The sequence below is a fragment of the Glycomyces sp. NPDC049804 genome (assembly GCF_040674615.1).
Lineage (GTDB): Bacteria > Actinomycetota > Actinomycetes > Mycobacteriales > Micromonosporaceae > Glycomyces > Glycomyces niveus.
This window is the reverse complement of sequence record NZ_JBFAMQ010000008.1, coordinates 123802-177544: the sequence shown is the minus strand read 5'-3', so window position 1 is coordinate 177544 and position 53743 is coordinate 123802. Positions and strand designations below refer to the sequence as shown.

The 53743-nt window shown below is 68.1% G+C and carries 62 protein-coding genes and 1 pseudogene (2 of these 63 running past the window's edge); 38 read left to right on the top strand and 25 right to left on the bottom strand.

Annotated elements, in window-relative coordinates:
- Positions 1-485: the 5' portion of an endo alpha-1,4 polygalactosaminidase gene (locus tag AB0K52_RS15490; protein ID WP_363531928.1), read on the bottom strand. It extends 448 nt beyond the left edge of the window; the window shows 485 of its 933 coding nt (coding positions 1-485); its start codon is at positions 483-485; the stop codon falls past the left edge of the window.
- Between the two features lie 230 nt (positions 486-715).
- Positions 716-1540: a P1 family peptidase gene (locus AB0K52_RS15485; RefSeq protein WP_363531925.1), complete on the bottom strand. Its 825-nt coding sequence runs from the start codon at positions 1538-1540 to the stop codon at positions 716-718.
- Between the two features lie 356 nt (positions 1541-1896).
- On the opposite strand from AB0K52_RS15485, the gene AB0K52_RS15480 reads away from it, so the two are divergent.
- Entirely contained in the window at positions 1897-2115 is a 219-nt protein-coding gene (locus AB0K52_RS15480) for a hypothetical protein (RefSeq protein WP_208498944.1), read from the top strand.
- 304 nt (positions 2116-2419) lie between these two features.
- Here the strand turns inward: AB0K52_RS15480 and AB0K52_RS15475 are convergent, their stop codons facing one another.
- The 3 genes from AB0K52_RS15475 to glyA all read right to left on the bottom strand — a co-directional run bounded on the left by AB0K52_RS15475 (position 2420) and on the right by glyA (position 7250).
- Positions 2420-3982 carry a hypothetical protein gene (locus AB0K52_RS15475; protein ID WP_363531922.1) on the bottom strand — a complete coding sequence of 521 codons (1563 nt, stop codon included), beginning with the start codon at positions 3980-3982 and terminating at the stop codon, positions 2420-2422.
- 176 nt (positions 3983-4158) lie between these two features.
- Positions 4159-5730: an LPXTG cell wall anchor domain-containing protein gene (locus AB0K52_RS15470; protein WP_363531919.1), complete on the bottom strand. Its 1572-nt coding sequence runs from the start codon at positions 5728-5730 to the stop codon at positions 4159-4161.
- Positions 5731-5975: 245 nt separating this feature from the next.
- The gene (gene glyA / locus AB0K52_RS15465) at positions 5976-7250 is read right to left on the bottom strand and encodes a serine hydroxymethyltransferase (protein ID WP_363531916.1); all 1275 of its coding nucleotides are present in this window, start codon (positions 7248-7250) and stop codon (positions 5976-5978) included.
- A 373-nt stretch (positions 7251-7623) separates the two neighbouring features.
- On the opposite strand from glyA, the gene AB0K52_RS15460 reads away from it, so the two are divergent.
- Positions 7624-8853, top strand: coding sequence for a hypothetical protein (locus AB0K52_RS15460; RefSeq protein WP_363531914.1), 1230 nt, complete (start codon positions 7624-7626; stop codon positions 8851-8853).
- Between the two features lie 234 nt (positions 8854-9087).
- On the opposite strand, the gene AB0K52_RS15455 is transcribed toward AB0K52_RS15460, so the two are convergent.
- Entirely contained in the window at positions 9088-10572 is a 1485-nt protein-coding gene (locus AB0K52_RS15455; RefSeq protein WP_363531911.1) for a glutamate--cysteine ligase, read from the bottom strand.
- 273 nt (positions 10573-10845) lie between these two features.
- On the opposite strand from AB0K52_RS15455, the gene AB0K52_RS15450 reads away from it, so the two are divergent.
- Complete coding sequence (locus AB0K52_RS15450; RefSeq protein WP_363531908.1) at positions 10846-11547, top strand: CDP-alcohol phosphatidyltransferase family protein; 702 nt, start codon at positions 10846-10848, stop codon at positions 11545-11547.
- Here AB0K52_RS15450 and AB0K52_RS15445 read toward each other — a convergent pair.
- A complete protein-coding gene (locus AB0K52_RS15445) occupies positions 11544-12704 on the bottom strand; it encodes a glycosyltransferase family 4 protein (RefSeq protein WP_363531905.1) in 1161 nt (386 codons plus the stop codon). The genes AB0K52_RS15450 and AB0K52_RS15445 overlap by 4 nt on opposite strands.
- A gap of 266 nt (positions 12705-12970) precedes the next feature.
- Between AB0K52_RS15445 and AB0K52_RS15440 the strand changes: the two genes are divergently transcribed.
- From AB0K52_RS15440 to AB0K52_RS15420, 5 genes are all read left to right on the top strand, one after another.
- Complete coding sequence (locus AB0K52_RS15440; protein ID WP_208498936.1) at positions 12971-14464, top strand: sugar transferase; 1494 nt, start codon at positions 12971-12973, stop codon at positions 14462-14464.
- An 83-nt stretch (positions 14465-14547) separates the two neighbouring features.
- A complete protein-coding gene (locus tag AB0K52_RS15435) occupies positions 14548-15495 on the top strand; it encodes a UDP-glucuronic acid decarboxylase family protein (protein WP_363531902.1) in 948 nt (315 codons plus the stop codon).
- A gap of 166 nt (positions 15496-15661) precedes the next feature.
- On the top strand, positions 15662-16801 hold the full coding sequence (locus AB0K52_RS15430; RefSeq protein WP_363531899.1) for an LCP family protein: 1140 nt from the start codon (positions 15662-15664) through the stop codon (positions 16799-16801).
- A 257-nt stretch (positions 16802-17058) separates the two neighbouring features.
- Positions 17059-17880, top strand: coding sequence for an SAM-dependent methyltransferase (locus tag AB0K52_RS15425; protein ID WP_363531897.1), 822 nt, complete (start codon positions 17059-17061; stop codon positions 17878-17880).
- 86 nt (positions 17881-17966) lie between these two features.
- Entirely contained in the window at positions 17967-18776 is an 810-nt protein-coding gene (locus AB0K52_RS15420; protein WP_363531895.1) for an SAM-dependent methyltransferase, read from the top strand.
- Positions 18777-18906: 130 nt separating this feature from the next.
- On the opposite strand, the gene AB0K52_RS15415 is transcribed toward AB0K52_RS15420, so the two are convergent.
- A complete protein-coding gene (locus AB0K52_RS15415; RefSeq protein ID WP_363531892.1) occupies positions 18907-19788 on the bottom strand; it encodes a helix-turn-helix transcriptional regulator in 882 nt (293 codons plus the stop codon).
- A 117-nt stretch (positions 19789-19905) separates the two neighbouring features.
- Positions 19906-20151, bottom strand: coding sequence for a DUF397 domain-containing protein (locus AB0K52_RS15410; RefSeq protein ID WP_208498930.1), 246 nt, complete (start codon positions 20149-20151; stop codon positions 19906-19908).
- 487 nt (positions 20152-20638) lie between these two features.
- Here AB0K52_RS15410 and AB0K52_RS15405 point away from each other — a divergent pair, with 487 nt between their 5' ends.
- A complete protein-coding gene (locus tag AB0K52_RS15405) occupies positions 20639-20950 on the top strand; it encodes a hypothetical protein (RefSeq protein ID WP_363531889.1) in 312 nt (103 codons plus the stop codon).
- Positions 20951-21144: 194 nt separating this feature from the next.
- On the opposite strand, the gene AB0K52_RS15400 is transcribed toward AB0K52_RS15405, so the two are convergent.
- On the bottom strand, positions 21145-21531 hold the full coding sequence (locus AB0K52_RS15400) for a hypothetical protein (RefSeq protein WP_363531886.1): 387 nt from the start codon (positions 21529-21531) through the stop codon (positions 21145-21147).
- 120 nt (positions 21532-21651) lie between these two features.
- On the bottom strand, positions 21652-22353 hold the full coding sequence (locus AB0K52_RS15395) for a glycoside hydrolase family 11 protein (protein ID WP_363531883.1): 702 nt from the start codon (positions 22351-22353) through the stop codon (positions 21652-21654).
- 321 nt (positions 22354-22674) lie between these two features.
- Here AB0K52_RS15395 and AB0K52_RS15390 point away from each other — a divergent pair, with 321 nt between their 5' ends.
- Both AB0K52_RS15390 and AB0K52_RS15385 read left to right on the top strand, forming a co-directional pair.
- Positions 22675-24942, top strand: coding sequence for a hypothetical protein (locus tag AB0K52_RS15390; protein ID WP_363531880.1), 2268 nt, complete (start codon positions 22675-22677; stop codon positions 24940-24942).
- Positions 24939-25565 carry a hypothetical protein gene (locus tag AB0K52_RS15385; RefSeq protein ID WP_363531877.1) on the top strand — a complete coding sequence of 209 codons (627 nt, stop codon included), beginning with the start codon at positions 24939-24941 and terminating at the stop codon, positions 25563-25565. The genes AB0K52_RS15390 and AB0K52_RS15385 overlap by 4 nt, the downstream gene beginning before the upstream one ends.
- 228 nt (positions 25566-25793) lie before the next feature.
- Here the strand turns inward: AB0K52_RS15385 and AB0K52_RS15380 are convergent, their stop codons facing one another.
- Positions 25794-26156: a metalloregulator ArsR/SmtB family transcription factor gene (locus tag AB0K52_RS15380; protein ID WP_363531874.1), complete on the bottom strand. Its 363-nt coding sequence runs from the start codon at positions 26154-26156 to the stop codon at positions 25794-25796.
- 114 nt (positions 26157-26270) lie between these two features.
- Here AB0K52_RS15380 and AB0K52_RS15375 point away from each other — a divergent pair, with 114 nt between their 5' ends.
- The 7 genes from AB0K52_RS15375 to AB0K52_RS15345 all read left to right on the top strand — a co-directional run bounded on the left by AB0K52_RS15375 (position 26271) and on the right by AB0K52_RS15345 (position 31658).
- Positions 26271-27773, top strand: coding sequence for a flavoprotein (locus tag AB0K52_RS15375; protein ID WP_363531871.1), 1503 nt, complete (start codon positions 26271-26273; stop codon positions 27771-27773).
- Between the two features lie 301 nt (positions 27774-28074).
- The gene (locus AB0K52_RS15370) at positions 28075-28404 is read left to right on the top strand and encodes an IPT/TIG domain-containing protein (RefSeq protein WP_363531868.1); all 330 of its coding nucleotides are present in this window, start codon (positions 28075-28077) and stop codon (positions 28402-28404) included.
- Positions 28405-28996: 592 nt separating this feature from the next.
- Positions 28997-29257 carry a hypothetical protein gene (locus AB0K52_RS15365; RefSeq protein ID WP_363531865.1) on the top strand — a complete coding sequence of 87 codons (261 nt, stop codon included), beginning with the start codon at positions 28997-28999 and terminating at the stop codon, positions 29255-29257.
- Between the two features lie 143 nt (positions 29258-29400).
- Positions 29401-29697, top strand: coding sequence for a YbaB/EbfC family nucleoid-associated protein (locus AB0K52_RS15360; protein WP_363531863.1), 297 nt, complete (start codon positions 29401-29403; stop codon positions 29695-29697).
- A 4-nt stretch (positions 29698-29701) separates the two neighbouring features.
- Complete coding sequence (locus AB0K52_RS15355) at positions 29702-30034, top strand: hypothetical protein (protein ID WP_363531860.1); 333 nt, start codon at positions 29702-29704, stop codon at positions 30032-30034.
- The gene (locus tag AB0K52_RS15350; protein WP_363531858.1) at positions 30031-31107 is read left to right on the top strand and encodes a hypothetical protein; all 1077 of its coding nucleotides are present in this window, start codon (positions 30031-30033) and stop codon (positions 31105-31107) included. The genes AB0K52_RS15355 and AB0K52_RS15350 overlap by 4 nt, the downstream gene beginning before the upstream one ends.
- 17 nt (positions 31108-31124) lie before the next feature.
- On the top strand, positions 31125-31658 hold the full coding sequence (locus AB0K52_RS15345) for a hypothetical protein (protein WP_363531855.1): 534 nt from the start codon (positions 31125-31127) through the stop codon (positions 31656-31658).
- Positions 31659-32053: 395 nt separating this feature from the next.
- On the opposite strand, the gene AB0K52_RS15340 is transcribed toward AB0K52_RS15345, so the two are convergent.
- Genes AB0K52_RS15340 through AB0K52_RS15325 form a run of 4 tightly spaced genes read right to left on the bottom strand, consistent with a single transcriptional unit; the run spans position 32054 to position 34839 of the window.
- The gene (locus AB0K52_RS15340; RefSeq protein ID WP_363531852.1) at positions 32054-32785 is read right to left on the bottom strand and encodes an ABC transporter permease; all 732 of its coding nucleotides are present in this window, start codon (positions 32783-32785) and stop codon (positions 32054-32056) included.
- 1 nt (position 32786) lies between these two features.
- Complete coding sequence (locus tag AB0K52_RS15335; protein WP_363531849.1) at positions 32787-33500, bottom strand: fluoroquinolone transporter permease; 714 nt, start codon at positions 33498-33500, stop codon at positions 32787-32789.
- On the bottom strand, positions 33497-34366 hold the full coding sequence (locus AB0K52_RS15330; RefSeq protein WP_363531846.1) for an ABC transporter ATP-binding protein: 870 nt from the start codon (positions 34364-34366) through the stop codon (positions 33497-33499). Before AB0K52_RS15330 ends, AB0K52_RS15335 begins: the two co-directional genes overlap by 4 nt.
- 5 nt (positions 34367-34371) lie before the next feature.
- Positions 34372-34839: a MarR family transcriptional regulator gene (locus AB0K52_RS15325; protein ID WP_363531843.1), complete on the bottom strand. Its 468-nt coding sequence runs from the start codon at positions 34837-34839 to the stop codon at positions 34372-34374.
- Positions 34840-35038: 199 nt separating this feature from the next.
- On the opposite strand from AB0K52_RS15325, the gene AB0K52_RS15320 reads away from it, so the two are divergent.
- Positions 35039-35293: a hypothetical protein gene (locus tag AB0K52_RS15320; RefSeq protein ID WP_363531840.1), complete on the top strand. Its 255-nt coding sequence runs from the start codon at positions 35039-35041 to the stop codon at positions 35291-35293.
- 415 nt (positions 35294-35708) lie between these two features.
- Complete coding sequence (locus AB0K52_RS15315) at positions 35709-37205, top strand: SulP family inorganic anion transporter (protein WP_363531837.1); 1497 nt, start codon at positions 35709-35711, stop codon at positions 37203-37205.
- Positions 37206-37356: 151 nt separating this feature from the next.
- Here the strand turns inward: AB0K52_RS15315 and AB0K52_RS15310 are convergent, their stop codons facing one another.
- Both AB0K52_RS15310 and AB0K52_RS15305 read right to left on the bottom strand, forming a co-directional pair.
- Positions 37357-38370 (bottom strand): potassium channel family protein, encoded by a 1014-nt coding sequence (locus AB0K52_RS15310; protein ID WP_363532101.1) that lies wholly within the window; start codon positions 38368-38370, stop codon positions 37357-37359.
- A 125-nt stretch (positions 38371-38495) separates the two neighbouring features.
- Entirely contained in the window at positions 38496-38900 is a 405-nt protein-coding gene (locus AB0K52_RS15305; protein ID WP_363531834.1) for a four-helix bundle copper-binding protein, read from the bottom strand.
- 216 nt (positions 38901-39116) lie between these two features.
- Here AB0K52_RS15305 and AB0K52_RS15300 point away from each other — a divergent pair, with 216 nt between their 5' ends.
- The 3 genes from AB0K52_RS15300 (at position 39117) to AB0K52_RS15290 (ending at position 40305) form a co-directional block, all read left to right on the top strand.
- Positions 39117-39479, top strand: coding sequence for a helix-turn-helix transcriptional regulator (locus AB0K52_RS15300; RefSeq protein ID WP_363531831.1), 363 nt, complete (start codon positions 39117-39119; stop codon positions 39477-39479).
- Positions 39476-39829, top strand: coding sequence for a hypothetical protein (locus tag AB0K52_RS15295; protein ID WP_363531828.1), 354 nt, complete (start codon positions 39476-39478; stop codon positions 39827-39829). Before AB0K52_RS15300 ends, AB0K52_RS15295 begins: the two co-directional genes overlap by 4 nt.
- A gap of 266 nt (positions 39830-40095) precedes the next feature.
- Positions 40096-40305 (top strand): hypothetical protein, encoded by a 210-nt coding sequence (locus AB0K52_RS15290; RefSeq protein WP_363531825.1) that lies wholly within the window; start codon positions 40096-40098, stop codon positions 40303-40305.
- Positions 40306-40422: 117 nt separating this feature from the next.
- On the opposite strand, the gene AB0K52_RS15285 is transcribed toward AB0K52_RS15290, so the two are convergent.
- Both AB0K52_RS15285 and AB0K52_RS15280 read right to left on the bottom strand, forming a co-directional pair.
- Entirely contained in the window at positions 40423-41259 is an 837-nt protein-coding gene (locus tag AB0K52_RS15285; protein WP_363531822.1) for an alkyl hydroperoxide reductase, read from the bottom strand.
- 86 nt (positions 41260-41345) lie between these two features.
- A complete protein-coding gene (locus AB0K52_RS15280; protein WP_363531819.1) occupies positions 41346-41912 on the bottom strand; it encodes a TetR/AcrR family transcriptional regulator in 567 nt (188 codons plus the stop codon).
- A gap of 216 nt (positions 41913-42128) precedes the next feature.
- Between AB0K52_RS15280 and AB0K52_RS15275 the strand changes: the two genes are divergently transcribed.
- The 3 genes and pseudogenes from AB0K52_RS15275 to AB0K52_RS15265 all read left to right on the top strand — a co-directional run bounded on the left by AB0K52_RS15275 (position 42129) and on the right by AB0K52_RS15265 (position 44351).
- Positions 42129-43856: an FAD-dependent oxidoreductase gene (locus AB0K52_RS15275; RefSeq protein ID WP_363531816.1), complete on the top strand. Its 1728-nt coding sequence runs from the start codon at positions 42129-42131 to the stop codon at positions 43854-43856.
- A 38-nt stretch (positions 43857-43894) separates the two neighbouring features.
- A pseudogene (locus tag AB0K52_RS15270) lies at positions 43895-44143 on the top strand (metal-sensitive transcriptional regulator); the annotation flags it as partial.
- 52 nt (positions 44144-44195) lie between these two features.
- Positions 44196-44351, top strand: coding sequence for a hypothetical protein (locus AB0K52_RS15265; protein WP_363531813.1), 156 nt, complete (start codon positions 44196-44198; stop codon positions 44349-44351).
- Positions 44352-44482: 131 nt separating this feature from the next.
- Here AB0K52_RS15265 and AB0K52_RS15260 read toward each other — a convergent pair whose 3' ends face one another.
- Positions 44483-44611, bottom strand: a complete 129-nt coding sequence (locus AB0K52_RS15260) for a hypothetical protein (protein ID WP_363531810.1) — start codon at positions 44609-44611, stop codon at positions 44483-44485.
- Between the two features lie 378 nt (positions 44612-44989).
- On the opposite strand from AB0K52_RS15260, the gene AB0K52_RS15255 reads away from it, so the two are divergent.
- The 4 genes from AB0K52_RS15255 to AB0K52_RS15240 all read left to right on the top strand — a co-directional run bounded on the left by AB0K52_RS15255 (position 44990) and on the right by AB0K52_RS15240 (position 48322).
- The gene (locus AB0K52_RS15255; protein ID WP_363531807.1) at positions 44990-45199 is read left to right on the top strand and encodes a hypothetical protein; all 210 of its coding nucleotides are present in this window, start codon (positions 44990-44992) and stop codon (positions 45197-45199) included.
- 385 nt (positions 45200-45584) lie between these two features.
- Positions 45585-45962, top strand: a complete 378-nt coding sequence (locus AB0K52_RS15250; RefSeq protein ID WP_363531804.1) for a hypothetical protein — start codon at positions 45585-45587, stop codon at positions 45960-45962.
- Between the two features lie 330 nt (positions 45963-46292).
- Positions 46293-46940 (top strand): hypothetical protein, encoded by a 648-nt coding sequence (locus AB0K52_RS15245; protein WP_363531801.1) that lies wholly within the window; start codon positions 46293-46295, stop codon positions 46938-46940.
- An 80-nt stretch (positions 46941-47020) separates the two neighbouring features.
- The gene (locus AB0K52_RS15240) at positions 47021-48322 is read left to right on the top strand and encodes a hypothetical protein (protein WP_363531798.1); all 1302 of its coding nucleotides are present in this window, start codon (positions 47021-47023) and stop codon (positions 48320-48322) included.
- Between the two features lie 553 nt (positions 48323-48875).
- Here AB0K52_RS15240 and AB0K52_RS15235 read toward each other — a convergent pair.
- Positions 48876-49151: a GntR family transcriptional regulator gene (locus AB0K52_RS15235; RefSeq protein WP_363531796.1), complete on the bottom strand. Its 276-nt coding sequence runs from the start codon at positions 49149-49151 to the stop codon at positions 48876-48878.
- Positions 49152-49368: 217 nt separating this feature from the next.
- On the bottom strand, positions 49369-49647 hold the full coding sequence (locus AB0K52_RS15230) for a hypothetical protein (protein ID WP_363531793.1): 279 nt from the start codon (positions 49645-49647) through the stop codon (positions 49369-49371).
- A gap of 11 nt (positions 49648-49658) precedes the next feature.
- Here AB0K52_RS15230 and AB0K52_RS15225 point away from each other — a divergent pair, with 11 nt between their 5' ends.
- Positions 49659-49940, top strand: a complete 282-nt coding sequence (locus AB0K52_RS15225) for a hypothetical protein (RefSeq protein ID WP_363531790.1) — start codon at positions 49659-49661, stop codon at positions 49938-49940.
- A gap of 36 nt (positions 49941-49976) precedes the next feature.
- Here the strand turns inward: AB0K52_RS15225 and AB0K52_RS15220 are convergent, their stop codons facing one another.
- Both AB0K52_RS15220 and AB0K52_RS15215 read right to left on the bottom strand, forming a co-directional pair.
- Entirely contained in the window at positions 49977-50630 is a 654-nt protein-coding gene (locus tag AB0K52_RS15220; protein WP_363531787.1) for an HAD-IA family hydrolase, read from the bottom strand.
- Positions 50627-51505 carry a winged helix-turn-helix domain-containing protein gene (locus tag AB0K52_RS15215; RefSeq protein ID WP_363531784.1) on the bottom strand — a complete coding sequence of 293 codons (879 nt, stop codon included), beginning with the start codon at positions 51503-51505 and terminating at the stop codon, positions 50627-50629. The genes AB0K52_RS15220 and AB0K52_RS15215 overlap by 4 nt, the downstream gene beginning before the upstream one ends.
- Positions 51506-51676: 171 nt before the next feature.
- Between AB0K52_RS15215 and AB0K52_RS15210 the strand changes: the two genes are divergently transcribed.
- The 7 genes in view from AB0K52_RS15210 to AB0K52_RS15180 are tightly spaced (at most 9 nt apart) and all read left to right on the top strand, a layout consistent with a single transcriptional unit that may run on beyond the window.
- Positions 51677-51901 (top strand): DUF6284 family protein, encoded by a 225-nt coding sequence (locus AB0K52_RS15210; RefSeq protein WP_363531781.1) that lies wholly within the window; start codon positions 51677-51679, stop codon positions 51899-51901.
- A gap of 9 nt (positions 51902-51910) precedes the next feature.
- Complete coding sequence (locus AB0K52_RS15205) at positions 51911-52405, top strand: hypothetical protein (RefSeq protein ID WP_363531778.1); 495 nt, start codon at positions 51911-51913, stop codon at positions 52403-52405.
- Complete coding sequence (locus AB0K52_RS15200; protein ID WP_363531775.1) at positions 52405-52578, top strand: hypothetical protein; 174 nt, start codon at positions 52405-52407, stop codon at positions 52576-52578. The genes AB0K52_RS15205 and AB0K52_RS15200 overlap by 1 nt, the downstream gene beginning before the upstream one ends.
- Positions 52578-52940, top strand: a complete 363-nt coding sequence (locus AB0K52_RS15195) for an RRQRL motif-containing zinc-binding protein (RefSeq protein WP_363531772.1) — start codon at positions 52578-52580, stop codon at positions 52938-52940. Before AB0K52_RS15200 ends, AB0K52_RS15195 begins: the two co-directional genes overlap by 1 nt.
- Positions 52937-53512 carry a hypothetical protein gene (locus AB0K52_RS15190; protein WP_363531769.1) on the top strand — a complete coding sequence of 192 codons (576 nt, stop codon included), beginning with the start codon at positions 52937-52939 and terminating at the stop codon, positions 53510-53512. The genes AB0K52_RS15195 and AB0K52_RS15190 overlap by 4 nt, the downstream gene beginning before the upstream one ends.
- On the top strand, positions 53509-53691 hold the full coding sequence (locus AB0K52_RS15185) for a hypothetical protein (RefSeq protein WP_363531766.1): 183 nt from the start codon (positions 53509-53511) through the stop codon (positions 53689-53691). Before AB0K52_RS15190 ends, AB0K52_RS15185 begins: the two co-directional genes overlap by 4 nt.
- Positions 53688-53743, top strand: partial view of a DUF2637 domain-containing protein gene (locus AB0K52_RS15180; protein ID WP_363531763.1) — the start only. 1552 nt of this gene lie beyond the right edge of the window; 56 of the gene's 1608 nt are visible here — the first part of the coding sequence; its start codon is at positions 53688-53690; its stop codon lies off the right edge, out of view. The genes AB0K52_RS15185 and AB0K52_RS15180 overlap by 4 nt, the downstream gene beginning before the upstream one ends.

The following is a 53743-nucleotide window of genomic DNA, read 5'->3' as shown; positions in this document are numbered from 1 at the left end:
GCCGCGGCGGCCTGGTCGAGGCGGGGCCGCATGACGAGGTCCCACCAGCGCTGGTCCCAGTACTTGACGAAGTACTCGTCGGGCCAGTCGCCCCACTGGTTGAGGACCATGTCGGTCTCGGCGACGGCCGGGTGTTCGGGGCGGTAGGTCTCGATGGAGCCCATGGTGAAGTAGGCGTAGACGGTCTTGCCGGAGTCCTTGAGGGCGGCGATCTCGTCGGCGCTGAAGTAGTCTTCCCCGCCGTCGCGGGCGAGGTCGATGACGGCGGCCTCATGGGGGGCGGCCACGAGCGCGTCGAGCGAGTCGTCCTCGTACCCGGAGAGCTGGTAGATCCAGCTCGAAGGTTGCGGGGCCGCACCGGTCTCCTGCTCGGCGGCGCTGCTCTCGGGCGCCTCGGGGTCGAACCCGGAACCCTGCACGCACCCGGCGAGCACCAGCGGCAGCACCAGCGGCAGTACCAGCACGGCGGCGCGAAGACGTCTCATGTGCTGCAGCTTAAGTGATCCGGACGCCGACACGCCCGAGCGAGCACTGTCGGACCCGCCACGTACCTTCGAAACCGGGGGCGCCTGCGAACGCCCGATTTGCGAAGACCCGCCGCTCGCGTTTCGCCGCGGCCGATCACTGTCGGACCCGCCCCGTAGCCTGGAATCGGGGGTCCCCTGGGGCCCGATTTGCGAAGACGCTCCCGGACGCTCCGTTCACGTGCTTCCGCTCAGAGCGCTTCGCCGATCGCCTCTGCGACCGCCTCGACCGCGAGCGCCCGCACGACGTCGACCGAGGCCTCGAGGCTCCCGGTCGAGGCCGCCACGAACGCGTCGCCGTCCATCCGCGTGTGCACCGGGCTGATCGCCTTCGCGAGGCCGTCGTGCGCGCCTTGCGCGACCAGGGCGCATTCGACCTTGTCGAGCCGGGCGTTCGTCACCACGACGCCGATCGTGGTGTTGCGCCCGAACGTGCCCGTCGCGAACCCCTCGGGCCGCAGCAGGTCCCGGTCCAGCGGTCCCGGCTCGCCGAAGGCGTTCACCGCCGCGAGCGCGCTCACCGCCACGTTTCCGGCCCGCACGGTCGCGGTGCGCAGTCCCGAAGGCAGTGTCACGCCCCGCCACTGCCCGACGGTCGCGCCCCGGCCCGCGCCGATCGGGCCGTCCAGCGCCGGCTCGAACGGCGCCATCGCGGCGTCGCACGCTTCGTATCCTTGGGCCGCAGCGGGAACCGCGCCCGAGCCGTCGAGGTCGAAGAGCCCGAGCGTCGGCACGATCGGCACCGGCCCGCCCGGCGTGATCACGCCGCGGCCCTGCTCGGCCAGCCACTGCATCACCCCGTCCGCCGCGGCCAGGCCGAACGCCGAGCCGCCGGTGAGCAGCACCGCGTCGATTCCGGTGTTCGCGCGCAGCGGGTCGAGCAGTTCGATCTCGCGGCTGGCGGGGGCCCCGCCCCGCACCTCGCCCGAAGCGGTCGTGGCCTTCTCGAACAGCAGCACCGTGCAGCCGGTGTGCTCGCCGGTCCAATGCCCGACGCGAACTCCCAAGTCCCGCATCCGGACAGAGTACCGTCACGCTTCCCGCGACCGCCTCTGAAATTCGATAACCAAACGGTAACTAAGCTCATTGTGGACAGTGTTGCGGGACACCTGTGACCCACGCGAAATCCCTGGATTTACCGAGCAAGCACGTCTTAGCATTGATGATGAAGCCGAGGGAAGCAGGAGCGGGACGGTGAACCCGCAACCGCTCTAGCCATGGTGAAGCTTGCGAACCATAAATGGTGCAGCCCCGGCCCGGAGGCGGTCCACCGCGATCGCACCGGATTCCCGCCGTCGACAATGGCGTCATCGACGAGCGGTTCCCCAAGAAAGATCCACAATCCGGCTCACCCTGCCGGGAAGGAATCATCATGTACGAGTTCGTAGGAGCATTCCTCGCAGTCGACGCCGCCAACACCGTTGCCAACTCGGCCCTGCCGAACGCCCCGGTCGTTGACGACGGGCGTGCCGACAAGCCTTACGCTTTCGGCGTCACCCGCCCGGAGAAGGTCCGCCTCTCGACCGCCGGCGTCCTGCGCCGCGCGGCCGACCGCGTCGAGGGCCGCGCCCTCGCCGGCCTGGCCCGCTAAGGCCTGAGGCCCGCCGCCCACAAGGCGCCGACCGAAGACTGCAACAACTCAAATCACCAGAACGCGACGCGCTGCGGCTTTCTCCCAAGAGCCGGGCGCGTTTCGCTCTCCCGGAGGCGGGCCCGGCCGAAAGGCGGGGCCCGCCTCCGGCGTCCCGGCGCTCTCCGGCGCCACTGCCCATCCCCTCCCCGGGACCGGTCCGCGAACCGCCCCGCGCGCGAACGCGACGCGGACCCGCCCGGCACGCGACAGGGTCCCGGCCGAAGCCGGGACCCTGGTCTTCTTGCGCTCCAGGCGTTCCCGCCTACTCCTCAGCGCCCGCCTTGCGGCGTCGCGACGAGAGGGCGAACAGCACCACGCCGGCCACGAGCACCAGCGCCGCGGCGCCGATGATCATGCCGAGCGAGACGCCGGTCGTCGGCAGCTGCCCGGAGCCGCTGCCGTTGACGGTGATCTCGGCCTTGTCGTTCGTCGCGTCCGCGTCGGCGACACCGGGATACCCGTCGCGCTCCAGAGCGAGGACCTGCATCGTGCCCTTGTCGTCCGAGTCCGCGTCGGTGATCTTCACGGTGAAGGAGAGGTCGAGTTCCTCACCGGCGGGAAGCGCGACGAAGAAGCACACGAAGTCGAGCTGGCCCAGCCCGAGCTCGGGGTAGGGGTACGAGACGCCGTCCGAAACCGAGCAGCTCCACGGGGAGGCCTCGTCGGTCGCGATCGTCAGCAGCTCCAGGCCCTTCGGCAGCGTCACGGCCAGCGCGAACGAACCCGACGCGTCGTAGAACGAATAGGCGTCGGCCGGACCCTCGTTGCCGACCGGAACGGTCAAGGTCACCTCGTCGCCGTTGCGGCCCTTGGCATTCGCATCATCGACGGCCAGGTCGAAGGGGTTCGCGACCGTCTCGATCGCGATGCGGCCCCGGGTGAGGTCGCCGAACTCGGATTCGGGCTCCAGTACCTCGCGCAGCGCGAACAGCTCGTCGGAGTCCGGGTCCCAGGAGAGGCCGTCGGTCAGGATCGCGAGCGTTTCGGCGTCGATGACCTGGAGGCGGTACGCGCAGGCGCAGATGTCGGCCGGTCCGGGGGCGTTCGGGCTCACCTCGTACTCGACCGGCGCGGCGGGAGTGAAGACCGCCCCCGGGTCGTCGGGGAAGTCGGTGACGAAGCAGGTGAGGTCGTAGTCGTCGGCGATGCAGTTGTCGTAGTCGTCGAGGGCGCCGGCGCCGTAGTAGCGCGAGTGGTCGAAGGTCGCCATCACCGCCGCGGCGTCCTCGGCGATCGGGTCCTCCTGCAGGAACTCGGGCTGCACTGCGACGGTGGAGCCCGGCTCGACCCCGTCGAGCTCGACGTCGCCGTACCGGTACGGCGAGAGGGGGTCGTCGCTGCCCGGCGGGGCGATCTCGACGTGCTTCGCCTCGCTGTGGACCACTTCGCCGTCCACGGCGAGGTCCACGGTGTACGGGTGGGTGCCGACGTGCGCCGCGTCGGGCACTGCCACGTCGAACTCGAACCGGAAGCCGGGGTAGGCGGACGCCTCCTGGACGCACACGACCTCGGTGTGCCCCGCGTTCACCTCGCAGCGTTCGCCGATGTCGCCGCCTGAGAACCGGAACGCGTCGTCGGCGATGTCGATCGCGAGCGTCAGGGTGAGGGTGTGCGCGCCGGGGGTGAAGTCGTCGCCGAAGTAGGCCTCGAAGCCTTGGAGGCGCGGGTCCTCCTCGGCATGGAACGGGCCTTCGAAGCCGAGGAACGTCTCGATCGGCTCGGGTGCGGCGGCAGCCGGGGCCGCGAACGCCCCGGCGCCGAGTGCGGCCGCGCCGAGGACGGCCGCCGTGCGCGTTCCTGCGCGCCGGAGTTGGAGCAGTGCCATGGGGGTTCCTTTGCGGTGGTGCCGAGGCAGTCGAGCTCGCTCGGGTGATGGTGCTCATCTGTTCAACGCCGCGGCCCCGCGCCCGGTTGCGCCTTTTGTTCACCTTCTCGTCACCGGGCGTACGGCGAAGGGGGCGCCCGGCCGAAGCCGAACGCCCCCTTCGTGATCGCCGGGTACTAGACCTCGGCGCCCGCCTTGCGGCGGCGCGAGGTGAGGGCGAACATGACCACGCCGGCCACGAGCACCAGCGCCGCGGCGCCGATGATCATGCCGAGCGAGACGCCGGTCTTCGGCAGCTTCGGCGTGGTGGAGCCGTTGCCGCTGCCGCTGCCGTTGACGGTGATGTCGGCCTTGTTGTTCTTCGTGTCGGCGTCGGCGATGCCCGGGTAGCCGTCGTTGTCGATCGCGGCGACCTCGAGCGTGCCCTTGGCGTTCGCGGTCGCGTCGGTGATCTTCACCGTGAACTTGAAGTCGAACGACTCGCCTTCGCCGAGGCTGGAGAAGATGCAGACGAAGTCGGTCTTGGCCGGGTCGACCTGCGGGAAGGACTGCTCGATCATCGGGTCGTCGGGCTCGAAGCAGGAGATCTCGTCGCCGTCGCCGTCGATCTTGACGAGCTCGAGGCCCTTCGGCAGCGCGCCGATGAGCCCGTAGGAGCCGGGGCCGTCGAAGACGTTGATCGCGTCGGCCGGGCCGAGGTTCTTCACCGGGACGGTGAGGGTGACCTGGGCGTCCTTGGCGCCCTTGGCGTTCACGGCGGCGACGGACAGGTTGAACGGGTTCTCGCCGGTGCGGATGTCGATGTAGCCGGTCGAGTCGAAGTGCTCGGGGTCGCCGCCCTCGGAGACGAGTTCGAAGCCGAGCTGGTCGCCGTTCTCGGTGTCGACGTCGCCGTACTCGGACTCGAGGGTCGCGGCGTCGAGGGCGCGCACCTCGAAGGTGCAGCCGCAGATCTCGAGCGGCCCGGGCACGTTCTCGCCGACCGAGAACGTGAAGGGGGAGTCGGGCGCGAACACGGCGCCCGGAATGTCCTCGTAGTCGGTGACGATGCAGGTGACGCCGCCGTCGTCGCCCCAGTAGCCGTCGACGCAGTTCTCGTACGGGGCGGTCGCCTCGGCCGTGCCCGTGAGGATGTAGGAGGGCTCGGCGACGGCGTAGGCCAGGGCCACGGTGTCGCCCGGCAGCGCCTCGGTCTGCATGAAGTCCGGGCCGGTCTCGTGGCTGCCGCCCGGGTCGATGTCGATCTGGTCCTGGCCGTAGAGGAACGGCTCGACCGAGTGCGCGCTGACCTCGATGACGTCGTCGACCGTGGCGACCGTCGCGCCGTCGACCTTGAACTCGACGGTGTAGTCGTAGTCGCGCGGCTCGGCCTCGAGGACGGGCGCGTACAGGTAGTCGAAGGCGACGCTCTCGGCCGCGTCGGCCTGGCATTCGACGACGGTGTCCGAGAGCGCGGCGCAGTCGGCGTCGTCGTCGTTGTCGAGGGTGAAGGTGCCCTCGGGGGCGTCGAAGGTGATCGTCGCGGTGAGTTCGTGCCCGGCGGGGAACGCCTCGGAGAAGACGATCTGGGCGACGGCGAGCTTGAGGTCCTCGCCGACGGTGACCGGCGAGTAGTCCTCGACGAAGGTCGCTTCGACTTCGGGGGTCTGGGCGGCGGCGGGGGCCGCGAAGACGCCGGCGCCGAGCGCGGCGGCGCCGAGGCCGACGAGCGCGCGCCGACCGGTGGTCCTGAGGTGTGGCGATGACATGTACGGGTTCCTTTGTGGATCGGCCGTGGCGCCGTGGTCAGGGGCGATCCCGGCCAGGGGGATGTGGGTATGAGTTAGACGCCCGTCGGGTCCCGTGCTGTTGCAGGCGAATCCGTGAATTCTTGCGAGGGGTAACCGAGTCCACAGCGAACAGGGCCCCCGACCGTTGCGGTCGGGGGCCCTGCGGCGGCAGTGCCGCGAATGGATTCGCTCGGAAGGCCAGGCCTTCCAGGCCGGACTCGGCCTTATTTGTTCCATCCCGGAATGGGGAACGCCTTCGTGTGCTCGCGGATCTCGCCCGCGATCACGTCGAGCTCGTTGTCCTTGCCGTCCTTCGCGGCGGACACGGCCCGGTCGATCCAGCCCGCGATGAGGTCCATGTCGCCCTCGGTCATGCCGCGGGTCGTCACCGAGGCGGTGCCGATGCGCAGGCCCGACGGGTCGAACGGCTTGCGCTGGTCGAACGGGACCGAGTTGAAGTTCAGCTCGATGCCCGCCGCGTCCAGGGCCTTCGCCGCCGGCTTGCCGGGGATGTCCTTGCTGGTGAGGTCGACCAGGATCAGGTGGTTGTCGGTGCCGCCCGAGACCAGGTCGAAGCCGCGCGCGGACAGGCCCGTCGCGAGCGCCTTCGCGTTCTTCACGATCTGCGCCGCGTAGTCCTTGAAGGAGTCCTTCGCGGCCTCCCGCAGCGCCACGGCGATGGCCGCGGTGGTGTGGTTGTGCGGGCCGCCCTGGAGGCCCGGGAAGACCGCCTTGTCGATGGCCTTCGCGTGCTCCTCGTTGGTGAGGATCATCGCGCCGCGCGGGCCGCGCAGGGTCTTGTGCGTGGTCGTGGTGACGACGTCGGCGAGCCCGACCGGGGTCGGGTGCGCCCCGCCCGCGACGAGGCCCGCGATGTGGGCGATGTCGGCCATGAGCACCGCGCCGACCTCGTCCGCGATGGCCTTGAAGCCCGCGAAGTCGACGGTGCGGGGGATCGCGGTCCCGCCGCAGATGATCATCTTCGGGCGCTCGCGGCGCGCGATCTCGGCGACCTCGTCGAGGTCGATGCGGCCGGTCTCGCGGCGGACCCCGTACTGGACGGCGTCGAACCACTTGCCCGTGGCCGAGACCTTCGCGCCGTGGGTCAGGTGACCGCCCGCGGGCAGCCCCATGCCGAGGACCTTGTCGCCCGGGTTGAGGAACGCCATGTAGACGGCCAGGTTGGCGGGGGACCCGGAGTACGGCTGGACGTTCGCGTGGTCGGCCCCGAAGAGGGACTTCGCCCGGTCGATCGCCAGCTGCTCGACGACGTCGATGAACTGCTGGCCCTCGTAGTAGCGCTTCCCGGCGTACCCCTCGGAGTACTTGTTGGTCAGAATCGACCCGGTCGCCTCCATGACCGCCTGGGAGACGTAGTTCTCGGACGCGATGAGGCGGATCTTCTCCGACTCGCGGCGCCCTTCGGCTTCGATGGCCTTCTCGATCTCGGGGTCGACGGCCGCGAGCGACGCGGTGAGGGCCTCGTAGGCGTCGGACATGCAATGCTCCTCGCTGATCGGCATGATCTCGCACGGCGACCGGGCAGGTGGCCTTGATGCCCCGAGCATAGCCGGGCTCTCTGAGCTGGGCACCCCCTGTTTCCTCACCTGTGAGACGGACTCCCCGGGCCGTCGGCCGCCCGCGCGTGCGCCCTGGGTGCTCGGACGCCCGGCAGGACGCGTGAGCACGGCCGACGAGACCCTTGTGGGACGGCCGGGACCGCGCGAGCCGCGGCTCGTTTTCGGGGCATAAGTCCCACCGGCGACCCTCTGCGGCCCGAATGGACGCTGTGGTCCATCGTCCACCAGGCCCGCGACCTCACGCGATCGCCCGTACGAGACTCCATTGCGTACACGCAGTACGGTGCGACGTATGTCACCTAGATACGCCGCGAAGACCGTCGGCGCCGGGTTCGCGGTCGCGGCGCTCGCCGCGCTCGCGCAGCTCGGGCTGGCCTACGGCTTCGGACTCCTCTCCTGGGCGGACGCCGCCCCCGGCGCCGCCGAGCCGGTGCTCGACTACCGCTCCAACGCGAACCTCGCCTGGGTCGCGTGGTTCTCGGCCGCCTCCGGCGTCGTCGGCGGCCTCGCCTCGGGCGCGATCGGCTCGCGTGCCGCCGCCCGCCTCGGCCCCGCCGTCCGCGTCACCGCCGTCCTCGCGAGCGCCGTCGGCGCCTTCGCGGTCGGCCCGCTCGTCTCCCTCTCGGCCGAGCGCGGCGCGGCCTTCACGAGCTTCCCCACCGAGCCCCTCGTCGCCGCCGGACTCGGCGCGGCGGTCGGCTTCGCGCTCGCGCTCATCGGCCTCAGCTCCCGCTCGGTCGCGGTCAACGTGGGCGCTTCGGTGGCCCTGGTGTGGCTGCTCGCGGTCCTCGCCGTGTTCGTGGAGGTCGGCGAGCCCGTCTCGCCGGTCGCCGAGCTCGCCGTGTGGGGCTCGTGGGTCGGCCCGGACACGTTCCTCGGCATGCGCGGCTTCGCGATCTCGGTCCCGTTCGTCACCGGCTCCGCGCTCATCGGCGTGGTGGTCGCGATCCTGGCGCGCCGCGGCCCGATCTCCAGCTCCGGCTACCGGATCGCGGCGGCCTCCGGCATCGCCGGGCCGCTCATCGTCACCGTGGCCCACTTCTACGCCGGGCCGTCCCCGGTCGACAGCGCCGACTCGATGTCGGTGATCCTCGTCGGCCCGTACGCGGCGATCGCCGGCCTCCTCGGCTCCCTCATCGTCTGCGCCCTCCCGAAGTCCGGCGGCCAGCTCGACGACGCTCCCCAGAACAGCGCGCCCCCGGTCCCGGAGCCCCGCGAGGCCCCGACCGGACTGGTCGAGACCGCCCCCGGCTGGACCGTCCCCGAACCCGCCTCCGCCTACGGCGACACCCGCAAGGGCGACACGAAGGACCTCCCCGCCGAAGGCCCCGACCCCGAACTCGACTGGGTCCAGGAACTCAAGCCCGTCGAACCCGGCGCGACCCTCACCGCCGAGCCCGAGACGGCGACCGAACAGGCCGAGGCGGCGACCGAGGCGAAGCCCAAGCGCCGCCCCCGCAAGACCGCCCGAACCCGCCGCAAGCTCGGCTCAGACGAGCCGAACCCCGACGACCCCGCCTGAGCTCCGACGAGCCCCGGCCGCCGTTCCTGCACTTCCTCACATTCAAGGCGGTGCCGGACCCATGCGGGTCATCGCATTGCTTCGGTTGGCAGGAGGCGGATGCGGGTGGGAAGGGGGCACGCCCTACGCCCTCACGCGGGCGCGCCCGCGCAAGCGGCGCAGCCGCCCGCCACCCCACGGCAAAGGCCGGGACCGCCACGGTCCCGGCCTCCGCCGTTCGCCACGAACGCACGCTCACACTTCCCAGTCGTGCACCGGCCGCCCGTCGGCCGAGCGGGCCGCGTAGTCGAGCACCATGGCCCGCAGCGCGTCGCGCCGCTCCAGCCGCTGCCGGTGCTCGGCCACCTGCACGCGCGCGACCTGCCAGGTCGCGCCGTTCACGCCCCGGCGGCACCGCGCCTCGATCACCCCGAGATAGCGGCTGACGTCGCGGCTGACCACGCCCATCGCCGCCAGCCCCTCGGCCGCCGCGGGCAGCAGCTCCTCCAGGACCAGCGCCCGCGCCGGCACGAGCCCGCGGCCCGGCCACCACTGGTCGGCCTGGATGCCGTGCCGCGCCGCCGAACGGAAGTTCGCCGCGGCCTGCGCGAAGTCCATCCGCTCGCTCAACGGGACCGGCGCGTTCGCGTAGTACCCGACCAGGCCGTAGAACAGCGCCATGTTCGCGCAGATGTCCACGGCCGTCGGCCCCGCCGCGACCACCCGGTTCTCCACCCGCACATGCGGGCGCCCCGAGTGCACGTCGTACACCGGCCGGTTCCACCGGTACACGGTCCCGTTGTGGTACCGCAGCTCCTGGAGCGACGGGACGCCGCCGGCCGCGGTCACCGCGAGCGGGTCCTCCTCGTCGCACAGCGGTAAAAGCGGCGCGAAATGCCGGTAGTTCTCATCGAACAGCTCCAGCACCCCGTCGATCCACCGCTCGCCGAACCACGCCCGCGGCCTCGCGCCCGACTCCCGCTGGTTCGCCCGCCGCGTGTCGGTGCCCTGCTCGAACAGGATCACCCGCGTCTCGGCCCACAGCTGCCGCCCGAACAGGTACGGCGAGTTCGCGCCCATCGCCACCTGCACGCCCGCGATCGCCTGCGCGGCGTTCCAGTACCGCGCGAAGTCCTCAGGGGACACCTGCAGGTGGAACTGCACGGACGTGTTCGCCGCCTCCGGCGCGATCGACGAGGACGTGAAGTCCACCGACTCCGCCCCCTGGATGTCGATCCGCAGGGGCTCGCCGCGCTGGGCCATGATCTCGTCGTTGAGGATCCGGTACCGCCGCGTCCGCGACAGGGCGTCGACGCTCATGTGGTCGGTGAACAGGGTGGGCATCGTCCCGATAGGACAGACGCGCACTCCGGCCTTGTCCCCGGCCTCCCGCACCTCCGACAGGACCGCCGCCAGATCGCTCTCGTACCAGGAGATCCCGGCCCCGTCGAGCAGGCGGGGCGGCAGGTTCAGCTCGATGTTGAAGGCGCCCAACTCGTGTTGAGCGCCGTAGAGGGCGTCCTCTTCGCCCGAGGTGTGCAGGTGCTCCAGCACCGCGTCGTTCGCGAACGCCGGATCCCCCGTCGGCGCAACGAGGTCGAGCTCCAGTTCGAGGCCCGTCATGGGCCGGTCCCGGTCGAGTCGCCGGTCGGCCAGGAGCTGCGCGAGGGCCGTGCGGCCCGCCTGGAGTCGCGCCGTGTACGCGGGGTGGTCCCATTGGCGCAGGGCAGTGCCGGTCACCTCGTCCCCCATATTTTCCTCCCCAGGAATGAAAGGTCCATCAACCTTAAGACTTTCGGTCATGCGCTGGCTACCAAGGGAGAAGCGCTTTCGTCCCAAATGGTGTGGATCGCGCTCATATTAGGGACCGGCGATCGGCGATAGTGTCGGGATCTTGACACAACCGGGTTTCGGAAGTTCACTATCTGTATCAAAGCAGCTCACGAGCGGAGTCGTCCGCGACACGTTCCGCTGCCGGATGAGGACGCGACGTGCGCGCTATAGGATGCCCGCGTGTCCGAACAGCGCCCGTCCCACCGCCCCGCCGACTTCCTCGCCGCCCACCGCGGCGGCGGCCTCGCCACCCTCCTCGACCAGCGCGGCGCCGCCTACTTCGCTTACGCCGCATGGCGAATGGGCCTCAAGCCCACGCACCTCTCCTTCGTGAACCTGATCCTCGGCATCGGCACGAGCGCCGGCGTCATCGCCTACATCCCGGCCGCGCGGGACGGCGCGCCGTGGTGGCCCGTCGCGATCGCCGCGCTCGTGATCTGGCAGGTCGCGTACATGCTCGACTGCGCCGACGGCCAGCTCGCGCGCGTCACCGGCACCGGCTCCGACGCGGGCGCGCGCGTCGACATCCTGTGCGACATCGCGATCCAGGCCTCGGTCGTCTCGGTGGTCGTGGCCGTCACCAGCGCCTACACGCCCGAGCTCCCGGCGTGGTGCGGGGCGGCGTTCGCGGCCCTGTGGATGACGAACCTCGTCACGGCGGTGATGGCCAAAGAGGACGACGGCGTCTCGATGGTCAAGAGCACCAACATCGTCGTGCGCCTGATCAAGCTCGTGCGCGACTACGGCTTCATCATCGTCGTGATCGCCCTCGCGCTCATCTGGCCCGAGCTCATGGCCGTGGTCCTGCTCGGCTTCGGCGCGGTGAACGCGCTGTTCCTGCTGGCGAGCATCGCGAGCAACGCCCGCGCGTCGCTGCGCTAGGCCGCGATCAGCTCCTCGTAGATCTCGATCTGCCGCCGCAGGGTCACCTCGGGCGCGAAGACCGCCTCGTAGCGAGCCCTGGCGTTCCCGGCGTACGCCGGGTCCTTCGCGACGGCTTCGAGGCCGCGCGCGAGCGCTTCGGGCGCCGGCTCGACCGCGACGCCGGCCGGCGCGTCGGTGTCGGCCCCGGCGATGAACGGCGCGCCGCCCATGCGGGTCGCCACCACCGCCCGCCCGGCCGCGAGCGCTTCGATGCCGGTGGTCGGCAGGATGTCCTGCCAGATCGAGGGCACGACGACGGCCGCGGAGGCCGCCAGGGCCGCGTCCCGCGCCTCCGGCTCGAGCTGCCCGAGGTATTCGATGTCGTCGCGTTCGGCCGCGGCGGCCTCCACGAGGGACCGCAGCGGGCCGTCGCCGGCGATCCGCAGCACCTGGCCCGGGAGGTCCGCGCGGCGCCACGCGTCGAGCAGCAGCGCCACGCCCTTCTCCGGCACGAGCCGCGCCCCGAACAGGAACCCGGCGCCGAGCGGCACCTCGCCGGGGTCGGCGACCGCGTTGGGCTTGACGCGGATCTGCTCCTCCCGGATGCCGATGCTCCGCAGGTACGCGGCCATCGCGTCGGTGAGCGCGATGAAGCGGTCCACGCCGCGCCACGTCCCCTGGTGCGCCCCGAGGGCGACGGCCATCACGGCGCTCTGCGGGCGCGACCCCCGGTAGCAGGCGTGCAGGACGCCCGGCCCGTTCCAGCGCCTGCCGTGGCAGTCCCGGCAGTCGTGCCCGTCCCTGAAGTAGAGCCCGTTCATGCAGTCGTGCCGGTAGTTGTGAATGGTCTGCACCACTTTGACCCCGTGCTTGTGGGCGGTGCCGACCACCGAAGGGGACAGGAGCGGGTACGGGTTGTGCAGGTGCAGCAGGTCCGGGCGCTCGCGCTCGAGCACCGCCGCGAGCTCGCGCTGCGTCCCGGCCGCGTGCACCGGCGAGGCGACGAGTGCTGCTTTCTTATGCGCGGGAAGCGAACCGATCTCATCTGAGGACCGCAGGAACGGCACGACCTCCACGCCCGCGTCCCGCAGCGCCCCGATCTCGTAGTCCACGATCGTGTTCTCGCCCGACGGCTGCGCCGAGGAGTACCTGTTGTGGGCGATGACGATCTTCACAGGCTTCCTTCGTGCGGTCGGGGGTGGCGCGGGCTGCTTTCAGCTCGGCCGAACATACCTCAGCAGCCGAATAGGTGTAGGTTGTCGGGTACCGTGTCGGCGGGCCGCCCGGTCACTGGAGACGCAGCGCAGATCTCCGCCCGCGGACACTCACCTCCACCGTAAGCTGACGACCGCAGGGATGTGCAGTGGCTACGAGCCTGGAACGCCCAGCAAAGGATCTCCACGGAAGTGGGGGTGCTCCGTACGGACGGACGGGGACGCCGGTGGCCAGAACTCGCGACTCCGGTGACCCGCAGCTCGTCACCAACGGGGTCACCCGCTCCACTTGGCGGCGCCTCGTCCGCGCCTCCAACTGGCACCGCTACTACCAGGCCGCGCTCGTGGGCGCGGACCTGCTCGCCGCCGTGCTCGCCACCGTCATCACGGTCAACCTGACGCGCTCGCCCAAAGCCGGTTTCGACACCGACGACCAGCTGCACTTCTTCTACCTGACGGTCTGGCTGCTGCTGCCCCTCGCGTGGCTGCTGGCCCTCTGGGGCACCGGCTCCTACGACCGCCGCTACTTCGGCATGGGCAACGAGGAGTTCAAGCGCGTCATCCGCGCCTCCATGTTCATGCTGGCCCTCGTCTCCTTCGCCGCCCTCACCTTCAAGGCCGACGTCTCGCGTGTCGCGGTCGCGGTCATCCTGCTCGCGGCGGCCGTGCTCGTCTCGGCGTTCCGCTACGGCGCCCGGTACGGCCTGCACCGGATGCGTGCGACCGGCCGCGGCGTGCAGCGCGTCCTGCTCATCGGCTCCTACCCCGAGGCCCTGGAGGTGTACCGGACGGTGCGCCGCGCCTCCGCGGCCGGCCTCGTCCCCGTGGGCATATACGTGACCGAGGGCGCCTCCTCGGTCCGCAACCTCGACACCCCGGTCCCGGTCTTCGCCGGGACCGACGTCGTCACCTGCGCCGAACAGCTCGAGGCGGACACCCTCGCCGTGTGCGGCTCGGCGTCGGCCGACGCCTCCGACCTGCGCCGCCTCGCCTGGCAGCTCGAGGGCACCGGCCGCGACCTGGTGGTCGCGCCCCAGCTCACGGATATCGCGGGCCCGCGCGTGCACATCCGCCCGGTCGAGGGCCTGCCGCTGCTGCACGTCGAGGAGCCGAAGATCTCCGGCGTCGGCTGGCTGATCAAGAACGTCCTCGACATCTCCTCCTCGGTGCTGGGCCTCGTGCTGCTCTCGCCGCTGTTCCTGGCCGTGGCGATCGCCATCAAGGCCGACAGCCCCGGGCCCGTCTTCTTCCGCCAGAACCGCGTGGGCCGCGACGGCGAGACCTTCAGCTGCTGGAAGTTCCGCACCATGTACATCGACGCGGAGGAGCGCCAGGCGGCGCTCATGATGCACAACGAGACCGACGGCCTCCTGTTCAAGATGAAGGACGACCCGCGCATCACGAACGTCGGCAAGTGGCTGCGCCGGACCTCCATCGACGAGTTCCCGCAGCTCGTCAACGTGGTCCGGGGCGAGATGAGCCTCGTCGGCCCCCGCCCGCTCCCGGCCGAGAACGGCGACTTCCTCGGCGACGTGCGCCGCCGCCTGCTCGTGCGCCCCGGCATCACCGGCCTGTGGCAGGTCTCGGGCCGCTCCGACCTGTCGTGGGACGACGCGGTCCGGCTCGACCTCTACTACGTCGACAACTGGTCGCTCACGACTGACCTTCAGATCCTGTTCCGCACGGTCGCTGTAGTGTTGCGCCGAAAGGGCGCGTACTGACACGGCACAGCGGGGTGCGTTGAGGGAACGCTCAGCTTGCGCCCAGGTGAACGCCAGGCCAACCCTGATAATCTTGGAAATTGATGACTACTTACGGAACCGGCAGCCGCATCCTCGTGACGGGCGGCGCGGGCCTGGTGGGCAGCCACCTCGTCGACGCGCTCCTCGCGAAGGGCTGCGACGTGACCGCGGTCGACAACTTCGTGACCGGCTCGAGGGGCAACCTCGCCGACCACCCCCGCCTCACCGTGGTCGAGGCCGACGTCACCGAGGGCCTGCCCGTCGGCGACGCGCCCTTCGACGCGGTCCTGCACTTCGCGTGCCCCGCCAGCCCCATCGACTTCAAGACCCTGCCGCTGGAGATCCTGCGCGTCGACTCGATCGGCACGTTCCACGCGCTCGACCGCGCCCTCGCGGACGGCGCCCGCTTCCTCATGGCCTCCACCTCCGAGGTCTACGGCGACCCGCTCGTGCACCCGCAGCCGGAGTCCTACTGGGGCAACGTGAACCCGATCGGGGTCCGCTCCTGCTACGACGAGGCGAAGCGCTTCAGCGAGGCCGCCGTCGCGGCCTACCGCAGCCACAAGGGGCTCGACGCGGCGATCGTGCGGATCTTCAACACGTACGGTCCGCGCATGCGCCCCGACGACGGCCGCGTGATCCCGAACTTCATCTCGCAGGCCCTCGCGGGCGAGCCGCTGACGATCTACGGCGACGGCACCCAGACCCGCTCGCTCTGCTACGTCGACGACCTGGTGCGCGGCCTGATCCTCCTGCTCGAGTCGGGGGAGTACGGCCCGGTCAACCTCGGCACCGAGTACGAGCTCACCGTGCAGGAGATGGCCGAGATCATCCTGCGCCTGACCGGCTCGTCCTCGACGATCGAGTACCTCGACCGGCCCTCGGACGACCCGGAGCGCCGCCGCCCCGACCTCACCGCCGCCCGCGAGCTGCTCGGCTACGAGCCGCAGGTCCACTATGAGTCGGGTCTCAAGACGACGATCGACTACTTCGCGACGGAGTTGCGATAGCGGTAGAGCGGCACGGAGTCGCGATAGCCCGCAGAGCGGCACGGAGCTGCGCTAGCCGGCGTGTCGCCCTGAGGTGTTCGGACTCACCGTCAGCTCAGAGGATTCCGAGGCACGACCGGGGCTTGCGCGTCCAAGGTCCCTGGCGGCCACCACGTAAGCTGGGGCCATGACGCAATATGGCTCCAACTACCGCGGCAGCGCCTCGGTGCCGCCCGCGGGCGGCAGCGGCGGCGGAGCCCGGGTCGCTCAGGCGGCGGCCGGCGGCCCCACCCGCCGGGGCCTCATCGGCTCCGGGATCGGCCTGGTGGCCTCCATCGCCGCGGCCGGCGGCGGCTTCGCCGTGTGGTCCACCGCGAACAGCACCAACGCCGACCTCGACCGCGCGTTCGACCTCGACGCGATCCCCGAGGAGGACCGCCCCGAGCGCCTCAACGAGGCCATGAACCTCCTGGTGATCGGCTCCGACCACCGCGAGGGCGAGGACGAGGCCGACGCCCGCTCGGACACGACGATCCTCATGCACGTCAACGAGGACGGCAGCGCCGCCTACGGCATCTCGATCCCGCGCGACCTCTACGTCTACATTCCCGAGGACCCCGAAGCGACGGTCTCCGACACCCTCGACAAGTTCAACGCGGCCTACGCGTGGGGCGGCGTGAACCTCACCGTCCGCACCATCGAGAACCTCACCGGCGTGCGCATCGACCACATCGTCGAGATCGACTTCAACGGCCTCGTCGCGGTCGTCGACGCCCTCGGCGGGGTGACCCTGGACGTCCAGGCCGCCGACGCCGACGGCTACATCACCGATCCGCCCGGCGTCGAGTCGATCCACGGCGAGCACACGTTCTTCGAGGCGGGGCCGAACACGATGAACGGCGCCCAGGCCCTCGACTACGTGCGCCAGCGCTACCAGTACAACGAGGGCGACTTCGCCCGCATGCGCCACCAGCAGGACCTCATCAAGGCCATCATGGACTCGGCGCTGAGCGCCGGCGTCCTCACGAACGAGGACAAGCTCACCTCCTTCATCGACTCCACTTCGGACGCGGTGAAGGTCGACACCGAGTTCAACGCGGTCGCCACCGGGATCACCCTCATGAACATGCGCAGCGACGACCTGCAGTTCATGACCACGCCGCACCTCGGCACCGGCACGCAGGGCGGCCAGTCGGTCGTCATCTACGCCGACGACCCCGAGAACCCGGACGCGAGCAACCCTGACGCCGTGAGCCTCTGGGAGGCGGTGCGGGACGACAGGGTCGAGGAGTGGATCGCGGCCCACCCCGAGGGCGAAGAGGAGTAAGCGCTTCGATCGAAGGGCCCGGGCGCCTGTGCCGTTGCGCGACTCGCAAGCTTCGGCGCGGTTCCCGGGCCCTTCGGCGTCCCCTTCGCGTTCGAGCGCCCGCAGTGGACCGTTGTCGTCTGGAGTGGTTGGTGCGCTTCGTGTTTCATCTGAAACGAATGTGAGCACTGTGGCCCGATGGGGTGATCCCCCCGCTCGGTAATGTGACCCAGGTCGTAGGATATTTTCACCGTTCCTTCGACGAAGAGGCTGAGCCGATGGCAGAGAACGCAGAAGAGTACGTGCCCGACTTCGACATCTCCAGGCCCTCCATTGCCCGCGTCTACGACGCGACCCTCGGCGGCAAGGACAACTTCGCCGTCGACCGCGAGGGCGCCGCCATGATCGCCAAGCACGTCCCGAAGATCAAGGAGGCGAGCCAGGACAACCGCCTCGGCCTCTCCAAGGGCGTCGAGTATGTCGCGAAGCAGGGGATCGACCAGTTCCTGGACATCGGCGCGGGTCTGCCGACGATGGAGAACACGCACCAGGTGGCGCAGCGGATCAACCCGAACGCCAAGGTCTGCTACGTGGACAACGACCCGATCGTGCTCTCGCACGGCCGGGCGCTGCTGGCCGACAACGAGACGACGACGATCGTGACCGCGGACCTGCGCGACCCGCAGAGCATCCTGACCCACCCGGACGTCAACAAGTTCATCGACTTCACCCGCCCCGTCGGCCTCATGGTCGTGGGCCTGATGATGCACTTCCACCCGGACGAGGACCCGGGCAGCTGGATCAAGACGCTGCTCGACGCCTGCCCGAGCGGCTCGTACCTGCACATCACCGACTTCGCCGACACCGGCTACCCGGAGCAGAAGGCGATGGAGAAGTCCTGCATCCAGGCCCTCGGCAACGGCTGGATCCGCACGCCCGAGCAGATCGAGGCGCACTTCCAGGGCCTGCCGCTCGTGCCCCCCGGCATCGAGTACCCGACCCGCTGGTTCCCCGGCGAGCCCGACCGCGAGGTCCCGGCCGTGGAGGACCTGGAGGAGCACCAGCGGATCATCATGGCCGGCATCGGCTACAAGGCCTGAACGGCCACGACTACCGAAGGCGCGCGCCGGGCCGGCGCGCGCCTTCGTCCTTAACCGACGTTTCCTTCGACGAAGAGGCAGCACCGATGGCAGAGCACGCTCCCAGTTTCGACATCTCCAGGCCCACCATCGCCCGCGTCTACGATGCGCTGCTCGGTGGCAAGGACAACTTCGCCGTCGACCGCGAGGGCGCGGCCGCCTATCTCCGGTACGTGCCGGACTCCGGCAAGGTCGCCAAGGAGAACCGCAAAGCGCTCTCCAAGGGGGTGCGGTACATGGCCGAGCAGGGGATCGACCAGTTCCTCGACATCGGCGCGGGCATCCCGACGATGGAGAACACCCACCAGGTCGCCCAGGCGGTCAACCCCGAGGCGAAGGTCGTCTACGTCGACAACGATCCGATCGTGCTCGCGCACGGCCGGGCCCTGCTGGCCACCGACAACTCGACCACCGTGGTGACGGCCGACCTGCGGGACCCGCAGGGCATCCTGGACCACCCCGAGGTCAAGGAGATGCTGGACTTCGACCGGCCCGTCGGCCTCATGGTCGTGGGCCTCCACATGCACTTCCACGACGACGAGGGCCCCGACGAGTGGGTGCGGCTCATCCTCGACGCCTGCCCCTCCGGCTCGTACCTGTTCATCACCGACTTCGTCGACACCGGCGAACCGCTGCAGAAGGGCATGGAGCAGGCCGGGCTCGAAAGCCTCGGCAACGGCTGGATCCGCACGCCCGAGCGGATCACCGAGCACTTCCTGGGGCTGCCGCTGGTCCCGCCCGGCCTGGACTTCCTGGCCCGCTGGTTCCCCAGCGAGCCGGAGAAGGTGGTCACCCCCGCCGACGAACTGGAGCCGTGGCAGCGGATCCTGATGGCCGGGATCGGGTACAAGGCCTAGCGAGACGAACGCAGGGAAGGCGCGCGGTGGGGAAGTCGCGCGCCTTCGTCGTGTCCGCCTTGAAACGGACTCACTCGATCGGGTGAAATTCGAAATCCGCTGCGCGTCCGTCCAGACGGCCCGGCGGTTACTAACTGTATTGATCGAGGATGTTCTTCAGGAAGTCCTGGGTCTTGTGCGGCTGGGTGGCCTGGACGCACAGGTGCTCCATGGCCGCCTGGTAGGCGTCGATCTCGTTGTCGCGCTCGAGGTACAGACCGCCGGTGAGGTGCTCCAGGTAGATGACGTCGCTGAGTTCCTCGTAGGCGAACCGGAGCCAGGTGAAGGGCGCGCCCGCGCCGGAGTGGGCGCCGGCGGTGAACGGCACGATCTGGATGCGCACGTTCGGCTTGTCGCAGAACTCCATGAGGGCCTTGATCTGCCCGTACATCACATTGGCGCCGCCGAACGGGCGGTGCAGGGCGGCCTCGTCGATGACGGCCCACAGCTCGGGCCGCTTCTCCGCGCGGTCGAGGACTTCCTGGCGCTTCATGCGCACCTCGATGCGCTTGTCGATCTCGGTGAGCGGCGTGTGGCCGTACCCGAGCATCATGACGGCGCGGGCGTAGGCCTCGTGCTGCAGCAGACCGGGGATGACCTGCACCTCGTAGGTGCGGATCATCGAGGCGGCGCCTTCCATCTCGAGGTAGTTGCTGAACCAGTCGGGCAGGAAGTCGTTGTACCGTTTCCACTTGCTCGGCCGGTTGGCCTCGCTGGCCATCTCGACGACGCGCTCGATCTCGTCCTCGTCGGTGACGCCGTACATGATCATCAGGTCGCGGACGTCGCGCAGCCGGAAGGAGACGCGGCCGAGCTCGATGCGGCTGATCTTGGTGGCGTCGGCCCGGATCTCGTACGCCGCGTCCTCGCGGGAGATGTCGGCGTCCTGGCGCAGCTGCCGCAGTTTGCTGCCGATCATGACGCGCAGCGTGGTCGTCCCGCTCGGCAGGTCGTCCGGGTTCAACTTCGCCATGGCTCACCTCCCTCCGAGATCAACGGGCCCTGTACGAAAAACTCACCCTGACAGGGTAGCCGCTCGGCCGGTCCCGCCAGGGTGAGTGGTGCCCAAGGGCTCTCGCCCCGGGGCGTCCTAAGCGATCATGTCGTCGAACTCGCCGTCCTTGGCGCCTTCGACGAGCGCGCGGATCTCGGCCACCGTGTAGATGAGGGCCGGACCCTCGGGGAAGCGCGAGTTCCGCACTGCGATCTCCTCGCCGCCGGGGAGCGTGGCCAGCTCGACGCAGTTGCCGCCGTTGGGGCCGCTGCGGACGCTCTTGCGCCAGGCCAGTGTCGAGGGAAGCTCCCCTGCCGGGATGCCGTTGCGTGCCTTGTCCATTCAGATCCTTCCACCAGTGGCCGGCGTCTCCGACCGGATCTTTCCGAAAATGCGACTGCTTCCGGTTAGGTCGGGAGATTCCGGGCACGGCCCTACCAGAGCGGCCGCGCAGAGGAGTTTTCCGACATCCCCATCGCTGGTCGGATCAAGTGTCCCACATTACACAGAGTGAGTGCACATGAGGATGCGCGCGCGGATGCACGTGCATCTGCCCCGTGTTGATGCATGTTAGTATTCATGTGAGAATGCACATAGACACGGACGCTGAAAGTGTGCGACCGTGGTCACGGACTCGAAAAGCCGTCAAACCGGCGCTCGTGTACGCGACGGCGCATCGCCGACCAAGGAGACGCAAATCCCTCGGTGCGGCAATCGCCTTCGCCTCGCGGCGACCTGCATCGCACAACCGGACACGCCAGTGGTTTTGCAGAACCTGGCCGGGCGCGTTCCGGCGAGGTCCGATCGTCGCCGAAGAGGGGTGGGTGCCATGGAACGTCTTGAGGCCCAGACGTTGCTGGGGTCGGCTGCGGCAGGCAAGCTGCGGAGCTCGATGTGCCAGCAGGTGATGGCGATCGAGTACGACCGCAGCGGACACGTCCTTTACCGCTGCGCCCGCTCGTGCGGGAAGCACACCGCGGATGCCGCCCAGGTCCAGGCAGGACTCCTGTGGCACTACCGCGGCCGGAGCCTCGGCGAGCACTACGGGCTCCCGGACGAGGAGATCGTGGACGACATGTTCGCCTCGCTCCAGCTCGCCTGGATCCGCGACGGCGACATCTACACCGCGCGCTTCCGTTAGCAAGAGCAGACGACGCTGCGAGCCTGGCAGGGGTCGCAGCGCCCCGAGACTTTGTTCTGTTTGGTGGGATAGAGCCTCGGGGAGGCCGGTGGGGGCCTCCCCGAGCTCTGCACTTGACCTTCAGATATTCGCGAACAGTGCTGACACACTGGGAACCAGCGGGTGGGACCACGGGTCCCGCCCGCTGCCGCGTCTCAGGACTCGCCGCGCGGCAGCAGGTCCAGGAGCTTCGCGACGAGCTCGGCGAGCGCCGCGAACGGGCTCACCAGCCGCTCCATGGCCTTGAGCTTGCTGTGGAGGCGCCCGGGCGGCTTGGCTTCGACGACCGACTCCTCGAGGTCGTCGATGGTGTCCGCGATGACCTCGTAGTCCGCGCCGACGCTCTCGCGCAGCTCGTCCAGGACCGCGCGCAGCTCCGCGATGAGCCGCAGCAGCTCCCGGTCGGCCTCCCGCCCGCCGGCGAACACGTACCCCCGCGCGCCCTCACCGATGGCCCCGACCGTGGCCGACGCCCCGTTCCCGATCGCCCCGGTCTGCACGCTCCCCCGGAACACGTACCCGCCCTGCTCGTCCTCGACCATTGCGCACCCGCCCTATATTGTCATAGATACAAATATGAAGGGTCCAGCGTATCCGGGCGCGAGAGCCCTTGTCAAGGAACGGAAAAGGGAGGCGCGGCCGCGCCTCCCTTCTCGACCCGATCAGCTGACGGTGATGTTCGAGCTGCCGGTGGACTGGTAGCCCTCGGTCGCCATGATCATGTAGTAGCTGAAGGCGCCCAGGTTCATGCCCGCGCGGGCCCAGGCGTCGAAGTGGGCGCCGGTGTCGATGGTGCCGCTGCTTCGCAGGTTCTGGCGGACGCTCCAGTACTGCGCGAAGGTCTTGGTGCCCTCCACGGAGGGCGCGTTGTAGCGCATGGAGTGCCCGAGGGTGTAGTTGCTGCCGTTGATGTAGGCGGTGCCGCGGTTGGCCGCCCCGCTGCTGGGGTTGTACGGGCCGTGCGATTCGACGATGTAGTACTCCACCAGCGGGTTCGACGTCCAGCCGTAGAGGGCGAGATAGCCGTTGCTGCCGTGGAGGACCCAGCCGTTGTAGTTGACGTTGCGGCGCCCGCCGTTGGCCCAGCCCTTGCCGCCGACCCAGTTGTTGGCGCCGTTCCACTGGGAGCTGTAGTTCCCGCCCGAGCCGAGGGTCATCGAGGCGCGGCCCGGTGAGTCGGTCCAGAAGGAGTAGTAGTACCCGTTGTGCGTGCCGGTCGCGTTCTGCGTCAGGGTCTGCGCGTTCGCGGTGCCGGGCACGACGAGCGCCGACGCCGCGCCGAGCGCGAGCGCCCCGCCGCCGAGCAGGAGTCCCCTGCGGCTGAACGGGGTGGCGGGTTCCTTCGGGGGCTGTGTCTCAGACATGCGTCCTCCAAAATCGCATCGAAGAATGTCGATTTGAGAAGTATGCGCAAGGCATCGAGTCTCGTCAATAAGTTCCGGAGAACTATCGGAATTTTCTCCGGAAGTTTCGGATTCGGGGCGCACCGCACCCCGTAGCGGAAGTGCCCGGATCGAGCCAGGCCTTTGGCCGTTCGGCCGGCCCGGGACCCGATGGTCCGACCGGTCGTCGGCGGCGACGACTGCCGGTGGAACGCACCTCCTAGGCTGACCCGCGGGGCATGGCGGGCCTTCCCGGCCGCCGTCTCCGCATTGGATTCCAGGCCGGCGATCGAGAGAAGACGCATGCGACACGGTGAACCGGAGCTCTGGGCCGCGCTGGACTCGGCACGGTCGGTGGCGGATTTCGAGATACAGCAGGCGCAGCTTGAGGACGTGGTCAGCGGCGCCGAAGCCGGAGGCTTCGCCTCGCTCGCCTTCGCCGCCCGGCGTGCGCTCGCGAACGCGTACTGCGTGGGGCGGCAATGGGACCGGGCCTTTCCCCTGTTCGCCCGCTGCCTCGCCGAACACGACGCCCGCAAACTCGAGCTCGATCCGCGCGAAGAGGCGGCACTGCGCTCCTGGTACTGCTGGACCATCCAGTCGATGGCCGAGTTCCCGGCCATCGGCCTGACCCGGATCTACACCGCGCTCGACGATGTCGAACAGCGCTACCTGGCGGCGGGCGAGCGCCTCCGGGAGGTGTACGCGATCCGCCGCTCAGTGGCGCACATCGCCGCGGACTGGGACCAGGAGCAGCATTGCTTCCGGCAGTGGATCGCCGCGGGCGGACCCGACCCGGACAGCATGTGGGACTTCAGCCTGCAGGTCGCCCGGCTCACCGCCCGCGGCGACGACGCGGCCGCGTACGAGCTGGCCGCCGCGGTGCTGGCCGGCGCGCGGACCTTCGACGAGCCGCCGGTGCCGGTGCAGATCGAGATGCTCCTCCCCTTGGCGCGGCTGGGACTGCACGTCGAGGCCCGGCGGGCGTTCCGGCTCGCCCGCCGGGGCATCACCCGCGAGGTGTACCGCTACGAGTACAGCGGCAAGCTCATCGAGTTCTGCGCGCTCACAGGGAACCTCGATGCGGGCCTCGAGACGCTCAGCATGATGATGTGGGGCTTCGCGACCCTGAACCGGCCGACCGGGAAGATGGACTTCGCCGTCGCAGTGGCGGTGCTGATGCGGCAGATGGTCGAGGCCGGCCGCGGCGACGAGCCCGTCGGCTGGGCGAAGCAGGGCGAGGACGAGTACGTCGACGCCGCGCAGATGCTGGAGCGGATGCGCGGCATCGCGCTCGATCTCGCGGCGCAGTTCGACGCGCGCAACGGCACCACGGCCCAGGGCGACCGGATTCGAGCCCGCCTCGCCGCGCGACCGGTCGCGCAGGTTCGAATGAGCGCTGTGAGCTACCCGTTCACCGCGAGCATCCCTGCCGGTCTGTCGGCCGAGGAACTGCTGTCCCGGGCCGAGCGGCATTTCGACCGCGAGCGGCGCACCGCGACCCGCGACCACCTCCGGGCGCTCGGGCGGCCACCGGCGCACCTGGCCGCCCGCCATGCGCATCTGCTGGCGCTGCTGAACGGCGGACCGGACCAGGGGCCCGCGCTGCACGAAGCGGCCCAGCAGTACCAGGCCGAGGAGGATTGGGTTCGCTTCGCGCTCTGCATGTGTGACACCGCGGTCTGGATGGCGGACAACGGGAGGGCCGACGACGCGGCGCCGTTGGTAACCCAGATGCGCGACCTGCTGCGCAAACTGCCCGACTCGAGAGCGATCGCACTCGCGGAGTTCGCGTTCGCCAACGTCATGACCGGTTTGGCGGACCCGGAAGCGATCGATCGCGCTCTGGCCCGTGCCGCCGAGGACGCCGCCGAGTCCGGCGACCCCTACGTCGTCGCCCTCGTCGCGAGTCGGCAGGTGGGCAGGGCGGTGCGGCGGGACTCGCCGCCCGAGCAGGTCATCGCGCTGGCGGCGACGATGCGCGACGCCGCGTTGGAGGCGGACTGGCCGGCCCAGGCGGTCCGCGCGTTCTCCCTCCTCGAGACGGCCCATGCCAGGGCGGGCACCACGGCGGTGTACCGCCGGGAGACCGACCGGCGCATCGCCGGGTTCCCCTCGGACACACCGCAGGTGGTGCGGGCGGGTTACGGCTACGCGCAGGCCCGCGGCCTCCTCGACGAGGGCCGGGAAGCAGAGGCCGTCCCTGCTTTGGAGGAGCTGATCGCCGTGGAGCGCCCCAGCGGAGTGCCCGCCATGCACTGGCATTGGCTCGCGCAGGGGTACTTCACGGCCGGTCGCCTCGACGACGCGGTCGACGCCGCGGAGATCGACGCCGACTTCCTCGACGAGCAGCGGGAACGCGGCGGCCTCGAGGAGCCCTCGGCGGCCGACGCGAACCGCCGGCTGCTCGTCGAGTGCTGCCGGCGGATCGACGATTTCGAAGGCGCCTGGAAGCACCTGGAGATCCTGAGCCGCAACGCCGGCAAACGGGACGAGGCGCGGCTCCAGGACTACGTGCGTGCGCAGGCCTATCAGCTCCGCCTCGCCATGCGAGGAGAACCTTCGGCATGACCAGAAGGACGCCCGTATCCGGGCCCTTCCCCGAGCCCCCGGTTCGCAGCGGAGAACTGCTGCGTCACCTCGCGAGTCCACGTGACGCCAAGACCATGCTGACGGTGCTCAAGGTGGCGCTGATCGCCGGCGCCGCCTGGGCGGTCATGGTCGGTTTCATGGCGGCTTTCCCGGTCGACCTGATCGTCATCGTCGCGCTGACCGGGGCCATGGCCGCAGTCTGGTGCTTCATGTACAGGCCGCTTCGCGAACAGCGCATCGGCAGCACCGATCCGGACGCCCAGATCGAGCTGCTCGTCGTGCCCGAAGGCCTGGTGACCCGCGGCGGGCTGGACGTCCGCTGGCGCGAGATCGAGGCCGTCCACGTCGAGGAGCGCGAGTCCGAGGGCAAGGGGATCCACGTCCACGTCATCGTCTCGCTCAACACCGACGACGTGCGCGATCGCGCCACCGCTGCACAACGCATGGCGTTCATCCCGTTCGGCCGGAAGATCGACGTCAAGCTCGGGATGATCTCCAAGGCCTCCCGGAAGGCGACCTCCACCGTGCTGCGCGAGCAGTGCGAGGGCGTCAGAGTGCCCTTCAGCTCCGAACGCCGCGTCGTGGCCCCCGGCGGCGGCTGACGAGTCGTGTCCAGATCCGCGGTGTCCACCGGGGGCTCCGCGGCCGCCCTGCCGGAGCGCCGGGTCGGTTGCAGCGGCGACAGGACCGAGACCGCCGTCTGTCGGGCAACGGCGTCGAAGCGGAGCTTCCCGCTAGTCGTGCCGGTGGTGCGGGCGTGCTCGGCGCGTTCGGAAGCGATCTGGACCGCGGAGTTCCCGCCTCCGCTGACCCGCTGCGGGTGGTGGTCGCTAGTCGCAGCAGGTGTCTTCGGTGGGGGTGGAGAGTCCGGCGAGGGCGCGCAACGGTGCCGAGAACGCGTCGCAGCAGAGTGAGTAGACGTTGCTGCGGCCCTTGGGGGTCACGCTCACGAGCCCGAGTTCGCGCAGGGGCGCGAGGTGGTGGGAGACGAGGGTCTGGGCGAGGCCGGTGGCCTCGGTCAGCTCCCTGACGGTGCGGGAGTGCTCGGACAGCAGCAGGACGATCGCGAGGCGGTTCTCGTCCGACAACGCCTTGAACTGGGGCGCGAGGTCCTTGGCGTGCTCGATCATCGACGCGTCCGAGTGCCCGGCGGTGCTCACGTCGGTCAGGGTGAGTTCGATCGTGCGGCTCATGAGTCAAGTAAACCACAGAGTTTGATATCAACAGCAATCACTGGTATTAATTATGGAAGTTGATGTGACCGTGGTAGGCGCGGTCACCGTGAACCGAGATCCCAGGAGTCCGCCATGTCGAACCCCATCACCCGCCAGGTGTCCACGGTCGCCGTCATCGGCGCCGGGCCCGTCGGCCTGGCCGCCGCCGCACACCTGGTCGAGCGCGGCCTGATCCCGATCGTCCTCGAAGCCGGCGAAGGCCCCGCCGACGCGATCCGCCAGTGGGGGCACGTCCGGCTGTTCTCGCCGTGGCGCTTCGACATCGACGCCGCCGCCCGCAGGCTGCTCGAAGCCCAGGGCTGGACCGCGCCCGACCCCGACGCCCTGCCCACAGGCGCCGAGTTGATCGAGGCCTACCTCGCCCCGCTCGCCAAGACCCCCGGACTCGCCCCGCACCTGCGCTACGGCACGCGCGTCGTCGCCGTCTCCCGCGCCGGTGTCGACAAGACCCGCACCATCGACCGCGAAGGCCGCCCCTACCTCGTCCGCACCCGCACCAGCGCCGGCGAATGGTCGGACCTGCTCGTCGACGCGGTCATCGACGCCTCCGGCACCTGGACGCAGCGCAACCCTCTCGGCGCCCACGGCCTCGCCGCACCGGGCGAAGACCACGAAGCCGCCTGGGCCGCCGGGCCGCTGCCCGACGTCCTCGGCATCGAGCGCGACCGCTTCGCGGGCAAGCGGACCCTCGTCGTCGGCATGGGCCACTCGGCCGCGAACACGCTCCTGAACCTGGCGACCCTGAAGGAAGCCGAGCCGGAGACCGCGGTGGTGTGGGCGATCCGCGGCCAGAGCCCGGCGCGCCTGTACGGCGGCGGCTCGGCCGACGCGCTCCCCGCGCGCGGCACCATCGGCACCCGCCTGCGCGAACTGGTCGAAGCGGGCGCGATCGAACTGGTCACCGGGTTCACCATCGACCGCTTCGAAGACCGCGACGACGCTGCGGTCGCGGTGGTGGGGAACATCAATGGCATCGAGCACGTCATCGAGGCCGACCACGTCGCCGCCGCGACCGGGTTCCGGCCCGATCTGGAGATGCTGCGCGAGGTCCGGCTCGAGATCGACAGCACCGTTGAGGCCCCGGCGAAGCTCGCGCCGCTCATCGACCCGAACTTCCACTCGTGCGGCACCGTGCCCCCGCACGGCGAGGCCGATCTCGCCCAGCCCGACGAGGGCTTCTATCTCGTCGGCATGAAGTCCTACGGCCGCGCCCCGACGTTCCTGCTCGCCACCGGATACGAGCAGGTCCGCTCCATCGCCGCCGCGCTGGCCGGCGACAGGGAGGCCGCCGACAAGGTCGAGCTCGACCTCCCCGAGACGGGTGTCTGCTCCTCGAGCAGGTCGCTGGAAGCCACCAGCATCGCCGACGCCGCCGAGGCCTCGGGCTGCTGCGGCTCCACCGCAGCCGAGACCGCGGACTCCGGGTGCGGGGCGAGCGCCGACAGCGGATCCGGTTGCGGCACTGTGCAGCCTGAACCGGTCGTGGTCCGTGCCCGCGGTCTCGCCACCGGCGTCCCGCACGGCTACTCCGGCGAGCGGATCGAACTCAAGCAGACCGGCGGCTGCTGCGGCTAGACATCAAGAGCGGTAAGCGAATGCGACCGGGGCGCAGCTGCGCCCCGGCCTGCGTGAGCCTGTGGGCTCTCCCCTTCTTCCGCACCCCGGAACGCCCGTCTCGCCCGGCGACACCCGCGATCGATGCGGCATCGTAGTCGGAACGGGTCGGCGCGGCCGGCATTCGCCCGGGGTGAGAGTGTCGCATTTCCGACAGCTCGCCCACCGCGGATCCGGCCATGCGGGCTGCCGCCTCCCGCAGAATCGGTTGTGAACGACTCTCGGATCATCCGGAGTCAGTCATTCACGGGGGAAGAAAGAGATGACACAGGCACAGCAGCGGCCCGAACTCGACCGCGACCGCGACCACCGCAGCGACCTCGACACTCGGGCGCCGAGCATCGAGCAGGCGTCGCCGGAGTCCGGCCGGGAGGGCGACACCATCACCATCAGGGGCAACCACCTGATGGCGGTGGACAAGGTCACCTTCCAGGTCGGACAGGACTCGCGCCGCGGCGAGGTCGTCCACCGCGGCGAGGACAACCAGGTGAAGGTGCGTGTCCCGCGCGGCCTCCCTGCCGGAGGCGGTCAGATCTCGGTGTCCAACGGCGCCGGGGAGAGCAACAAGCTGAAGTTCACCGTCCGGTCCTAGACACGGACGCGAAGGCCGCCACCGCCCAGGCTCAGCCGAGCCTGGGCGGTGGCGGCCTTTCCTTGGACAGTCCCGGGTGGGATTCGAACCCACACCGCTCGCAGGTATGAGGGAGATCCATATCTACCTGCGCATTCGTGCCCGCACTCCGTCCGAGTCCACGTCTCGTCCACGAAGCGGTTCGCGGCGATCCGAGGGGCACTGATCCCGCACGTGGTCGGCTGACCGGGGCGCTCGGCGGTCGACGATGTGCCCGCTGTGGACACTCATCCAGCCGATTCAACAACGGCCCTTGACCGGGAAATCCCCGGTCAGGGGCCGTTCTGGCTGGTGATTGCGAGTGAGGAAAGTGCCCCGTTTGGTCGCTTGTTCGAACACGTTGACGCAGGTCGTCGCCCTGCGTGAGGCGTTGGAGCGGCGATTTGATGCTCCGATCGGCGAATTTGCGTCCAGTTCCGCCTCCGCCGAGGAGCCGCACCGGCCGCGCTCGTTGCACCAGCGCCTGACCCCGGACGCCTTCCGGACCGGAGTGCCCAGCCAGTGCTGGCCGAGCGATACGGGATCGGCCTGACCAGCGTCAAGAAGCTGATCCGTGAGGCCCGTCGGTCGGCTCCGGCTCGATGACGGCAACGCCGACTTCGGGGGTCTCGGCCTTGCGTGCTTCCTCGAGCTGTCTGGCGGCGACATCGAGAACGACTTGTGCGAACAGGCGGACGTCAATCGGCTCGCGCCACTCGACCCCTACGATGACCGGTTCTTCTTCATGTTGCCCATGATCGAGACGTACCAGCAGGAGAGACCGAAACGCATTCGCCACACCGAAGAGGTCAGCTCCTTTGTCACTTGTCGGTAGCATGAACAGGGTGCCGTGAGGCCGATCCCCAACTGCAGCGACGAAGCACCGCAACAACCCCACGCGAAAGGAGTTCGTCAATGCCGTCCGTTTTCGAAGACCCTGAGGGCTACATGCGGGACTTTCAGGCTCGCATGCAGGCCATGGCTGAACGGAGCGCCAACCTGAACGAGGCGCTCGAAGCGGCCTCAGCCACCGCCGTCTCTCCGGAGGGCGAAGTCACCGTGACCGTGGGCGTCGGAGGCGCCCTCCGCGATCTCCAGCTCAGCCCCGAGTCGCGCAAGATGTCGGCCCAGTCGCTCGCGACGCTCATCAAGGAGATGTACGCCGAAGCCGCGCTCAACGCCGGCCGCGCCTCGACCGGCGCGCTCGCTTCGGTGTTCGGCGAGGACAGTGAACTCGTCCGCCAGGCCCGCGCCGCCGACCCAGAAGAGCGGTGACACCGTGGGCGACCGCATCAACGTGCCCGACCCCGAGGCCTTCGAGACCCATGTGGACAACATCGACGCGAAGGTGATCGGCCCGGTCGTCCAGGCGCACAACGCCGCCGAGGCGAAGGGCATCGGCAGCGCCCTGGACTTCGGCATCGTGAACCAGCCGTTCGCCCTGATGGCGTACGGCCTCGCCGAACTCGCCACCTTCGTCATCGGCAACGCCCGCGACGCGGCCAAAGAAGCATCCGTCCAAGTCAAGGCCACCTGCGACGCCTACCAGGACTGCGACTCCTCGGTCGCCGAGACCTTCAACGTGTACATCAGCGAGATGGGCGGATCATGAACGACCTCATCGTCAACCCCGACGAATCCGCACCCGCCTGGGGCCAGTTCACCGGCGCCCGCGCGCTCGGGAGCGCACAAGCGCTCATGCAGTCCGACACCGGGCTCGAATACGCACTCAACGGCACCGTCGCCGCACTCGACATGCTCGCATTCGTCGCCAACCCCTTCAAAGAGTGCATCATGGCGGGCGTCGGCTTCCTCATCGAGCACTTCGAGTTCCTCAACGAACCCCTCGAGTGGGTCGCCGGCGACCCCACGTCCATCAACGCCACCAAGGACACCTGGGGCAACATCGCGCAGGCCCTCGACCAGGCCGGGCAGGACCTCGTGACCGAACTGGACTCCCTGTCCGAGTGGGAGGGCAAGGACGCCGATGCCTACCGTGCGCTGATCGACGACTTTGGCAGCGCCATCTCGGCCTCCGGCTGCGTCTCCAGCATCATGAGCAACTACATGATGGTGATGGGCATCTGGACCGCGGTGACCCGCGGCCTGCTGCTCGAACTCATTTGCGACTTCGTATCTCGCGCGATCATGTACGCCCTCGCCGCGCTCGCCTCCTCCTGGTTCACCTTCGGCGGCTCCATCGCCGCGCTCATCGGTGGCCTCGTGGCCGACGCGATGAGCGTGATGGCGAAGATCTCCCAGCACATCTCCAAGCTCGGCCAGGCCATGTCACAACTCGGCCAGCGGATGGGCAAGGTCGGCGAGATCATCGACGACATCGGCAGAGCGCTCGACCGGTTCGGCACCGGGAAGAAGTTCGACCTGAACTTCTCCTCGCTGCAGAAGGGCATGGACCTGAAGTTCGACGCGCTCTCCAAATCAATCTGGGACGACGCGATGCCGACACCAGGCACCGCCGGCCCCCGGTCGAACTACCAACTCGACAACACGCACACCTTCTACAACACCATGAACGACATGTTCGGCTCAGGAAACCTCCCGACGTCCTGGCTCAACAACGCCCACAGCTGGAACAACCTCGGGAACATCCTCACCGGATACCCGATGACCGGGCTCAAGAGCCTCCTCGGCGGCGGACCCGGCGCCGTCCAGGACGGCGGCTGAGGGATGGGCACAAGCTGATGGCGGTGCTGATCGGCATTACCGCCGTGCTCGCGTGGCTGGGCGGGATCTTCCTCGTCATGGCCCGCGGGTACCTCCTCCCTGCGATCCGCACCGAGGAGTTCCGGCTCGAAGTCGCCGCGGAGCGCGGTTGGTTCGACGGCATCGAGACGCCGACGATCCAGCCGGGCTCCGCGGCCGATCCGGACGCACTCGCCGGACTCATGCACAGTGGTGAAGAGGTCGGTAAGCGGAAGCAGGGCATCGTCAAGAACGCCTGGGAGAACGATCCGGAGTACAAGGAGGAAGTGCGCCGACGCTGGCGCGAGTACTACGTGAAGTACCACGCCGAGTACTCCCTCTTCGTCGGTGGCGCCTGGGCGCTCACCTTCATACTCGTAGAGCCACTTCGCCAGGCGCTGGTCCTTGACGGGCTGGAGATCCTGACACCGGTATACGCGCTGGTAGTCCCGTTGTGGATCGCCGTCGCCCTGATCGCGACGCTCGAAGCCCTGAAATCAGCACAGCGCCGGGCGAGGAAGAACCGCCACTGAGCACCACCTTCTTACAGAGGTAGAAATATTCACATATTTACCAGAGTGCCCCCGGCAGGATTCGAACCTGCGACGCACGGTTTAGGAAACTGCTGCTTCAAAAAGGTGTGGGCTGCGAAACCGTTGCTTTATCGGTTTGTTGTGCCGTCGCCGAGCCGCCGATTGATCAACTGTGGAGGCCCAAAGAATCGCTCATTTGTATTATTCGCAATCGGTCTCACGATCAATAATTTGGCGTTTTGGCGACCGTTCTATTGGGAACGTGGAGTACGAATCTAGGTTGTCATCTCCACAGCGTAGCGGCTAACACGACGAGTGCTCGGTCCCCGACGATCCCGGGCCTGGGTCGAGTGATGGCGGCGGGCGGGCTGGAAGTGGGCCCGCCCGCCGCGGGTTCAGGATTTCTGGGAGGCGAGGCGTTTGAGCAGCCACCAGCCGACCGCTCCCGCGTAGGCGGTGCCGCCTGCGAGGTAGGGCCAGGGGTTGCCGCCGTCCCAGACTTCCCAGAAGGCCTTGGCGGGCCAGTAGGTCGGGATGAGTCCGAAACCGAGCATCGCCGGATGCTCGAAGAAGAACGGCACCATGGGGAGGCCGAACAGCAGCATGCCGATGGCGCGGACGATGGCGAGCCCTTCGACCTTGTTGCGGGCCAGGGCGGCCAGGCCGAAGCCGACCATCGCGGCGTTGAGCCCGCACAGGACCGTGATCGGCACGGACGCGGCGACGACCTCGGCGGGGACCTGACCGGTCAGTGCCATGGCGGCGATGAGGGAGACCGCGGTGGCGGCCACGGTGGTCGCCGCCCGGTAGAGCGGGTAGCCCATCGGCGGCGCGGGCGTCACCCGCAGCGCCGCGAGGGTCCGCTGGTCCTTGTCGTCCATCAGCAGCATCCCGCAGACGGCGCCGAGAACGGCGATCGGCCCGACGATGATGAAGGCGCTGAGGATGAGCGGGTGGTACGGGACGAGGTCGAAGGCGTGGTCGTGGTCGAGGTAGCGGGTGAACGCGGGCAGTAGCCACATCGTGGCCGCGTAGATGAACGGGCCGAAGACGATTCCGGCGAGCAGGCTGTCGCGGCGGATGTTGCGCAGGTCGTTGCGGGCGAAGGCCGCGGTGGTGCCGGGCATGTCATTCGCCTCCTTCGCTGGCGGCGATGTGCCGGTCGAACATCTTGCGGGAGACCAGGCCGAGGACGGCGAGCGCGGCGACCGGGTAGGCCAGGGCGTAGACCCATTGCCACACCGCCAGGTCGACCTGCCCGAAGGAGTGGCCCATGAGCAGCAGCACCCCCTGGGTCGGGACGAGGTACGTGACCGGGTGCTCCCACAGCCCCGAATAGTTCACGAGGGGGACGTTGAGGACTGCGAGCACCAGTGTGGACGGGATGATCCACTCGCTGATCGAGGTGAACGGCGTCGCGGAGATGAAGCTGCACGTCAGGAACAAGAGTGCGCACAGCACGGCTCCGACGGTGAACGAGAGCGGCTCGAAGTCCAGGCCGACACCCGAGAACGCGATGACCAGCGACAAGAGCAGGCTCAGCGCGGCGAGCGCGGTGAGCTTCGCCGTGAAGTATTCGCGAAAGCGCAAGGGAGAGACCAGCAGCGCGAAGAGCGTGCGCTCGCCGCGTTCGAAGAACACTGCACCGGCGATGAAGAAGAAGCCGACGAGCGCGAGGTCGCCGAAGACGATGTAGGTCATCGAGGCGGCCTTGAGCTGCCCGGGAATGAGGTAGACGACGACTTCCCACAGCAGGGCCGAGAACGCCGCCGCGTACAGGAACCCGTACCGCCATTGCAGGCGCACCTCGAGCCGGAGGGCTTGTGCGAGGACGCCGGTCATGTCAGCTTCCTTCCGGTGACGTCGATGAACACGTCCTCCAGGTCGGCCTCCTGGCTGTGGACGGACTCGACGGCGGCCTCGCTCAGGAGCGAGCGGAACGCCTCGTCCTCGCCGAGCCCGTCGAGCGGGAAGTCCTTGGTGGACAGCTCGTCCGAGCCGTCGGCGCGGTAGGTGACCGTGACCTGGCGCCTGCTGCGCGACAGCTTGTGCTCGGTGGGTGAGGCCATGGCGGCGATGCGGCCGTCGACGACGAACGCGACCCGGTCGCACAGCTGGTCGGCCGTGGTCATGTCGTGGGTGGTGAGGAAGACGGTGCGCCCTTCGGCGCGCAGTTCGGCGACGATGTCTTTGACGATGCGGGCGTTGGCGGGGTCCATGCCGGAGGTCGGCTCGTCGAGGAACAGCAGCTGCGGGCGGTGCAGCAGCGCGCGGACGAAGACCAGGCGCATCTGCATGCCCTTGGAGTACTTGGCGACGCGGGTGTGGGCGGCGTCGGCGAGCCCGACCCGGTCGAGCAGCGCCATGGGGTCCTCGGTGGGGCCGGGGTAGAGCGAGGCGAAGAACTGGAGGTTTTCCAGGCCGGAGAGCTTGAGGTAGTGGTTCGGCAACTCGAAGGAGACGCCGATGCGCTCGTAGTACTCGGCTCCCCAGGCGGCGGGGTCCTTGCCCCAGACCCGGGCCGAGCCGCCGTGGCCGGTGAGGAGTCCGGTGAGGATCTTCTGCGTCGTGGACTTGCCGGCGCCGGAGGGGCCGAGGAAGCCGAAGACCTCGCCGGCGTCGACGGTGAAGTCGATGCCGCGCACGGCGGGCTCGGGGGACTTGGGGTAGGTGAAGGTGAGGCCTTCGATGTCGATGACGTGGCTCATTGCCGTCACTGCTTTCGCTGTTCGTGCCAGAGGGTTTCGATGCGTTCGTACTGCTCGGCGAGGAAGGTGTACATCGCGTGGGCCTCCTCGAGGCGCTCGCGGGACTCAGGGGGCGCGTCGGCGAGGAGTTCGAGTCCCCGTTCGGTCTGCTTGATCCATTCGCGTGCCTGCTTGGCCTTCTCGGCGGCCTCGTCGAGCCAGAACCCGGGGCGCAGCCGCCAGTGGGTGCGACGCGAGCCCGGGACGGCTTGGCGCACGACGGCCTTGTTGGCCGCGAGCATCTTCATCGCCATGCTCACCGAGCCGCGGCTGATGTCGAGTGCCTCGGCGAGCTCTTCTGCCGTCTGATGCGGCGGCTCGCATACCAGGAGCCAACCGAGGATGCGCCCGGGGATGCGGGGAAGGCCGTAGCCCTCGAAGTACAGGCCGATCTCGTCGGCGTAGTCGTGGCGACCGGTGCGCTCGCCGCTCATGTGGTCTCCTCTCGACGGGATCGACAGCTTCGACAGTACCGCCGCTCGTCAAAATTTTCAATAATCATTGAAAATTGATTGCCGGATCGCCGTTTCGACGCGTGCTCAGTCGGGTCGGTCTGCTGCGGCAATGTCGGCTCTGGAGTGCCGGGAAGTCTGGTCGGCGACGTTGCCCGCTGCCTGACGATCGGAGCCCCGTTTGCGCACCCTCTACCGATCCGCTGCCGACCGCGAGGTCGTCGCCCGATGGTGCCGCTCCCGGCTCGACGCCTGGGAAGTGCCGCACCGCAGCCGGTCCATCGAAGTCGCCGACGCCAAGGTGCACCTGACGTTCGCCGGGACCGGACCGCTCCGCGTCCTGTTCGTGCCCGGCACGAACTTCAACGCCGGTCCACGCTCGCTCCCCCACCACTGCCCGACGCGATACTCCAGCGGCATCTCGGCTCACCCTTGATCGTGGCGAACGGCGCCCACGACCGCTTCTTCCCCCGGATCGACTCGGACCAGCGGTCCGCGCGAAGCTCGGTGTTGAACTAGAGGTCATCGACGGCGCCGGTCATCTCGCCGGAGACGAACGCCCCGAAGCGGTCTCCAACCTGGTCGACGCCCTGATGAGTCGAATCGGCAACTGAACCTCTCAGTCGTCAACACCTGTAAACGCGCGGGGAGAAAGGACTGGACGGGGCAACTGAAACCTCGGCTCAACTCGCGAGGACCGCATTCTTCCGCGGCGTCATTGTTAGACGCCGCACCACCACACTCGATATGCACGGATGATCTTCTGCTCCTCCGTAGTATCGGTAGTGTCTTCCGGCACCGTCCCAACGTCGCCTCGGTGCGAGTCCGACGCCTCTCTCGAACGGTGCCGCATGCCCTCTGCCCTCCCGCCCGTACTCCGCCGTCTCCGCTTGACCCTGCCTAAACCGCTCGTGCCGTTCCTGCGGACCGAACTGCTCGCCGGGCTACTGGTCGCGCTCGCGCTGATCCCCGAGGCGATCGCGTTCTCGATCATCGCCGGCGTCGACCCCCGGGTCGGGTTGTTCGCCTCGTTCATCATGGCCTGCTCGATCGCGTTCCTCGGCGGCCGCCCGGCCATGATCTCGGCCGCGACCGGCGCGATGGCGCTCGTAGCCGCCCCGCTCGTGGCCTCCCACGGCGTCGGGCACCTCATCGCCGCCACGATCCTCGCGGGCCTGATCCAGGTAGCGCTCGCCTTCGCCGGAGTCGCGAAGCTGATGCGCTTCATCCCCCGCAGCGTCCTCACCGGCTTCATCAACGCCCTCGCGATCCTCATCTTCATGGCCCAGATCCCGCATTTCTGGGGCACGGACTGGTGGGTGTGGGGTCTGGTCGGCGCCGGACTCGCCGTCATCTGGGGCCTGCCGCTGGTGTTCAAAGCCGTCCCCTCGCCGCTGGTCGCGATCGTCGCCCTCACCGCGGTGACGGTGGGCTTCGGGATCGCGGTCCCGACTGTCGGTGACATGGGCGACCTTCCCTCGGGACTGCCGTTCCTCGCACTCCCGGACGTCCCGTTCAACCTCGACACGCTCGGAGTGATCGCGCCGTACGCAGTCGGGCTCGCCGCGGTCGGGCTGCTGGAGTCGCTCATGACCGCGAAGGTCGTCGACGACGCCACCGACACCAGCTCGAACAAGACCCGCGAATCCGCCGGTCAAGGGATCGGCAACGTGCTGGTTGGATTCTTCGGCGGCATGGCCGGGTGCGCGATGATCGGCCAGACCATGATCAACGTCAAGTCCGGCGCGCGCACGCGCCTGTCGACCTTCGCGGCCGGGTTCTTCCTGCTCATCCTCATCGTGGTCCTCGGCGACGTGGTCGCGCAGATCCCGATGGCCGCGCTCGTCGCCGTGATGGTGTTCGTGTCCGCGGTGACCTTCGACTGGCACTCCATCGCTCCCAAGACGCTGCGGCGCATGCCCGTCAGCGAAACGATCGTCATGGTCGCGACCGTCGCGGCCACCGTCGCGACGCACAACCTCGCCATCGGCGTCGGCGCGGGCGTCATCGTCGCCATGGTCGCCTTCGCCCGCAAGGTCGCCCACGTCGTAGAGGTCACCAGCGTCCTCGACCCCGATGGGACCCATGCGGTCTACGCGGTCACCGGCCAGCTGTTCTTCGCCTCGTCCAACGACCTGGTGCACTTCTTCGACTACAACGGCGACCCCGACAAGGTCGTCATCGACCTTTCCGACGCCCACGTGTGGGACGCCTCGACCGTCGCGGCACTCGACGCGATCACCGAGAAGTATGCCAAGCGGGGCAAAGGCGTCGAGATCGTCGGCCTCAACCGGGCCAGCGCCGAACTTCACGGCGAGCTGTCGGGGAACGTCAGTTCAGCGCACTGAGGGCTCGAGCGCTGCCGTCCGGTCGGGCACCTCCCCGATCTGCATGAACTCGCCCTCGGCCATGCCCACCCACACGCCGCAGCGGGGACCGCAACCCTACCGCCGGAGACGTGGGCCTCGACGATGTCGCGATCTGCAGACAAGGCCAGCGTCACTCGCCCCATTCGTGTTCTGGCGGGTCGGAACGTGACCATTGGTGCAGGCCGTTCAGGAACATCCGGGACCGGCACACGGCTTCGCCCGCCCGCTGGTTCAGGGCTGCAGGCACGGGCGTGGTGAGCGCATTGGAGAGCGTGCGGGCGACGGCGGCGACCGCGGCGCGGTCCCGTCCGGTCGGCGCCGGGTCGGCGAGGCTACGGGCGACGGCCGTGCTGAGGTAGGTCTCGGCGATGGTGATCTGCAGCCGTGTCAGTGCCGAATCCAAAGCCTCGGCGGCGGTTCGGAGGCCCGGCACGTACGCCACTGAGACGAGAGCGGCCACCGTCGTCTCGGCGACGTGCCGCAGCGCGGCCTCCGGGTCGTACTCGGGGCGCCGTGAGCGGTAGGTGAAGGCGACCAGCGGGTAGCGGTGCGCCATCTCGTCCACCGCGCGCAGGTGCTCCGCCCAGCTCCTGCACCGTTCGCGGACTTCGTCGATCCCCGCTTCGGCGAGACCGCGGGCGAGCGTCGTGGCGCCGCCCGGGTCCTGGGTCTCGTCGTGGATGGCGAGTGTGAACCGGTTGCGCGTTGCCACGCCGCTGACCACCTCGATCACGTAGGTCGCCATGCCGGTGAACATCGTGAACCCGACCGCGGCTCCAAAGATCGACAGCAGCTGGGCGTAGGTGGACACCGGGGTGACATCGCCGTAGCCGAGCACCGTGATCGTCCCCGCCGCGAAGTACAGGGCATCAGCGAATGTCGGTGCGCCGAGGTCGGTCTGGATTGCGAAGTCGCTGCTCAGCACCGGCCACGCCGTCACCGCCACACCGAGGGTGGCCAGCAGGATCCAGCCGAGGAAGGTGCAGGTCACGATCGCCGGGCCCGCCAGCCCGAGCACGAAGACGCCGATCCTGGCATTGAGCAAGGTCGTCGCCCGCCACACCGCCCGCCGGACGAGCGTGGCGAGCAGGCCCTCCCGATCGGGGTGGAGCACGGTGACGGCCGCATCCCAGGCCACGAGCACGGTCAAGGAGAGACCCAACACCTGAACGGCGATCACGGAGAAGCAGTACCCCGCGCTCCCAGACCTCACGCAGCGACTGCGACCGCAACCTACCGGCGGCGTTCGGCCTTCAGGCCGGCCGTGCTTCAGGCCATGGCGAGCTGCAGGTCGCGGCAGACCCGCTCGCATTCCCGGCAGGTCTCGGCGCACAACCGGCAGTGCTCGTGCATCGACGCGTGCCGCTCGCATTCGTCCGCGCACTCCTTGCAGGCGACGGCGCACGCTTCCAGGAGGGCTCGGCTGATGTTCGCGTCATACCCGGTGTGCCGCGACAGCACGCGCGCCGCCGCCTCGCACACGTCGGCGCCGTCCAGGTCAGTCCGCACGCACTTGACCAGCTCAGCGACCATCGGCTCGCTCAGGCACGCGTCAGCGCACGCCGTGCACGACGCTGAACACGCGGTCAAGGCGTCGTTCGCGGCCGCCAGTCGGGTCCGGTCGAGGTTGATCTCGCCCGGGTAGGTCTCCATCATCGCCTTCGCAGTGGACATGATCGATCCTCCAATCACCGCCGGGTTACCCTCGCCGACGCTGAACCGACACGCGGTCCGGCCAAGCACTGTCCCGACCGGTCCCTAGGTTCGCGCAAGGATGATTCGCCCCGGAGGGGCTCGCCTGCGTGCGCTTCGAACTGCAATGCAAGCTCCGTAGACCCTCAGCCTCGGCCTGCACCCCACCGTCTATCTCTAGTTAGCTAGAGTTGAGGGATGGAGCAGCCATCATTCCGGGTCACGGCCGCGACGCTCGACGTCCTCGAAGTACTCCTGTCTGGAAGCGGAGAGCTGTACGGGTTGCGGATCGCGAAGCTGATCGACCGTCCTAGCGGCAGTGTCGTCCCGATCCTGATGCGGTTGGAGCGTTGCGGGTGGGTCACCAGCGATTGGGAGCCTGAGTCGGGTGACCGGCGCGGGCCGCGTCGCCGGTTCTATGAGCTTGACCCCGACCATGCCGTGGCGGCCAGGGAGCTGCTCGCCGCCCGCAGGTCGGCGTCCGTCGGCCAGGCGCATCGGCTGCGCCCGGGGCTGGCGCAGCTCACCGATCGGCCCGGACCTGCCTGGGGGACGATATGATCGCCGCTCTCGCTTTTGTGCTCTCGGGCGTCGTCATCCCGGTCGGGCTGCTCCTGCTCGTCGAGTGGGCGCCGCGCTTGGCTCACCGAATCGTTCGCGAGGCAGCGGCCCGGCTCGGTGACCTGCAGGCGAGTGAACGGTATGCGGCTGAATGGGAAGCGGAGATGGCCGAGCTGCCGGGCGGACTCTCGCAGCTGTGCTTCGCGCTCGGCCGGATCCTGTACCTCCCGGCCATGACCCGAGAGATCCGCCGCACCCGGCCGCAAACGGCGAGCCCGGAGGGGCGGAACAGAAAGTTCAACTGGGAGATGCTCATCCCCGTCGGGACCCCGTCCATAGGTGACGAGTGATGACCGCCAGCGTCTGACCTGGCGACCGGCAGCGGTGACTTCCTCGAATCGGAACGGATTTCGTTGCACCCCACAATGGCCCATCGGGCCAGCGAGGTCAGGATGATTCGGGGAACCCACGGACCCTGATGCATTGTTAGCGTCGGGGAAAGGCAGACCCCTCGCCTTCGCTCGCCTCCGTCTTTGAACCGCTGAGCGCCCAAGCGGCAGCCGCGGTCGAGGCGTTCACACTTGAAGATCCCATCCCACTTTCGGACCATCTCGCCTTGCTCGGCGTCGAAGTCGAGCGGCTGTGGCGGCTCCCGCGGTGGAACGACGAGCCCGATGCCGATGAGCAGCAAGGCCACTCCGACCGCGAGGAACGCGAGACCGCAATTGGCGCCATCGCCATCGCCGTCGGTCTCGGCGTAGGCGTCGCCGTCATCGCCGGATCGCTGCCTGGGTCAGCCTGGCCGTTGGCCGCCTATGAGGTCTGAGTGCGTCAGCCGCGGTGCTGGCCGAGCGATACGGCATCGGATTGACCAGTGTCAAGATTCGTTCTTGGAGTAGCGGCCCTGCGAGGCGTGCGACCTTCTCAAAGGGGACTGAGGTGGTCAGAGGATGAGGATGATGCCGATGGGGACTGCGGCTGCGGCGGCGAGTAGGGCGGCCGCGGCGGCGCCGCGGTGGTCGTTGCGCAGTTTCCCGAACAGCTGCGACAGGCGGGCCAGAACCGCGAGTGGGGTGGCGGCGCGCCAGACGTCCCGTTCGACCGTGCGTCCGGCGAACGCGATGACGCCTGGCAGGTGGCCGACCGCCCGCAGCAGCGGCCCTGCCATGCCCTTGCTCGCGCCCTGGGGGAGCGGTCGGCCGGATGCGGCTTGAGCGAGCGCAGTGCGAAGGCCGCGTTCATCGTTGGCCCAGTGCGCGCGGTAGAGGATGGTCCCATCGGGACTGAGGAGGTAGGCGGAATTGGGTTTCGGCGACATGGAGCGGTGGAGCCGTCCATCGATGTCGTCGACCGCTACCTCGAAATCGAAACCGTGGTGTGCGCGAAGCTCGAGGGCGTGCTCCCATTTCTCCGACAGGGATCGCGGTTGGGGGAACACCTCACCGGGATGGGCTTCACGTGTGTTGACGACGACGAAGCGGATCCTTCCGGCGAACTCGCGGTGCAGGTTTCGCAGCACCGGGCCGGCGCTCTCGGTAACCGGGCAGGTGCGGGACCCGAACACCATGAGGACCGGCGCGGCTCCGAGCGCATCGTCCCGGAACCTGCCTCGATCGAGCGTCGGCAGATCGAACGAGGGCACCCGGTCCCCGGCCTTGGGCGCGGTGGCGTTGAAACGCAGGTCGTCGAGGAGGAGCTTGGTGGTGAATCGCTCGAAGCGGTAGGCCCGCTCCGGCTCGGTCGCGGCTGGGAGGTCGCTCTGTGCCGGCGGTTCGATCATCGGTTGGTCGCTTTCGTGAGTTCGTAAAAGTTGACCGTTCAGTCAACTCGATGGGTATGCGAAGGGCGGGGCCTTCGGCGTGAGATTCAGGCGGCGGTGATGAGGGCTCGGACCGTGTCGCGGGTCGAGACGACTTGGTTTGGGCGGTCGAACACCTTGGCGAGCAGCGCCATGCCCTGCAGGTATGCCAGGATGCGCAGCGCCGCGGCATGCGGATCGATCGACTGGGGGATCTGTCCGCGCACTTGGGCCTCGTGTACGGCTTCGGAGAAGTATCCGGCCCACGCCTCCAGTACCGCTTGCGCCCGGTCCCTGCTTGGGCCGGGTTGTGCCGACAGTTCCGCGGTCAGGCCGCCGAGCGGGCAGCCTGGCGTCGTCCCCATCTTCTGGCGCATCAGGCCGAGCATCCGGCCGAAGCCGTCGATGAAGCGGTCGATGCGGTCGAGAGGCTCGACCGCCGCTTGGAACGCCTCGTCCAGCATGGCGCGCATCAGATCCCAGTTCGCATCCAGGACTGCGAGGCCGAGCGTGTCCTTCGAGGGGAAGAAGTGGTAGAGACTGCCCCGGTGAATTCCCGCCTCAGTGCAGATGTCCTCGATGCTCACCTCTGCCAGCGATGCTCCGTGGATGAGGTCGCGCGCCGTTCGGAGCACTCGTTCTCGTGTTTCTCGCGCCACAACGGCTTCTCCTCCTTGACTGTTCGGTCAAGAATCTACTCCGTTCTTGACCGAACAGTCAAGAAGGTGGACGTGCCGGAGTCGTTTCCGGATCCGCCGACTCCGACTCGCGCGCTTGCCTCGGCTCTTCATGATCCAGATCTCCCCGGCGATCCCTGCCGAATTCAATACCCCCGGGGGTATCTTGGCGGTATGGAGGACAGCAGCAGGACCAGTACCCCCGCTTCGAGCGCTCCGGTGCGGATCGTCGTCGTCGGCGGCGTGGCCGGCGGGATGAGTGCCGCCGCGAGGGCGCGGCGACTCGATGAGCGTGCCGAGATCGTGGTGCTCGAGCGGGGCGCGCACGTCTCGTTCGCGAATTGCGGACTCCCGTACCACGTCGGCGGTGAGATCGAGGACGAGTCGGCGCTGCTGGTGCAGACCCCCGAGTCGCTGCGCGCCGCGCTGAATCTGGATGTGCGGACCCGACACGAGGTGATCGGGCTCGACACCGTCTCGAAGCGGCTGACGGTGCGCACCGATGCCGGGACCGAAACGCTCCGGTACGACGCCTTGATACTCTCACCGGGCGCGCAGGCCGTCGTCCCACCGGTGCCGGGCCTGGACTCCGAGCGGGTCCGGACGCTCCGGACCGTCGAGGACGCGGTCGCGCTGCGGCGTTCGGCCGACCTCGGGGCCGCGAAGGCCGTGGTCATCGGCGCGGGTTTCATCGGCGTCGAGACCGCTGAGGCGCTGGCCGGGCGCGGCATCGACGTCACCCTGGTCGAATTCGCTCCACATCCGCTGCCGCCGTTGGAGACCGAGATGGCGCAGCCGGTAGCGGCCGAACTCCGCCGCCTGGGGATCGACCTGCGCACCGGGGTCGCCGCCGAACGGGTGCGACCGGGCGCCGAGCACGACCTCGTCGACCTCACCGACGGCACGGCCGTCGAAGCCGACCTCATCGTCCTGTCCGTCGGGGTGCGCCCCGACACCGAGGTCTTCGAGCGCGGAGGCATCTCCTGCGAGCGCGGCGCGATCGTCATCGACGACCACGGCCGCACCTCTGTCCCCGGCGTGTGGGCCGTGGGCGATGCGGTGATCAGCACCGACCAGGTCACCGGCGCGCACCGGCCGGTCGCGTTGGCGGGGCCGGCGAACCGCGCCGGGCGCCTGGTCGCCGACGACATCCTCAGACCGGGCTCCGCCCGTCCGCTGCCGCGGCCCGTCGGCACCGCGATCGTGCGGGCCGGGAGTCTGACCGCGGCGCTCACCGGCGCGAACCGCGCGAGCCTGCGGGCCGCCGGGATCGCGTTCCATACGCTGCATCTGCACCCGAAGCACCACGCCGCCTACTTCCCGGGAGCCGCGACCATGCATGTGCTGCTGCACTTCCGCGAGGGGGACGGGCTGCTCCTGGGCGCTCAGGCGGTCGGGAGTGAAGGCGTCGACAAGCGGATCGACGTGCTCGCCACGGCGCTGCGCGCCGGCATGGGCGTGGCCGACCTCATCGATCTCGACCTCGCCTACGCCCCGCCCTACGGCCAGGCCAAGGACCCGGTCAACCTGGCGGGCCTCATCGGCTCCAACGTGCTCGACGGGACCCTCCGGCTGTGGCACGCCGACGACCTCGACCGCGTCTCCGACGAAGCGCTCGTGCTGGATGTGCGCACCCGCGGCGAGTACGACGCGGGCCACCTGCCGGGGACGATGCATGTGCCGCATGTCGAACTGCGCGAACGCCTCGACGAGGTACGAGCGACCGCGGCCGGGCGGCCGGTCCGCGTGCTGTGCGAGTCGGGGGTGCGGTCGAACATCGCGCACAGGGTCCTCGCACAGGCCGGTCTCGACAGCGCCTCGCTGTCCGGGGGCATGCTCACGCTGCGCGCCGCGTTGGGCGACCGGATCCTCGCCGACGCGTTGGTCGCCGCGACCGACTGACTGTGACAGCCGATGAACCCCGATGAAGGAGCCGAACCATGGCAATTCCCGATCCGCAAGCGCAACGCCGCGTCTTGAACCGACTCAAGCGCGCCCGAGGCCAGCTCGACGCGGTCATCACCGCGGTCGAGGAGGGCGGTCGCTGCCGTGACGTCGTCACCCAGCTCGCCGCGGTCTCGACCGCGCTCGACCGCGCCGGCTTCGCGATCGTGTCCACCGCGATGAAGGACTGCATCGCCGACCCCGAGCGGGCCGCCGCGGACGAAGGCGGCCTGACCACCGAAGATGAGCGACCCGCCCGGCCTGGCACCGAACCGACAGAAAGAGGACGATCCTTCCATGTGCTACCCCGTGAAGTGCCGCCAATGCGGCAACACCACCTGGGCCGGCTGCGGCCAGCACGCCCGCGAAGTCATGAGCGCGGTCCCCAAGGCCGAGCGCTGCGAAGGCCACGAGAAGCAGCCAGGCCTGCTCGCCAGGTTCCGCCGGCGCTGAACAGCCGCCGGCAGAGGCTTGAGGAGGCTGCACCGCTTGACGACCGGTGCTCCGGGACGGCGGGTGAGGCAAGGTGGTGGGAGTGTCAGAGTCTTGTGACGCTGGGCATTCTGTGCGTTCGGTTCCTACGGTTACGCGCGTTTGTAGGTGCGGGCGGCGAGTGGGGTGAAGAGGGCGACGAGGGCTGCGGACCAGGCGAGGGTCCAGAGGATGTCGCCGGTGACGGTGTGGCCTGCGGGGATGGCGTCGGGGCCTAGCATGAGGCCGCCCGGTCGCCGGTCACGACTGGCAGGCGCACCAGTCGCTCGCGAAGCTCGCGCCGACCGCATTCGCGCCACGGTCGAGGGCATCATCGCGGCCGCGAAGGCACCAGAGTGACAGGCCCCGGCCTCGGCACCAACGTCGACTGCGTGCGCGAATCGCATCGGTCGACCTGTTCCAGTCCTTCCCGCTCGGCGTCGACCCCCGGGGCCAGGCCGTCACGGGTGAACTGATGTTCACCGACTGGCTGGCAGGGCGGCGTCCTTTCCACCGACCGCGTCGGCAAGGTCTGGCGCGAGATCCGCCCCGACGCTCTCACTAAGGAGGAGCTGAAGCGTGGCCTCGCGAAGGTCCCGTACAAGCTGCGGCACGCCTGCGTGTCCAACTGGCTCGCCGCCGGAATCGACCCCGCTCAAGTCGCTGAGTGGGCCGGGCACAGCGTCGAGACGCCGCTGCAGGAATACGCCAAGTGCCTTGACGGGAACGCCGAGCGCGCCAAGCGGCGACTGCTTCTTGCACTTGCCGAAGAAGACGACGACGAAGCCAAGGACAACGCCGCAGGTGAGGGTGGGGGAGAGGCCGCCTAGAAATCTGACCTAATTCTGACCGGCGAGCCGGAATCGGCCGTCCCGGGCCGGAATCAGCCGGACCACTGCCGCAGAAACGACAACGGCCCTTGACCGGGAAATCCCCGGTCAGGGGCCGTTCTGGCTGGTGATTGATGGTGAGGAAAGTGCCCCCGGCAGGATTCGAACCTGCGACGCACGGTTTAGGAAACCGGACGCAATACCGGCGTCCATCTGCCCCTTAGCTCGGGTTCGCCCAAGAATCTGACTCAGTCCTGACTGCAGTCCAGATTCGGGCGAGCCCGACCGCCGAAAAGCGCCGGACTCGAAGCTACCGCGGCCCCTGTGCGGGCCTGTGCGCGTCTGGGGGATGACGTGCCTAGTCGAAGCTCGTTAGGCTGGCGAGATGACGCCAGAGAAGCTTCTCGACGCCCTGCGGGCCTTGGGGTACGAAGTCGTCTACGACCCCGAGTCCCATCCCGACGGACCCACCGAAGGTGACATCCCCGATCTCCTCGGCCGGCTGACCGCAGCGATCGACGCCGAGACCACAGCCCTGGTCAATCCCGGCGACGAATCGATCGCCGACTTCCGCGAGGGCTACATCGCCGCCCTAGCCGGCCGCGTCGACTTCTTCAGGGCGATGATCGTTCGCACCTCGGTCACCAGCCTGATGCCTGACACCGAGCAGATGCGCGAGGTCGACGGCGTCACCGACTTCCGCGATGCCCTCCAGGTCGCCGGCGGGCGTCTAGTCGCCACATTGAGCGGCGAAGACCTTTAGCGCGAACTTTGACGCGCGAGACGCGCCTTGGGCCCTTACTCGACCTAGGGACGGGTCCCCGCAGGGCCTGTGCGTCCATCTCAGCGGGTCGAGTTTTCGCAGGTAGATAGCTAAATCCTGGCATTTGCCGAGATTGCCTTTACGACTGGGTCCGGTCGAGTCCGGCGAGATCTGGTGCCACTTGGCGAAGCAGCCGAATGTTCTGCCCCCTGGAATGTGCGGTGTCGGAACGACGACAGCGCGAGCTGCTGCCGAGATGGTATCTGAAGGTCGGCTGCGAGCTCCTTGCTCTGCATTGAGAACCGCTTTTCTCACCGAACGGACTGATGTGTGAACGACCAGGACCCTGACGACGATCCGCGCCACGACGACCTGGAGGCGCGGGCGACCCACGCAACGATCCGGAGTGCCAAGTATGGGAAGTGGGCGCTTGTCCTAACCTTCTTCGGCATCCTCTACATGCTGGCGATCGATTTTGGGATCTTGAGTTTTCGCGCGGACGAGGACGGGGAGACCAGCGTCGTTTTCAACCCGAAGCCCTTCTCTGCGGTCGGTGATTTCGCCTCGGACAAGTGGGGCGACGTAACGAACTGGTGGGATGAGCGCGAAAGGAAGCAGGAAGAAGAGGAGCGCAGGGAGGAGCAAGAGGCAAAGGAAGCGCGGCAAGAACGGATTGAGCGATACGGAGAATTCCGAGCTGGGCGCGGGTTCTGGGGCCTTCTAGGGCTGTTCCTGCTAGCAGTGTTCATAGCGTTCGCAGCCGGGTTGTTTGCTGCTTCTAGGTGGGGCTTGTTGTGGTTGAGTCTTGGCTGTTATGTGCTACCCGGACTGGCTTTCATCGCCATCTTCTGGCCGTCGCTCGGAGGACCGGGGGTCACGTTGAGTGCGTTCCTCTGGTTCTTCCCGTTTGGTGTTGCCGGAGTAGCGATGTTCACCGAGGATTTGGACTTGGCTGAAAAGGAGTCAAATCCGCATTAAATGGCAAGGGATGAGGCCATTCCTGGGGCCCGCGTTCACGAGGGCTGGCGTGGGCAAGCTTCTGCCGCTATGGTGTTTGAATGGTTGAGCGCTCCAGACCTCAGGATTGGACACCGGAGTGGTGGTGTCCCGCAGTACCCGGTGGATTCGTCCAGGTCGCTGATGAGGCAAAGGAGGAGCTTGTACATCTTGTTCACCAAGAGCTTGAAGATCGTCAAATCGCCTGCAACTCCCACGGGTATTCAACAGCGAGTGGAGATCTGGTCCGCGATTGGGTTCCCACCTCGATCGGTGGCGAGGAGCATGCCCGCCTGATAGGAGCCTTCCGCGAAAAGAACCGGGTTACCTTCGAAGTCCTTGGAACGGGAGAGCCTAATAACGACCAGATCGACTTCTGGTATCAAGTCATCAACGCCGCCCTGCAGCGGCTTGGAACCCGCGAAGAGTACGTCTGGCACGCCGTGATCTCCGAAGATCCTCCCCATCTCGGCATGCTTGGGAAGCGACTCGAGGCTCAGGCGCATATTTCTGGACTTGATTTGAAGCCATATCACGGTCCTGTGGTGGAGGACGTACGCTCCTCAATGCTAGGGTTCGGGGCCGTACCGTCGATGTTCATACATTGGCCTGTCCAAGTGAGTGGGAGGACCACTTGCTACGACTGGCTCAGTGAAGGAGAATGGCGCACGACTCTATGGCTGTCTCGCATCACTGCTTTGTTGTCTCTCTGGTGGGATTCTCCGTGGTCGGCGCGTATCGGGCCTCGGATAGGGATCGAACCAGATCAAGAGAAGGATTACATTTTCGGGCATCGGTGGAGGCCGTACAAGGTTCCTGAGCCAGAAGAGACTCTCGGCCAGCGTGTTTCAGTTCCGGTTGGTCTCAACCATGCAGAGGCTCTGCTGACCAAAGAGCGTCGGCTGTTTGAGGCTATCTCTATCCACAAGGAAGGGCTCTCGCTCCAGCGCGAACATCCATCGCTGGCGCTTGTAAGTTTTATTGCCGCAATCGAGGCTGTCGCACAGATCGACAGGAGGGCAGAGAAGTGCCCCGGTTGTGAGTGTGGAAAGTTCAAGGGTTGTGGCTTGACTATCGGGAGTAGCGACCGATTCAAGAAGGCTGTGCGAAGCGTCCTGAGCGAAAGCGAGACAAGCTCAATAGAGGATTACTATGGTGGTGCAGGTCGATCCGGTACGGTGCACCGGGGGAAGCTCCACGGGATAGATGCGCATGCCTTGCATTCAGGAGCTATGTCCTACCTAACCGAGAATACTTCGTTGAGATTCTCGATCGTCACGGTGTCCACTGTTCGGAAGGCCAGTCGACTTCTGTTGCTGCAGAAGCTCTCGATGCTCAAGGATCCTGAGGCTTCCCAGGACTAAGTAATCTATCCAAGTAGAGCTCGCTGTTCCCCAAAGGTGTCGAACTCACCGTGGCGAGAATGGAGGAAATACAATAAACCCTCGCCATATCAGGTTGAACTGCGGGAACAGCGCCGAGGTCGCCATGCATCAAACCAATGCGAAACCCGGCTGGACATGCAGTTAACCTTCTGGATGAGGGCACTCTGGAGAAGTTTGGTGGATGTCGGTGGAGGTATGCGCCGGGTTTGCGCCATATGGCGCGGATGGGCAGCCCCACAGGTCAAGATCCTGGCCCGGCGGTTTACTGCATTTCCACCATTCTCTGCATAGGGCTATCACCGACGCACCTCCGGGTCAGCTGCCAGAGGCCTTGATGCCTCGATCCCTAGCGGCATTGGCGACGTCGGAAGGGCCACTGGCCAATTGTGGCTCGCCGTTCTGGATCGCCCTGAGATGCCGCAGGCTCTTCAGGTCTTGTCCTGGAGCTCGCTCTAGCTCATCCATGATCTTGCGGACCTGGTCAACAAGGGGTAGGTGTTGCTCGTAGCTCCCGGGTTCGCTGTGCTTGAGGTCAGACGTCTTCGGCGGTGGGCTGAGTGATGGCCTGCGGCGAGACGAAGGTGCCGCGGCCGGGCACTGTGAAGAGCACGCCTTCGTCGATGAGGAGACGAACAGCCTTTCGGGTGGTCTCCCGGGCAAGGCCATAGGCCTGCACGAGCTGGGCTTCGGAGAGGATCTGCCGGTTTGGCGCCCAATCGCCTCGTTCGATTCGGGCGCGCAGGATCCCAGCAAGCTGCAGATAGACGGGCGTCGGCTCGTCGTGATCGATCGTTGCGTCTGGGTCCATGCCGTGACGCTAGACGGAAACACACCTCCATTTACTAGTATCGACGCCTATAGACGTCCATAGACATGGCTAGACAGGTTGGTTATGCTGAGGGACACGAAGACCCTGGCGACCTTGCAGCGGTCCCAGGGTGTGGCCTCACCCGATCTGGAAGTGAGACATGGTCAGAGTATCGAGCATCCCTTGGTCTGCGGAAGACCCTGAGTCACAGGACAACTCAGACGGACTCCCGCTCGGTGTAGTTCCGGCCCGCATGAGCTACGACTTCTCGTGGGATGACGTCATTGAAGTCGTCGAGCTCTACCTTGATCCGGTTCGCGAGGACGGGTACCTGGTCCTGGTCGCAAGGCATGTCGAGGAGGAACACATCGGCACATTGTTCTGGTCCGGACCGACACTGCACGGGGTGATCTGGCGAGGTCGGGCAAGTGAGCGATCGCAGGGGTGGCGAGACCACCAGCAGTCCCGACTGCGTGTTCGTCTCGAGCAGCACCATGGCGGTGGACGATGAGCGTGCTTGGAAGCTTCGCTTTCCGCGACATGGTGATCGAGGTCGAAGAGCTCGTCAGCACCGACTTCAACTTCACGGTTCTGTGGCTACACCGCATCGACGACGGGTGTCGAGAGACCGTCGTCGTCCATCGTGACGGCCAGTTCTATCCCTCCGTAGGCGTGGACCTTGGGGAGCTCGGGCTCGCCGAGCTCGGCATCGCCTTGGAGCGCTTCATGGACAGTCGCAGCGGGAGCACTTCCGTCGGCGCCTACGACGAAGAGAAGGGGGTCGACTGAGCGAATGCTCAGTCGACCCCCTTGACCATTGGCGGTCTACAGCTCAGTCACCACTGACGAGGCTCCGGCTTCGCGAAGGGCTGCGTCCTTGCCTGGTTTGTTGGCGTAGCCGATCGTCGCGACGCCTGCGGCCAGCCCGGCTTCGACATCGGACTTCGAGTCACCGATGAAGACCGCATTCTGCGCCTCGAACCCTGTAGTGCTCAACGCCCGCAGCAACAGGTAGGGGTCCGGCTTCATGAGCTCAGGCCTGCCGAAAGGCCTGGCTTCGATGGTCGCCACTTGGCCGTCAAGCCCGTGGGCACGAAGGTAGGTGGCGATGGCCTTCTCGCCGTTGTTGCTCACGATCGCCACGGTCAGTCCCGCGCGGCCCGCGCGTTCGATCAACTGCGCCGCGCCTGAAGTCGGCTCTGCGGTCCTGACGGCATCGACCTCGGCCTGGTCAAGCTGGGCGTTGAGCTGCTCTGCTGAGGCTTCAGGCAGATCGGCTGCGGCGACACGAAGGACTTCCATGGGGTCGTGTTCGTCCTTTAGTGAGAGCCCAAGTTGCACATCGAATCGACTGACTGCCTCCACGAGCTCCGAGGCGATCTGGTGGGCCGGATATCCCGCGAAGACGCTGCAGACCGGGCCATCGAAGTCGAGCAACAGGCACTTGGCGCCGAGGAGGTGGCTCTGGTCCAGCTTCACGGGGCCTCCCAAGGCTGCGCGACCGTCTCCCAGACGGAATTGAACCAGGCGCGAGCGGCGTTGACGAACATTTCGCCCTGCTCGGAGTTCTCACCGGAGCTGGAGAAGTGCAGCAGGGCGGCGTCCTTGCCCATGGGGTCGTAGATGGGGACGCGGTCGCCTTCGATGGCGACCGTGTGCTCGACGATCGGATAGAACCCGAAGAACCCCTCGGTCTCGTTGAGGACGAAGAGCTTGAAGACGGGCGCGATGCCGTGGGTTCGGATCTCCACCGAGCCGGACTTGATGAGGCCGAGCTCTGCAAGTTCGTCGACCTCGTGGGCGATGGCTTCAAGGGCTCGGTCCGTAATCCGCGCCATCCGGGCGGTGACCCGGGTGGGGTCCTCGGTGGGTTCGACCGGGGTAGGCAGCGCCATCGGAAGGCGCATGTTGGACACCATGACCCGGAGGCGGATGTCCTGGGGTGTCAGCTCACCGAGCCGGATGCGGTCGAGCGGCTCGGCGATGACGCCGCGGAGCGTCTCACCTGAGAATCCCGCGAAGTCGATGGCGACGTGGGCCTCCTGGAACAGCGCTTCGACGTGCGGCCGGAGTTCCACGGTGCGGTGGGTCTTGATGCGGACCCGAGGCAGCTTGCCTTGCTGGATCACCACCAGCTTGAGGTCGGTAAGGATCTTGAACGCGCTCTTGACGGTTTCGCGCGCGACCCCGAAGTGGCCCTGCAGCCGCTTGTTGGAGGGCAGCACCTCTCCCGGCGCGAACTTGCCCGTGAGGATGGCGGCCTTCAGGCGGTTGGCGATCTGGGTGGATTGGTTGTCTTTGCTGTCCGGATCGATTTTCCCCAGGAAGTCGAGCTCATCTGTGCTGTCGTCCATCCAGTCAGGGTAGCACTTGACTAGCCAGGACAGAAAATTTCGCCACCCCGGTTGACATGACTAGCCAGGCTCTGTAGGGTCATGCTCATCAACCACTTGGCTAGCCAGGTGGCGACAGGACCGCCGGTCCCGTCTCTCCAATCGCCAAAGCATCAACCTGGGAGGCACCCCTTGAAGACCATCACCACCGTCGAGGCGTCGGACTGGTTCGACCAGGAGCCGACCTTCGCCGAACTCGATGCGATCGAGATCGAGTGGCCGCAGATCGAAGCAGAACTGATGGAGCTGGAGCTTGAGCTTTCTGGCCCGGCTCCCGAGCGGCTGGTCGCCTTCGACATCGACCGTGCGCTCGGCGACACGCTCGCTCCCGGCTTCCCGACCTTCTCGATGAACTAGGGGCCGGACATGTACTCGTTCAAAGAGATCGAAGCCCAGCCGGTCAGGGCCGAGGAGCTGGAGGCCGGTGACGTCATCGTTACCCCGGCGCTGCGCAGCGAGGTCGTCGCCTCGGTCCAGCCGTCCGGAGTCTTCAGCGTCGTCATCACCACCGAGTTCGGTCGCAAGCCCGTGTCCTGGATTCTGGACCGCTGGGTGGGAGTGCCGACGCTGCGGTGCTCGAAGTTCAGGATGCAGCCGACCGTCGCGGTGTGGGAGCCGGACTACCAGGCCACGAAGGTCGAGGCGGGAATCCGCTTCAACCCCCACAACCGAAGCGACATGTTCGTGCTCGCCGCCGCAAGCTTCGAGGGACGCGGCCGAGGTTGGGCCTTCGATGATGTCGCGACCGAAGGCGCGGAATCGGTTGACGGCCTTACCAAGGCGCAGGCCCGCTCGGCGGTCCGCAAGGCCGCCAAGGCCCATGCCTTCCGTCTCGGCCTCGCCTTCGAGGAGGCCGAGTAATGGCGAAGATTCGCATCATCGGCTTGCAGTTCGAGGTCGACCACGTCGTTACCCAGCTGTCGCGACTGCTGCCGGTCCGGTCCGTCTCGGAGCCGAAGCCGTGCCGCCGCGCCGCCGACCGGGGCAAGGTCCGCGTCTACGTCCACATCGGCGCCGCCGAGGAGATCCGCTGATGAGCTACCTCGCGAAGTTCGATGACCCGACCGGGGAGCGGCACGGCGGGCTCCCGACCTACAACTTCCGGTTCGCGCCGAACGGCCTGTGCACTCGCCGCCAGCTGGCGGCAAAGGGCCTGACGCCCGGGCGCCAGCCGATCGCCGCGCAGATCCGGTGGCGTCGCGGCCGGCGCTTCGCCTACCTCTACCGCGAGGACCTGGCCCAGCCGAAGCGCCCGGCCACTGATGCGCAGCTCGCCGCGCTCATGAAGGCCTGGGTCAAGAACGCGACCTGCCCGACGTGCGGCACCGAGTACGGCCACTACATCCCGCGCAGCTTGGGCGAGTGCCTGGCCTGCCACGAAGGAGCGACACGATGACCACCACCCAAACCATCCGCATCCCGTACGTCGTGACCACCACCGTGCCCGAGGCCGGTGTCGAGATCGTCATTCAACCCGCCGAGCGCGAAGTCCCCGAGTACTGGGACAACGTGCGCATCGTGGTGGCGCTGCACGAGGACGGCACCCATTGCCTCGCCACCTGTGGGTGCGTCGCACCCGAGGACCGCACCACGATCCGCCGCGGCGAGACCGTGACCATCGGCGAGTGGACCTGGTTCGGCGGCCAGCACTCTTGGCTTGCTGGTTACCGCCGCATCGGCCCGAGTGTCGCCGAGCTGCGCCTGGAGGCGCGCGTCGACGAACTCACCGAGGACCTCGCGGGGGAGAAGATCCTCCACGGCCTCACTCGCGAAGATGTCGCCGCCTGCGAGGCCAACATCGAAGGGCTCAAGACCCGGCGAGCAGCGATCCGCACCTCCCTGCGCCGTTCCCGCAGGGCCACTGCCGACGCTGAGCACCGCTTCGGGCTCGCCTTCCAGGCGGCGTGGGCCGGATGGTCGGTCGCGATCCTCATCGCCGCGCTCTGGGTCTCGGCGGTGATCGCATGACCGCCAGCAACACGGAACGCCACCTGGGCACGACCGTCGTCGCTGTCGACGAGATCGCCGAGCTGTTCGCCGCCGAAACCGAGACGAGCGAGGAGTTCGAGCGGGCCGTCGCCGACGTCATGGCCCTGCTCACGAAGTGCCACGAGTGCACCGTTATCGACTTCGGGGAGGACCTGTGAGCACGCCGATTCCCACGCCCGCTACGCCCGAGCCCGAACGCGATCCGCAGGA

Excerpts from the sequence above, each read along its gene's own strand:
- AB0K52_RS15485 (WP_363531925.1), bottom strand. The coding sequence starts at position 1,540 with ATGCGGGACTTGGGAGTTCGCGTCGGGCATTGGACCGGCGAGCACACC.
- AB0K52_RS15345 (WP_363531855.1), top strand. The coding sequence starts at position 31,125 with ATGGCGGTGCTGATCGGCATTACCGCCGTGCTCGCGTGGCTGGGCGGG.
- AB0K52_RS15195 (WP_363531772.1), top strand. The coding sequence starts at position 52,578 with ATGAGCTACCTCGCGAAGTTCGATGACCCGACCGGGGAGCGGCACGGC.
- AB0K52_RS15480 (WP_208498944.1), top strand. The coding sequence starts at position 1,897 with ATGTACGAGTTCGTAGGAGCATTCCTCGCAGTCGACGCCGCCAACACC.
- AB0K52_RS15315 (WP_363531837.1), top strand. The coding sequence starts at position 35,709 with ATGCCCTCTGCCCTCCCGCCCGTACTCCGCCGTCTCCGCTTGACCCTG.
- AB0K52_RS15265 (WP_363531813.1), top strand. The coding sequence starts at position 44,196 with ATGTGCTACCCCGTGAAGTGCCGCCAATGCGGCAACACCACCTGGGCC.
- AB0K52_RS15425 (WP_363531897.1), top strand. The coding sequence starts at position 17,059 with ATGGCAGAGAACGCAGAAGAGTACGTGCCCGACTTCGACATCTCCAGG.
- AB0K52_RS15295 (WP_363531828.1), top strand. The coding sequence starts at position 39,476 with ATGATCGCCGCTCTCGCTTTTGTGCTCTCGGGCGTCGTCATCCCGGTC.
- AB0K52_RS15240 (WP_363531798.1), top strand. The coding sequence starts at position 47,021 with ATGGTTGAGCGCTCCAGACCTCAGGATTGGACACCGGAGTGGTGGTGT.
- AB0K52_RS15370 (WP_363531868.1), top strand. The coding sequence starts at position 28,075 with ATGACACAGGCACAGCAGCGGCCCGAACTCGACCGCGACCGCGACCAC.
- glyA (WP_363531916.1), bottom strand. The coding sequence starts at position 7,250 with ATGTCCGACGCCTACGAGGCCCTCACCGCGTCGCTCGCGGCCGTCGAC.
- AB0K52_RS15335 (WP_363531849.1), bottom strand. The coding sequence starts at position 33,500 with ATGACCGGCGTCCTCGCACAAGCCCTCCGGCTCGAGGTGCGCCTGCAA.
- AB0K52_RS15300 (WP_363531831.1), top strand. The coding sequence starts at position 39,117 with ATGGAGCAGCCATCATTCCGGGTCACGGCCGCGACGCTCGACGTCCTC.
- AB0K52_RS15430 (WP_363531899.1), top strand. The coding sequence starts at position 15,662 with ATGACGCAATATGGCTCCAACTACCGCGGCAGCGCCTCGGTGCCGCCC.
- AB0K52_RS15250 (WP_363531804.1), top strand. The coding sequence starts at position 45,585 with ATGACGCCAGAGAAGCTTCTCGACGCCCTGCGGGCCTTGGGGTACGAA.
- AB0K52_RS15380 (WP_363531874.1), bottom strand. The coding sequence starts at position 26,156 with ATGAGCCGCACGATCGAACTCACCCTGACCGACGTGAGCACCGCCGGG.
- AB0K52_RS15435 (WP_363531902.1), top strand. The coding sequence starts at position 14,548 with ATGACTACTTACGGAACCGGCAGCCGCATCCTCGTGACGGGCGGCGCG.
- AB0K52_RS15340 (WP_363531852.1), bottom strand. The coding sequence starts at position 32,785 with ATGCCCGGCACCACCGCGGCCTTCGCCCGCAACGACCTGCGCAACATC.
- AB0K52_RS15330 (WP_363531846.1), bottom strand. The coding sequence starts at position 34,366 with ATGAGCCACGTCATCGACATCGAAGGCCTCACCTTCACCTACCCCAAG.
- AB0K52_RS15235 (WP_363531796.1), bottom strand. The coding sequence starts at position 49,151 with ATGGACCCAGACGCAACGATCGATCACGACGAGCCGACGCCCGTCTAT.
- AB0K52_RS15350 (WP_363531858.1), top strand. The coding sequence starts at position 30,031 with ATGAACGACCTCATCGTCAACCCCGACGAATCCGCACCCGCCTGGGGC.
- AB0K52_RS15225 (WP_363531790.1), top strand. The coding sequence starts at position 49,659 with ATGAGCGTGCTTGGAAGCTTCGCTTTCCGCGACATGGTGATCGAGGTC.
- AB0K52_RS15390 (WP_363531880.1), top strand. The coding sequence starts at position 22,675 with ATGCGACACGGTGAACCGGAGCTCTGGGCCGCGCTGGACTCGGCACGG.
- AB0K52_RS15215 (WP_363531784.1), bottom strand. The coding sequence starts at position 51,505 with ATGGACGACAGCACAGATGAGCTCGACTTCCTGGGGAAAATCGATCCG.
- AB0K52_RS15205 (WP_363531778.1), top strand. The coding sequence starts at position 51,911 with ATGTACTCGTTCAAAGAGATCGAAGCCCAGCCGGTCAGGGCCGAGGAG.
- AB0K52_RS15185 (WP_363531766.1), top strand. The coding sequence starts at position 53,509 with ATGACCGCCAGCAACACGGAACGCCACCTGGGCACGACCGTCGTCGCT.
- AB0K52_RS15200 (WP_363531775.1), top strand. The coding sequence starts at position 52,405 with ATGGCGAAGATTCGCATCATCGGCTTGCAGTTCGAGGTCGACCACGTC.
- AB0K52_RS15420 (WP_363531895.1), top strand. The coding sequence starts at position 17,967 with ATGGCAGAGCACGCTCCCAGTTTCGACATCTCCAGGCCCACCATCGCC.
- AB0K52_RS15410 (WP_208498930.1), bottom strand. The coding sequence starts at position 20,151 with ATGGACAAGGCACGCAACGGCATCCCGGCAGGGGAGCTTCCCTCGACA.
- AB0K52_RS15460 (WP_363531914.1), top strand. The coding sequence starts at position 7,624 with ATGTCACCTAGATACGCCGCGAAGACCGTCGGCGCCGGGTTCGCGGTC.
- AB0K52_RS15230 (WP_363531793.1), bottom strand. The coding sequence starts at position 49,647 with ATGGTGCTGCTCGAGACGAACACGCAGTCGGGACTGCTGGTGGTCTCG.
- AB0K52_RS15260 (WP_363531810.1), bottom strand. The coding sequence starts at position 44,611 with ATGCTAGGCCCCGACGCCATCCCCGCAGGCCACACCGTCACCGGCGAC.
- AB0K52_RS15375 (WP_363531871.1), top strand. The coding sequence starts at position 26,271 with ATGTCGAACCCCATCACCCGCCAGGTGTCCACGGTCGCCGTCATCGGC.
- AB0K52_RS15475 (WP_363531922.1), bottom strand. The coding sequence starts at position 3,982 with ATGGCACTGCTCCAACTCCGGCGCGCAGGAACGCGCACGGCGGCCGTC.
- AB0K52_RS15470 (WP_363531919.1), bottom strand. The coding sequence starts at position 5,730 with ATGTCATCGCCACACCTCAGGACCACCGGTCGGCGCGCGCTCGTCGGC.
- AB0K52_RS15415 (WP_363531892.1), bottom strand. The coding sequence starts at position 19,788 with ATGGCGAAGTTGAACCCGGACGACCTGCCGAGCGGGACGACCACGCTG.
- AB0K52_RS15400 (WP_363531886.1), bottom strand. The coding sequence starts at position 21,531 with ATGGTCGAGGACGAGCAGGGCGGGTACGTGTTCCGGGGGAGCGTGCAG.
- AB0K52_RS15405 (WP_363531889.1), top strand. The coding sequence starts at position 20,639 with ATGGAACGTCTTGAGGCCCAGACGTTGCTGGGGTCGGCTGCGGCAGGC.
- AB0K52_RS15190 (WP_363531769.1), top strand. The coding sequence starts at position 52,937 with ATGACCACCACCCAAACCATCCGCATCCCGTACGTCGTGACCACCACC.
- AB0K52_RS15285 (WP_363531822.1), bottom strand. The coding sequence starts at position 41,259 with ATGATCGAACCGCCGGCACAGAGCGACCTCCCAGCCGCGACCGAGCCG.
- AB0K52_RS15360 (WP_363531863.1), top strand. The coding sequence starts at position 29,401 with ATGGCTGAACGGAGCGCCAACCTGAACGAGGCGCTCGAAGCGGCCTCA.
- AB0K52_RS15305 (WP_363531834.1), bottom strand. The coding sequence starts at position 38,900 with ATGTCCACTGCGAAGGCGATGATGGAGACCTACCCGGGCGAGATCAAC.
- AB0K52_RS15275 (WP_363531816.1), top strand. The coding sequence starts at position 42,129 with ATGGAGGACAGCAGCAGGACCAGTACCCCCGCTTCGAGCGCTCCGGTG.
- AB0K52_RS15395 (WP_363531883.1), bottom strand. The coding sequence starts at position 22,353 with ATGTCTGAGACACAGCCCCCGAAGGAACCCGCCACCCCGTTCAGCCGC.
- AB0K52_RS15325 (WP_363531843.1), bottom strand. The coding sequence starts at position 34,839 with ATGAGCGGCGAGCGCACCGGTCGCCACGACTACGCCGACGAGATCGGC.
- AB0K52_RS15385 (WP_363531877.1), top strand. The coding sequence starts at position 24,939 with ATGACCAGAAGGACGCCCGTATCCGGGCCCTTCCCCGAGCCCCCGGTT.